Annotated in this window: 52 protein-coding genes (2 of these 52 only partly in view); 6 read left to right on the forward strand and 46 right to left on the reverse strand. The window is 46.5% G+C overall.

The genetic code is table 11. The features are described 5' to 3' along the window. The 4 genes in view from M1K58_RS07725 to M1K58_RS07740 are tightly spaced (each overlapping or abutting the next) and all read right to left on the reverse strand, a layout consistent with a single transcriptional unit that may run on beyond the window. Positions 1-867, reverse strand: partial view of an aldo/keto reductase gene (locus tag M1K58_RS07725; protein WP_256758071.1) — the 5' portion only. Its footprint begins 78 nt before the window's first position; the window shows 867 of its 945 coding nt (coding positions 1-867); its start codon is at positions 865-867; its stop codon lies beyond the left edge, outside the window. After that, entirely contained in the window at positions 867-2360 is a 1494-nt protein-coding gene (locus M1K58_RS07730) for a UxaA family hydrolase (protein ID WP_256758072.1), read from the reverse strand. The genes M1K58_RS07725 and M1K58_RS07730 overlap by 1 nt, the downstream gene beginning before the upstream one ends. Next, the gene (locus tag M1K58_RS07735; protein ID WP_256758073.1) at positions 2360-3850 is read right to left on the reverse strand and encodes a tagaturonate reductase; all 1491 of its coding nucleotides are present in this window, start codon (positions 3848-3850) and stop codon (positions 2360-2362) included. The genes M1K58_RS07730 and M1K58_RS07735 overlap by 1 nt, the downstream gene beginning before the upstream one ends. Further along, positions 3847-3996 carry an amidohydrolase family protein gene (locus M1K58_RS07740; protein ID WP_306220284.1) on the reverse strand — a complete coding sequence of 50 codons (150 nt, stop codon included), beginning with the start codon at positions 3994-3996 and terminating at the stop codon, positions 3847-3849. Before M1K58_RS07740 ends, M1K58_RS07735 begins: the two co-directional genes overlap by 4 nt. A 205-nt stretch (positions 3997-4201) precedes the next feature. Between M1K58_RS07740 and M1K58_RS07745 the strand changes: the two genes are divergently transcribed. Together M1K58_RS07745 and M1K58_RS07750 are read left to right on the forward strand one after the other, a co-directional pair. Beyond that, on the forward strand, positions 4202-5065 hold the full coding sequence (locus M1K58_RS07745; RefSeq protein ID WP_256758074.1) for an AraC family transcriptional regulator: 864 nt from the start codon (positions 4202-4204) through the stop codon (positions 5063-5065). Positions 5066-5226: 161 nt separating this feature from the next. Then, entirely contained in the window at positions 5227-6657 is a 1431-nt protein-coding gene (locus M1K58_RS07750) for an extracellular solute-binding protein (RefSeq protein WP_256758075.1), read from the forward strand. A 24-nt stretch (positions 6658-6681) separates the two neighbouring features. Here the strand turns inward: M1K58_RS07750 and M1K58_RS07755 are convergent, their stop codons facing one another. Then, on the reverse strand, positions 6682-7923 hold the full coding sequence (locus M1K58_RS07755) for a DUF445 domain-containing protein (RefSeq protein ID WP_256758076.1): 1242 nt from the start codon (positions 7921-7923) through the stop codon (positions 6682-6684). A gap of 99 nt (positions 7924-8022) precedes the next feature. Here M1K58_RS07755 and M1K58_RS07760 point away from each other — a divergent pair, with 99 nt between their 5' ends. Further along, the gene (locus M1K58_RS07760) at positions 8023-8217 is read left to right on the forward strand and encodes a DUF6199 family natural product biosynthesis protein (protein WP_256758077.1); all 195 of its coding nucleotides are present in this window, start codon (positions 8023-8025) and stop codon (positions 8215-8217) included. A 68-nt stretch (positions 8218-8285) separates the two neighbouring features. On the opposite strand, the gene M1K58_RS07765 is transcribed toward M1K58_RS07760, so the two are convergent. From M1K58_RS07765 to M1K58_RS07785, 5 genes are all read right to left on the reverse strand, one after another. Next, a complete protein-coding gene (locus M1K58_RS07765) occupies positions 8286-9692 on the reverse strand; it encodes an MDR family MFS transporter (protein ID WP_372339134.1) in 1407 nt (468 codons plus the stop codon). Between the two features lie 210 nt (positions 9693-9902). Continuing rightward, entirely contained in the window at positions 9903-10427 is a 525-nt protein-coding gene (locus tag M1K58_RS07770; protein WP_256758079.1) for a DinB family protein, read from the reverse strand. Beyond that, positions 10427-11503, reverse strand: a complete 1077-nt coding sequence (locus M1K58_RS07775) for a M42 family metallopeptidase (protein WP_256758080.1) — start codon at positions 11501-11503, stop codon at positions 10427-10429. Before M1K58_RS07775 ends, M1K58_RS07770 begins: the two co-directional genes overlap by 1 nt. Before the next feature lie 176 nt (positions 11504-11679). Next, positions 11680-12558, reverse strand: coding sequence for a radical SAM/SPASM domain-containing protein (locus M1K58_RS07780; protein ID WP_256758081.1), 879 nt, complete (start codon positions 12556-12558; stop codon positions 11680-11682). A 71-nt stretch (positions 12559-12629) separates the two neighbouring features. Continuing rightward, on the reverse strand, positions 12630-13136 hold the full coding sequence (locus M1K58_RS07785; RefSeq protein ID WP_256758082.1) for a metallophosphoesterase family protein: 507 nt from the start codon (positions 13134-13136) through the stop codon (positions 12630-12632). 137 nt (positions 13137-13273) lie between these two features. On the opposite strand from M1K58_RS07785, the gene M1K58_RS07790 reads away from it, so the two are divergent. Continuing rightward, entirely contained in the window at positions 13274-13765 is a 492-nt protein-coding gene (locus M1K58_RS07790) for a hypothetical protein (RefSeq protein ID WP_256758083.1), read from the forward strand. Beyond that, positions 13762-14361, forward strand: a complete 600-nt coding sequence (locus tag M1K58_RS07795) for a hypothetical protein (RefSeq protein WP_256758084.1) — start codon at positions 13762-13764, stop codon at positions 14359-14361. Before M1K58_RS07790 ends, M1K58_RS07795 begins: the two co-directional genes overlap by 4 nt. Before the next feature lie 59 nt (positions 14362-14420). Here M1K58_RS07795 and M1K58_RS07800 read toward each other — a convergent pair whose 3' ends face one another. From M1K58_RS07800 to M1K58_RS07955, 32 genes are all read right to left on the reverse strand, one after another. Beyond that, positions 14421-15419, reverse strand: a complete 999-nt coding sequence (locus M1K58_RS07800) for an LLM class flavin-dependent oxidoreductase (RefSeq protein ID WP_256758085.1) — start codon at positions 15417-15419, stop codon at positions 14421-14423. Between the two features lie 88 nt (positions 15420-15507). After that, positions 15508-16440, reverse strand: coding sequence for a manganese-dependent inorganic pyrophosphatase (locus tag M1K58_RS07805; protein WP_256758086.1), 933 nt, complete (start codon positions 16438-16440; stop codon positions 15508-15510). Between the two features lie 78 nt (positions 16441-16518). Beyond that, positions 16519-17496: a peptide-methionine (R)-S-oxide reductase MsrB gene (msrB, locus tag M1K58_RS07810; protein ID WP_372339120.1), complete on the reverse strand. Its 978-nt coding sequence runs from the start codon at positions 17494-17496 to the stop codon at positions 16519-16521. Between the two features lie 181 nt (positions 17497-17677). After that, on the reverse strand, positions 17678-18322 hold the full coding sequence (locus M1K58_RS07815; protein ID WP_256758087.1) for a TetR/AcrR family transcriptional regulator: 645 nt from the start codon (positions 18320-18322) through the stop codon (positions 17678-17680). A 124-nt stretch (positions 18323-18446) separates the two neighbouring features. Then, on the reverse strand, positions 18447-20174 hold the full coding sequence (locus M1K58_RS07820; RefSeq protein ID WP_256758088.1) for a sensor histidine kinase: 1728 nt from the start codon (positions 20172-20174) through the stop codon (positions 18447-18449). Between the two features lie 4 nt (positions 20175-20178). Beyond that, entirely contained in the window at positions 20179-21807 is a 1629-nt protein-coding gene (locus tag M1K58_RS07825) for a response regulator (RefSeq protein WP_256758089.1), read from the reverse strand. A gap of 202 nt (positions 21808-22009) precedes the next feature. Beyond that, on the reverse strand, positions 22010-22894 hold the full coding sequence (locus M1K58_RS07830; protein ID WP_256758090.1) for a carbohydrate ABC transporter permease: 885 nt from the start codon (positions 22892-22894) through the stop codon (positions 22010-22012). Between the two features lie 11 nt (positions 22895-22905). Beyond that, on the reverse strand, positions 22906-23838 hold the full coding sequence (locus M1K58_RS07835; protein WP_256758091.1) for an ABC transporter permease: 933 nt from the start codon (positions 23836-23838) through the stop codon (positions 22906-22908). Positions 23839-23972: 134 nt separating this feature from the next. Beyond that, the gene (locus M1K58_RS07840) at positions 23973-26624 is read right to left on the reverse strand and encodes a sugar-binding domain-containing protein (protein WP_256758092.1); all 2652 of its coding nucleotides are present in this window, start codon (positions 26622-26624) and stop codon (positions 23973-23975) included. A gap of 82 nt (positions 26625-26706) precedes the next feature. After that, positions 26707-28251 (reverse strand): ABC transporter substrate-binding protein, encoded by a 1545-nt coding sequence (locus tag M1K58_RS07845; protein ID WP_256758093.1) that lies wholly within the window; start codon positions 28249-28251, stop codon positions 26707-26709. Positions 28252-28439: 188 nt separating this feature from the next. After that, complete coding sequence (gene bglX, locus M1K58_RS07850) at positions 28440-30659, reverse strand: beta-glucosidase BglX (RefSeq protein ID WP_256758094.1); 2220 nt, start codon at positions 30657-30659, stop codon at positions 28440-28442. A 176-nt stretch (positions 30660-30835) separates the two neighbouring features. Continuing rightward, complete coding sequence (locus M1K58_RS07855) at positions 30836-31804, reverse strand: sugar phosphate isomerase/epimerase family protein (protein WP_256758095.1); 969 nt, start codon at positions 31802-31804, stop codon at positions 30836-30838. Positions 31805-32223: 419 nt separating this feature from the next. Then, positions 32224-33195 (reverse strand): sugar phosphate isomerase/epimerase family protein, encoded by a 972-nt coding sequence (locus tag M1K58_RS07860; protein WP_256758096.1) that lies wholly within the window; start codon positions 33193-33195, stop codon positions 32224-32226. 26 nt (positions 33196-33221) lie between these two features. Further along, on the reverse strand, positions 33222-33656 hold the full coding sequence (locus M1K58_RS07865) for a C-glycoside deglycosidase beta subunit domain-containing protein (protein WP_256758097.1): 435 nt from the start codon (positions 33654-33656) through the stop codon (positions 33222-33224). Between the two features lie 36 nt (positions 33657-33692). Further along, positions 33693-34805 carry a Gfo/Idh/MocA family protein gene (locus tag M1K58_RS07870; RefSeq protein ID WP_256758098.1) on the reverse strand — a complete coding sequence of 371 codons (1113 nt, stop codon included), beginning with the start codon at positions 34803-34805 and terminating at the stop codon, positions 33693-33695. 219 nt (positions 34806-35024) lie between these two features. Further along, positions 35025-35975 carry an ROK family glucokinase gene (locus M1K58_RS07875; RefSeq protein WP_256758099.1) on the reverse strand — a complete coding sequence of 317 codons (951 nt, stop codon included), beginning with the start codon at positions 35973-35975 and terminating at the stop codon, positions 35025-35027. A gap of 3 nt (positions 35976-35978) precedes the next feature. Then, positions 35979-37049 carry a Gfo/Idh/MocA family protein gene (locus tag M1K58_RS07880; protein ID WP_256758100.1) on the reverse strand — a complete coding sequence of 357 codons (1071 nt, stop codon included), beginning with the start codon at positions 37047-37049 and terminating at the stop codon, positions 35979-35981. A gap of 19 nt (positions 37050-37068) precedes the next feature. Next, entirely contained in the window at positions 37069-37860 is a 792-nt protein-coding gene (locus tag M1K58_RS07885; RefSeq protein WP_256758101.1) for a sugar phosphate isomerase/epimerase family protein, read from the reverse strand. Between the two features lie 249 nt (positions 37861-38109). After that, positions 38110-38514: a C-glycoside deglycosidase beta subunit domain-containing protein gene (locus M1K58_RS07890; RefSeq protein WP_256758102.1), complete on the reverse strand. Its 405-nt coding sequence runs from the start codon at positions 38512-38514 to the stop codon at positions 38110-38112. Between the two features lie 17 nt (positions 38515-38531). Beyond that, positions 38532-39425, reverse strand: a complete 894-nt coding sequence (locus M1K58_RS07895) for a sugar phosphate isomerase/epimerase family protein (RefSeq protein WP_256758104.1) — start codon at positions 39423-39425, stop codon at positions 38532-38534. Positions 39426-39667: 242 nt separating this feature from the next. Next, a complete protein-coding gene (locus tag M1K58_RS07900) occupies positions 39668-41305 on the reverse strand; it encodes a glycoside hydrolase family 43 protein (RefSeq protein WP_256758105.1) in 1638 nt (545 codons plus the stop codon). Positions 41306-41577: 272 nt separating this feature from the next. Beyond that, positions 41578-42864, reverse strand: coding sequence for an RNA polymerase factor sigma-54 (gene rpoN, locus M1K58_RS07905; RefSeq protein ID WP_256758106.1), 1287 nt, complete (start codon positions 42862-42864; stop codon positions 41578-41580). Positions 42865-42904: 40 nt separating this feature from the next. Further along, positions 42905-44086 carry an acetyl-CoA C-acetyltransferase gene (locus tag M1K58_RS07910; RefSeq protein WP_256758107.1) on the reverse strand — a complete coding sequence of 394 codons (1182 nt, stop codon included), beginning with the start codon at positions 44084-44086 and terminating at the stop codon, positions 42905-42907. 18 nt (positions 44087-44104) lie between these two features. Further along, positions 44105-44872: a cyclase family protein gene (locus M1K58_RS07915; RefSeq protein ID WP_256758108.1), complete on the reverse strand. Its 768-nt coding sequence runs from the start codon at positions 44870-44872 to the stop codon at positions 44105-44107. A gap of 27 nt (positions 44873-44899) precedes the next feature. Then, a complete protein-coding gene (locus M1K58_RS07920) occupies positions 44900-45808 on the reverse strand; it encodes a fumarylacetoacetate hydrolase family protein (protein ID WP_256758109.1) in 909 nt (302 codons plus the stop codon). Continuing rightward, on the reverse strand, positions 45805-46446 hold the full coding sequence (locus M1K58_RS07925; RefSeq protein WP_256758110.1) for a 3-oxoacid CoA-transferase subunit B: 642 nt from the start codon (positions 46444-46446) through the stop codon (positions 45805-45807). The genes M1K58_RS07920 and M1K58_RS07925 overlap by 4 nt, the downstream gene beginning before the upstream one ends. 25 nt (positions 46447-46471) lie before the next feature. Further along, the gene (locus M1K58_RS07930) at positions 46472-47173 is read right to left on the reverse strand and encodes a CoA transferase subunit A (RefSeq protein WP_372339135.1); all 702 of its coding nucleotides are present in this window, start codon (positions 47171-47173) and stop codon (positions 46472-46474) included. Positions 47174-47202: 29 nt separating this feature from the next. After that, a complete protein-coding gene (locus M1K58_RS07935; protein ID WP_256758111.1) occupies positions 47203-47661 on the reverse strand; it encodes a pyridoxamine 5'-phosphate oxidase family protein in 459 nt (152 codons plus the stop codon). Positions 47662-47681: 20 nt separating this feature from the next. Then, positions 47682-48782 (reverse strand): alpha/beta hydrolase family protein, encoded by a 1101-nt coding sequence (locus tag M1K58_RS07940; protein WP_256758112.1) that lies wholly within the window; start codon positions 48780-48782, stop codon positions 47682-47684. Positions 48783-48804: 22 nt separating this feature from the next. Next, complete coding sequence (locus tag M1K58_RS07945; protein WP_256758113.1) at positions 48805-50004, reverse strand: acyl-CoA dehydrogenase family protein; 1200 nt, start codon at positions 50002-50004, stop codon at positions 48805-48807. 30 nt (positions 50005-50034) lie between these two features. Continuing rightward, positions 50035-50976, reverse strand: a complete 942-nt coding sequence (locus M1K58_RS07950; protein WP_256758114.1) for a VOC family protein — start codon at positions 50974-50976, stop codon at positions 50035-50037. A 304-nt stretch (positions 50977-51280) separates the two neighbouring features. After that, positions 51281-53017, reverse strand: coding sequence for a sigma-54 interaction domain-containing protein (locus M1K58_RS07955; RefSeq protein WP_256758115.1), 1737 nt, complete (start codon positions 53015-53017; stop codon positions 51281-51283). 327 nt (positions 53018-53344) lie between these two features. Between M1K58_RS07955 and M1K58_RS07960 the strand changes: the two genes are divergently transcribed. Then, the gene (locus tag M1K58_RS07960; protein WP_256758116.1) at positions 53345-54208 is read left to right on the forward strand and encodes an alpha/beta hydrolase; all 864 of its coding nucleotides are present in this window, start codon (positions 53345-53347) and stop codon (positions 54206-54208) included. 71 nt (positions 54209-54279) lie between these two features. Here M1K58_RS07960 and M1K58_RS07965 read toward each other — a convergent pair whose 3' ends face one another. The 4 genes from M1K58_RS07965 to M1K58_RS07980 form a co-directional block, all read right to left on the reverse strand. Then, positions 54280-55842, reverse strand: coding sequence for a family 10 glycosylhydrolase (locus M1K58_RS07965; protein WP_256758117.1), 1563 nt, complete (start codon positions 55840-55842; stop codon positions 54280-54282). Between the two features lie 149 nt (positions 55843-55991). Beyond that, positions 55992-56504 (reverse strand): hypothetical protein, encoded by a 513-nt coding sequence (locus tag M1K58_RS07970; protein WP_256758118.1) that lies wholly within the window; start codon positions 56502-56504, stop codon positions 55992-55994. Positions 56505-56738: 234 nt separating this feature from the next. Beyond that, the gene (locus M1K58_RS07975; protein WP_256758119.1) at positions 56739-57551 is read right to left on the reverse strand and encodes a GNAT family N-acetyltransferase; all 813 of its coding nucleotides are present in this window, start codon (positions 57549-57551) and stop codon (positions 56739-56741) included. 31 nt (positions 57552-57582) lie between these two features. After that, positions 57583-57671 carry the end of a hypothetical protein gene (locus M1K58_RS07980; RefSeq protein WP_256758120.1) on the reverse strand. 1399 nt of this gene lie beyond the right edge of the window, so 89 of the gene's 1488 nt are visible here — the last part of the coding sequence; its start codon lies beyond the right edge, outside the window; the stop codon is at positions 57583-57585.

Here is a 57671-nt window from a genome sequence, read left to right on the forward strand (position 1 = left end):
CACATCCTTGAGCAGTTCCTCATCGATTGGCTCGTTCGTCCATGCCGCGTTATTACGGATATTGTCCGGATTAGCCGTACTGACTAACGTTGTTGGAATTCGCTCGTTCGAGGTTGAGTACTGTACAGCTAGCTTCGCAATATCGAAGCCGCGGCTAGCACACAACTGTGCCGCTTGTTTGCACGTTGCCTTCAACTCTGCGCTTGCTAAGTGCCAATCCGGCGTTCCACGTGTGCTTAACAATCCCATCGACAGCGGCGACGCGTTGACAAGACCGGTTCCTTGTTGTTCAAGCAAAGGCAATAGATTAAGTAACGCGGTATCGTTTAGTGAATAATGACAATAGGAGATGATCGCATCGACCTGTACTTGCGGAAGCAGCGTCTCGAACAGCTGAATAGGAAGTCCGCAAATGCCGTAGTACCGAATTTTGCCCTCGGCCTTCAAACGCTGTAAAGCTGGGATCGCTTCCTCCAAGATAATGTCGGAGGACACGAATTCAATATCATGAAGATATAGAACATCGATATAATCCGTATTCAACCGTGCGAAGCTTTCCTCCACGCTGTCCGTAATCCGCTTACGGGAAAAATCGAACTGATCTGTCCCATAGCGTCCAGCTTTTGTTGATAAGAGAAACTTATCGCGCGACACATCCTTAATTGCCTTACCTAATACGCTCTCAGCCTTCGTCAATCCATAATACGGTGAGACATCGATATAATTGATGCCTGAATCCAGTGCGGCATGTACGGTACGAATCGCTTCTGCTTCATTCGTCTCCCGAAATACGGAGCCGAGTGAGGAAGCACCAAAGCTTAACACGGATACGTCTAGACCGGTTTGGCCAAGTTTGCGAGTTCTCATTACAAAATCACTCCATCCTTGAATATAGCAATCTCGCGGAACCCATTCACCTCATTATTCGTATGAGTATCTCCCGACGCGATATCTAACAACCGATCCCACAGCTCATCCGTCAAGTCATCCATGCTCTTGCCTTCGAGCAGCTGTCCCGCATTATAATCAATCCAATTTTTCTTGCGCTGAGCCAGCTCACTGTTCGTTGAAATCTTCACTGTTGGTACGGGTCCTCCGAAGGGTGTTCCTCTGCCTGTTGTGAAGAGCACGATATGTGCGCCACCAGCGGATAAAGCTGTAACTGAAACGAGATCATTACCCGGCGCTTCCAGTAGATTAAGTCCAGATTTGTTCACTCGTTCTCCATATGCGACGACATCCGTTACGATCGAATGACCGCCCTTCTGCGTACAGCCAAGTGACTTTTCCTCTAATGTACTAATCCCTCCCGCTTTGTTGCCTGGAGAAGGATTCTCGTAAATTTCCTGATCATGTCGGATGAAATATTGCTTGAAATCGTTCACGAGGGAAACGATTCTCCCGAACACTTCCTTATCCGCCGCGCGATTCATGAGGATCGTCTCTGCGCCGAACATCTCTGGAACCTCGGTTAGAATCGCTGTACCGCCTGCCGAGATAAGTCTATCTGATACCGAGCCGACAAGTGGATTCGCTGTGATTCCGGATAATCCGTCTGAGCCGCCGCATTTCAAGCCTAACTTCAGCTTGGACGCAGGCACCGATTCACGCTGGAATTGTTCCGCATATTCGACCAATTCCTCAATAAGCGCAAGCCCAGTCTCTAGCTCGTCCTCTTCCTCCTGCGACTTCATGAACTTAATTCTCCGTGGATCATAGTCCCCAATTGCTAGCTTAAAGGAGTCGATCTGGTTGTTCTCACAGCCCAGACCAACAACTAATACTGCCGCCGCGTTCGGATGATTCACTAGGGAGGCAAGCAGCTTCTGAGTGTGCTTCAGATCGTCTCCCAGCTGTGAACAGCCGAATGGATGGGAGAAATGATACACACCGTCCACTCTTCCACGATGCTGTGTATTCGCCCGATTGGCGATAACTTCACATGTTTTGTTAATGCAGCCTACCGTATTGATGATCCAAATATCATTTCGTATTCCGACATCACCATTGTCACGAACATACCCTTGAAAGGTTTGTCTGCGAGGCGCTTGCGCTTGTGCGACAGGGGTTGTTGGCTCATACTCATATTCCAGAAAGCCTTTCAAACCCGTTCCGAGGTTATGTGTATGCACCCATGTTCCTGGTGTCAGCTCTACCTTCGCTTTACCGATGGAATAGCCAAACTTTAACACGTCCTGCCCTTCACTTACCGGATTGGTCAATATTTTATGGCCTTTCGGCACATCGTCTGTCAACTGAAGCTGCGCACCATCCTCAAGCGTAATAACCTCACCCGCTGAAAATTCCTTCAAGGCAATCGCAACCTGATCATTCGCCGATAGTCTAATCCAATCGCTCATTACTGCTCCCCCTTCCAGTTCGTTAAGCTAGCCGTCAAGGCTTCCGTTAATCTCTGCCAACGTGACAGGTCTTGTCCCCACAGCAACTCCTGCTTAAGCAACTGTTCAACCGTCTCGTTAAGAGGCTCACCGCTACTCTCTGCATTGTCCCAAATTGCAGCTATTGTCTCTAAAGATTTCACATCATCACGAACAACATAGCTCAATCCTTGCAAAGATAAGCCTTCGTATTGATCGCCGTGTTTTTTCACTTGATAGTAACGTAGGAGCCCTGCAAATCCTTGCAGAAGACTCGTTGGAATCGACTCGCCCCGCTCTGCATAATACGCGATCGTAGGCAGCAACCGCGTCTTAAACTTGCTTAGACTGTTCATAGCGATATCCGCAAGCCGATGACGAATGTACGGATTCAAGTATCTTTCGAACACGGTTTCCGCGTAAGCTTTCATTTCATTTTCCGGGTACGGCAATGTTGGAATAATGTCTTGCATTACCGTTCCTCGAATGTACCCTCCAAGCTCTTCGTGCTCCATTAGCTCGCGAACATGCTCGATCCCATGTAGGATTCCTAGAGGAGTCATCAGCGTATGTGCTCCATTCAGAATACGAACCTTGCGTTGCTGATAGGGCTTAAGATCCTCGACCCATAATACGTTTAAACCCGCTCGTTTGAGTGGAAGTAACTCATCCAGCTCCGGTTCAGCCTCGATTGCCAATAGGTGATAAGGCTCCGCCGTACTAAGCAGCTCATCTCTGTATCCCCAATCCACGAACCACTCCTCCGCTTGTTCCGTGTCCGGATAGCCGGTAACGATCCGATCCACTAGGGAATTAAGGAAGCGATTATCGGACTGAACCCATTCGAGGAACGAAGCTGGAAGCTCCCAATCTGTCGCGTATTTCAGCACAGCCTCTTTAAGGGCATCCCCATTTCTCTCAAGAAGCTCGCATGGAAGAAAAATAATCCCACGATCTTTCGCCCCATCGTAAGCCAGATAACGCTGATAGAGTAAATAGGCTATTTTTCCTGGAAAAGATACGATAGGCGTACCTTCAGATAACAACTCTGGTCGATACAATAAACCTGCTTCAGTCGTATTCGATACGACAAATCGCAAATCCGGACTTACAGCTAACTCAACCAAGTGCGCCCAATCTGTGTAAGGATCGAACACCTCAGAGAAGACGGAAATCACTTCCCGACGCTCTACGATTTCCTTGTTCTCAAGTCCACGAATGACGAGCGTATACAAACCGTCTTGATTAGCTAACGCTTCAATTTTAGGCTTCCCTGAAGGTCGCGGCTGCGTTACAGCAATACTCCCCTTGAACAAGCCTTGCTTACGAGATTCATGGATCATCCAGTCAAAAAATCCACGCAGGAAATTGCCTTCCCCGATTTGCAGCACCGTTATGGGGCTTGTGCGCACCTCTTCAAGTTGAAGTTGCTCTGTTTCACTCAAAGTCGATTGATTTAATGCTCTCATCATAGCTTATAGAACTCCTTCGCATTTCCTCCGAATAACTGTTCACGTTCCAGTTCGCCCCAGCTGTCAGGTAGCGCCTGCTCAACAATGTTCACCACTTGATCGTAGCTTGCTTCTAGTAAAAAAATTGGCCAATCACTACCGAACATCAAACATCACACGCTCAGAACATCCCGCTTGATCGTCCAATAATGCTGATGAGCATCTATCCTCATGGTCAAGCGTTCTCCCCTCTTTATAACTAATGCTTTAATTTTATCAGCTATTTATAACATAAATAGAGTTTATATTTGCATAAATGTACTCCATTTTGATATTTTATAAGGAGAAGAAGACTGATCGGAGGCCACCTGTATGAATCCCATTCGCAAGCCCTTCTCGAAAGACCCTTTATTCCCTTTCGACTTTGTTTACAAAGACACCAAAAGCCCAGAGCGAGAGCTTCCTGACCATCTCCATGACCGATATGAATTTGTGTATGTTTACGAAGGCCAAGGCACGATGTTCATCGATCAGAAATTTTACGACATGTGCAAAGGCAATCTATTTATTATCCCGGGTAATTCGATCCACCGAGCATTTCCTGACCCGATCAATCCCGTAACCTCGACGGCAGTCTTTTTCTCTCCAAGCTTGTTCCCTCATGAGCAATTGGATGATTCCTATAGCCACTTACGCTGCTTCGAGCTAGCTAAGAAAAGAAAGCAATACAAGCTAGAGACAAGCGATCAGCTTCAGCTATCCACAGAAGCTGTATTGGACGATATCCAACATGAGCTTGGACTGAAAAGCCCAGGCTATCGGCATGCCATCTCTCTTCACCTTCAACAATGGCTTCTTCGCATCAATAGACATGTCATTTCAACCCATTCCGATGATCTCGAGGATGTACGCATTGGCCCACAGTGGATGAAGGAGATTCTTCATTATATCGCTAAGCATCCGAATGCTGATCTAGGACTAGCAGCCTTAGCGCAACAGGCATCGGTAACGGGAGCTCACTTTTCACGTGTATTCAAACAATTAACCGGCATGAACGTCACCGATTACGTCAACGCCAAGCGCATCGTTCAAGCCAAAGAGCTACTGAACGATACCGATGAGAACATCAGCTTGATCGCTGAACAATGTGGCTTCGAAAGCCTCCCCCATTTTCACCGTATATTCAAGAGAATAACAGGTGTGACTCCAGGGACTTATAAAAGGGGGAAGACATAAATGTCGTGCAAGTAACTTAGAAGGGGTCGTTGCCAGCAAGCCATTTATTATAATTAGCTACTATTTTTAATAGAATGCCTTCTACTTGTTCAAGTTCATCCCTAAAACAAACGAATCGGTATATATTTGAATGATATATACATGATTTGGAGGTCTTTATTTTGAAATTTTCATTTTCTTCATTCGTTCTTCTATCCATGCTGCTCCTAGGGATAAGTGGATGTATCGGTGGCGGTGGTGATAAAACCGACAGTCTATTGGATCCATTGAATAGAGACAAAGAAGTAAAATTAAAAGTCATGTATTGGGATGGGAGCTTATTCTCAAAAGAATATGGCATGTTATTTCAAAACAAGTTTCCAAACATCGATCTCGAAGTCGCTAGTATGAGCTCGCTCCACGATAATCCGTCGCTCTCGTATGATGAGGCGCTCGAACAATTCATCGCCGAGAAAAAACCGGACGTGCTGTTGTTTTTCGACGATCGATTCAGGAAATATGCGATAAACGGCACACTACTCGAGCTCGATACGGTAATTAAGCAGGAAAAAGCTGATTTCGAAGGCATCCATCCTTATGCGATCAACTCGATAAGAGACTTTGGGGACGGCAAGCTGTTCGGGCTGAGCGGGGAAATATCCAGCGCCGCTTTGTTCTACAATATCGATCTCTTCACGAAATACGGCGTGGAGTTTCCTAAGGACTCGATGACTTGGGAGGAAGTGTTCGAGCTTGCGAAGAGGTTCCCAACGGATGGGAATACAGAGGAAAGACTATACGGGTTAACGACCGATAATTATACGAAAATCGCCCAATTTATTCAACAAGTTGGAGCCGCTCAAAACTTAAAAGTGCTGAACGCGGACGCCACACAATTGACCATAAATACGGATTCTTGGAAGATGGTATTCCAAACCGTGATAGAAGCCGCCAAATCGGGTACGTACTTTGCACCGACGGATGAAGACGGCCAATCTGGTGGATCGTTTATGGCGTTTTTAAAGGGAAATCTCTTCACTACGGGCAGGTCCGCAATGGCGTTCAAGTATAGCAACGAGGTTCAACAAATTATCGATGCGAAAAACATGCTGAAAGATGTCGCGCCCGTCAATTGGGGCATCGTCACAGCGCCCGTCGATCCAAATAATCGGACCCAAAGCAGTTATTTCGGGCCAGGCACCATTTTCGCCGTGAACAAGAGCTCTGCAAATCCACGCGCAGCATGGGAGTTCGTGAAATACGCCACTAGTGATGAATATGCCAAACACAAGTCCAAACAATCTTATAACGGAATATTAAGCCGAATGCAGTACAATTCCGATAAAGAGGGCCGGAGCATGGAGCCATTTTACAAGCTCGAACCGAAATCCGGAATAGGAGATGATTATTCCAGTACTCTTCCACGGTTTTACGAGGCATTTTATGCATTAGTAAATACGGAGATCGATTCCGTGCTGTCGGATAAGAAGTCCGTAGAGGAAGCATTAAAGACGATTCAAGAGAAAGGGCAAGAAGAACTCGTTAAAGCCCGGCAGGATCAAGAGGCCGCCCGGAAGGAAAGTTCTTCACCCTCCGCATCGGCTTCTCCCTAACGGGACGAGCATCCTATAAGCGACCTACAACCACTGAATACAAGTAAGAATCAATCCGATGAAGAACCCGCACAGAGCTCCATTGACACGAATCCATTGCAAGTCACTTCCGACCTTCTCTTCCAGCATGCGAACCAGTTCCTTGTCATTCATCTGATCCAAATTATCTTTCAGCAACAAACCCAGTCTATAATGGTTAGCTTCAACGAAATCTACGATGAACGACAGCACCTTGTGCTCCGCACTTTCCGTTAGCTCCTTCTCGGATTGCAGCTTACGAATGATATATCGAACAGTCGTAACAACCTTGCGTCCTCCGCTTTGCTTTTCCTTCTCTAATGCGGCAAGAAGCGTACTACGAATAGCCTCTAACCGTTCCAACAGAAACTGCCCACTGTCCGGGTGGCTCGCCTTATCGATGAGCCACTGCTTCCCACGAATCATCATGGCCTCATCACTTGCGATCCGTTGCAATTGATTACGGATTTCGACTAGTAATCTTTCTCGATTCACATTCCCAGGTTGAATTAAATCCTGAATTCCCGATAACAGCAGCTGTTGAATCATTGTCCCCAGCTTGTCTTCGTTCATGAAGCCTGCGAATGCTTGCACAGCAAACCCCATAATTCCGCCAACCTTGGCTTCTGATATTTTCTGTTGTGCGATCGAGCCAAGCAATTGTCCGGTTTGTGGCTTACTTACCCATACTCTTCCTTGATTTAACGCATAATCAAGTGCCTTCTCATCCCATTGATCCTGCTCAGCAGTATGCAACATTTTCTCCACGAATGGTTTAGCATCCGTTTGACGAATGATCGATACGATACCCGACTGAAGATGGGGTACGAAGGATTCGAGCGGTAATTTCGATAAGAGGGTTTGCAAGAAATTGAGCGTGCCAATCCGATTGCTCCTCTTTGCAACAAGTCTCGTCACGGCGGAACCAGCGACCTTCAAGAGCTGGAATTTCTTTAGCTTACTTGTAATGCTATCCTTGTTGAGCAGCTCATTCTCAAGCGCTGAGATCAAGGAATTAGCAATCTTGTCCCTATTCTTCAGGAGCAGCGACGTATGCGGGATGGGAATGCCCATGGGATGGCGGAACAATGCCGTAACGGCAAACCAGTCCGCGAAACCACCTACTAACCCCGCCTCAAATCCACCTTTCAGCAGCTCCACAATTGGATGCTCAGGCAGGAACAATGTCGTGACGAAACCGACTCCCATTGTGACTAAGGATAAACCGGCAATATATCTTGTTTTCATAGATGACAACCTCGTTATGTAAAGGATTTGGTGATCTATTCAGTATAACCGAAACAACGGATCATTCTAAGAGTATTAATGAATAAGGAGCTGATCTGTATGTTTTTCTTTGCATTTCTCTTCATTGCGATTGCCATCGTAAACATCATTTATCCGAGCTTTGGTTGGTACCTCAGATATGGCTGGATGGTCAAAGGTGATTCGGAACCAAGCGATGCCTATTTATTCATGAGTAGGGTCGGCAGCATTATCGCGATTATCGTATTTATTTTTTATGTTATACCTAACTTCTAATACCTCATCATTGAGAAAAACCGCGCAGATTCTGCAGCGGTTTTTCACATGTAATATTCCTAAACAACCTATTCTTTCGGAGCGTGCGTACGTTTAACGAAGAACGATAAAACCAACCCGACAATAGCGAACATCATTCCGATATAGAATGCGTTATGAATGCCGGCATTTAACGCTAACGCTTGTTCGATTGGGGCTGTTGGATCGGATGACGTGGTCAAATAATCCTTGGTCCCTGCCGACATCATGCTGATGAAGAATGCGACGCCAATCGCTCCGGACACTTGCTGTAGTGTATTCAGAATTGCCGTGCCGTGAGGGTAATATTTTCTAGGCAGCTGGTTCAATCCATTCGTCTGCGCAGGCATCATGATCATCGAAATGGCAACCATCATAATACAGTGGTATAAGATGATTGTGCCTTTACTCGTGTCCAGATCAATTTGCGTAAACAACCACATCACAACGACTAGAATAGCCGCCCCCGGAACAACAAGCACCCGAGGTCCGAATTTATCGAACAGCTTGCCCGTCACAGGTGACAGGAATCCATTCAATATACCACCCGGAAGCAATAACAATCCCGATGTATAAGCAGTTAATAACAAGCCCTTTTGCAAATAAATCGGTAATAACATCAACGTAGAGAATAATGCCATCATGACGATGATAAGTAATACTGTCGTTAATGAGAACATTGGCGATAGAAACGCGCGCAGGTTAAGCATCGGTTCCTTGGATACCAATTGCCGCCATATGAATAACAGTAATGCGATCCCTCCGGCGATTAGCGTGAGATAAACTTCAGGACTAGACCATCCGCTATTCTCACCGCCCGCACTACTGAAACCATATACGATACCGCCGAAACCAATCGTTGATAAGATAATCGACAGAATGTCTACTTTAGGCTTCGTTACATCGGTCACGTTTTTCAGAAAAATCGCAGCAATGATAACTGAAATCACACCAAACGGGAACACAAGGTAAAATAACCAGCGCCAATCTAACGATTCCAGAATCAAGCCGGACAATGTCGGTCCGATCGCCGGAGCGAACATAATGACTAGTCCAATACTCCCCATTGCCGCTCCACGCTTCTCAGGCGGATACAGAACAAGAATCGTATTCATCATAACCGGGAGCATGAGTCCAGTACCAAAAGCTTGAATAATTCGTCCTCCCAAGAGGACTGAGAAATCCGGTGCTAACGCACATACAAGCGTTCCAAGCGAGAATAAGATCATTGCACCCAGGAACATCTGCCTTGTTGTAAACCATTGAACCAGTAAGGCGGATATTGGAATCAAGATACCAACAACCAGCATGTAGCTTGTCGACAACCACTGAATCGTTGTGTAGGACACATTCAGATCGATTGTGAGATCAACGAAAGCAATGTTCAATAAGGTTTCGTTCAGAATGGAGAAGAATGCACCAATAACGAGGGTAATCAATATTGGTAATCGTTTAATGTTTCCTAAATCTTTGTACTGCGCAGGCGCAGAATCTCCAGCGGTATTCACTTATTTTCCTCCAAATCCATTTATGTAATGATAACTTTTGCTTAATCACTATATCATTCGCCAATATTATCTTCAATTGTTTCGCTAATTACACAACATGCCCATGTCCATTTGAGAAACGGACATGGGCATGTTAATATGCACTACATCTTAATTCCGTTATACTCGCACGATGATATATTTCTCTTTAATCACATTAAGATGATGAAGCTCATGACCTGCAATAATATAAGCTAAAGCTCTAGCGGTGATCTCGTTATCATTGGCAATTCCACTCCGTGACCAAGCTTTCTCCGATAATCCGCGAATGAGTGTCAACGTAGCTCTTCTCACAGAAATATAGTCCTCGATTAATTCGGATAACGAACAGGAATCAAAATTGACACCTTTCATGAGATCATCTTGATCGTAACCAGCAAGAGGGGTACGATCTCCTCTTGCAATTCGGAGCAAACGATAGCCCATAATTCGTTCATTATCGTTAATATGGCCGATAACTTCCTTCAAGCTCCATTTATCCGGAGCATAACGATAGTTGCCTTGAGCTTCTGGGATATCGGACAATAGCTCAGCGGTAGTCTTGAGAAAACCTGCAAGAATTTCATTGATATCTCCTTCAGGTACAAGACCGATGTACTGCTCGTAGTAGCTGCTATATTCTTCTTGTAATGGTCTGTTGTTCATCACAGCACCTCTTCCTTTTCATTTTCCATAATATAAGCAATTAATAACGCCGCCGTATTCACGATGGCATCCGCATGAGTCCGTTCCATTCCATGCGAAGCGTGAACACCTGGTCCAATAAGTGCAGCGCGGATATTGCTTCCTCCACGTAGAGCAGCCGATGCATCAGATCCATAATAGGGATAGATATCAACTGCGTGGGCAATGTCCTCGCGCTTGGCTAGCTGGATGAGCTTCGAGGTCATCTCATAATCATAAGGTCCTGAGGAATCCTTTGCACATATTGAGACATCTCGTTCTGTCGTCGTTAGATCATCTCCAATAGCCCCCATATCGACGGCAATCAGCTCTGTTATGTCCGGTGGGATATAGGAGCTTCCATGGCCGACCTCTTCGTAGGTGGACAGGATGATTTTGATCGTATTTACCGGCGACTTCCCTTCCCGCTTGAACCATTCCAGCAGTCCAAATAACGCCGCAACACTTGCTTTGTCATCCAGATGCCGAGACTTAATCCAGCCGTTCGATAGGATACGCGTACGAGGATCCCACGAAATGAAATCTCCTGGTGATATACCAAGCTTTTCCGTATCTTCTTTCGTCATTACGGGCTCGTCGATGCGTATTTCCATATTCTCTTCGTCCCGCTTCCACTCCCGTACATCTGAATGAACATGAACCGAAGGCTTTGTTGAAAGTACGGTTCCCTCATATGCTTTACCGTCACGAGTGTGAATGAGACAATACTCTCCTTCCACCGTATGCATCGCGTATCCACCAATAGGTGTAAACCTTAACATTCCATTAGGTTTAACCGAGCGTACCATGGCCCCGAGTGTGTCCACATGTGCGGTTAATGCGATAACCTTCCCAGTCGGTTCACTAGCACTAGGAATTGTAATAACGGCATTTCCTTTAGGAGTCATCTCCAACTCATAGCCGAGTTTGATCGTTTCCTTGCGGATAAGCTTCATGATTTCCATACAAAACCCGCTTGGGCTAGGCACTTGCAATAGGGCTTGAAGAAAACCAATCATATACTCGCGATTCATTTGAGGCTGTACGGAAGTGGACATGTGTAATTTCTCTCCTTCATATGTAGTGCTCAGTCGTGGATCCTCATGTTGAAGACATATTAGAGATCGACGAAAACACTTCATCTTATCGTATATCGGTCATTTTGCAGTGATCTGTTACAATTAGGTACAAAAAAGCCGCGTTTCCGCGACTAAAATTAACTTTTTGAGTTGTGCTAATTGTTAAACCTTTGACGGTATCCACATTTGCGACATAGCTCTTCAACAACTTCTCTTCTCGAGAAGCCATCGTATAGGTTAGTTGCACGCTCCCCTTCAATGATTTCGGAAAAAGGGGTTTTGTTAATATTCCCTAGATTAATGACGCCCTCGCCATCGAGGCAGCATGGGATTACAGTTCCGTCTACTAGTACACCTGCTTGGTTACGAAGTGCGTGACAGAAGCCCTTACTGAGATCCTCTTTCTCCTTCAGATCTGGCCACTGAAACTCTTCCTCGTGATTAAGGTATATCCGATCTGCGATCTTAATTCCTTGACCCCGAACAAAATGCTCCTCGATCTTAAAGTCTAGATTAAAGGCTTGCTCGATTTGTTCAAGAATGTCCCGGTTTCGGTCGTTCTTCAAATTCGTCTCATTATCCGGTGTGAGGTTCCACAGTCTAAGGGAGATCAGAACATTAGAAGTCGCTACGGCCTCCTTAGCAAAGTCGAGGACACTAGATACGTAGCCATCTTTATCTACTGAGCCTTCATGTCCATCAAAGCTGTGTAAAGAGAAGTTAATCTGTCTCAATGCAGGCTTCCCTAAAATCTTAAACTTCGCTTTATGCAGCAGCGTCCCGTTAGTCGTCAAGTTAACTTTGAACCCTTTGTCATGACTGATGTCCAGCAGTTCGTCAATTCTCGGATGAAGTAACGGCTCACCTTTGACATGAAAATAAATATGCTCAGCATGCCCTTGGATTTGATCCAATGTATTCGTGAATGCATCAACTTTAATAAAGTTTGCTTGACGCTTCGTTGGTGGACAGAAGCTACAAGCTAGATTGCAGATGCTTGTGATCTCAATATAAAACTTTTTAAATTTTTTCAATTTCAGGTACTCCAATCGATCAAGCCATTAGAATGATGCACTCATTATAACATAAGCTGTGGCATTCGATCTTATGATTTGTCAGCGTAATATACATGCTTGGCAGTCAATGCCCCACCCAACAAGGTAAATATTCCGAATGAATACAACGGCTGCCGCCTCTTATCTGTTGGTGAGCCGGGGTTAAACACTAACATACCTCCAGAAGATTTCGACACAGGAATGTGAGAATGACCATAGACAAGCACATCAAGCTCTACTCCCTTGAATGCTTCAATGGCTTGCGTTTCGGTTGCCGTTCTCTTCGACGCACCGTGTCCGTGTACAATTCCAATCTTACAGCCCTCGAGTTCAAGCAGCTTGCGTAAGCCGAACTTACGAACGATGTCTGCCCCATCGTTGTTCCCTGCGACTCCATACGTTGGGGCAAATGCCGACAATTGCTCGAACACCAACAAGTTCGTCCAGTCTCCAGCATGGATAATCGCATCTGCCGTCTTTAACTCACGAATTAATCTTTCTGGAAGCTTCTTATTCATTCTAGGCATATGCGTATCGGATACAACGACGAGCTTCATCTGCACCGACCTCGATTCCAATTGATCTTATAGCTTTATCATATAGACCATTCCCCTCTCAATCAATGCCACGAAGGCAAATCCAATCGCAACTTTTCCACTATTAACACGTTTTGTATTAAAGAGGGGGTTGAGATGTGAAGGGTTTACTCCAAGCGTTAACGATTATTCGACGGACCCTCATCGTTATCTTGGCGATAGTGATGATCCCGCAGGTCATTGATCTTTTCCCTACAAGTAGCGACGTTAAAGGGACAATCAAATTATTGGAGCAGGATGGCCCTGTGACCAAATACAAAATCAATAAACGAATGGAAATCGACCTGGACACTTTTATCGTAAAAACACTCTACGTTACACCTAAACAAGTCGTTCTCCACTATTCGTACAAAAGTAAAGTGGCTGGTGGATGGTCTTTACCTCAGAACGCCTTTAAGTTATTTGATCCACGAGGCAATGAGCTCCAGTATCGTTCCTCAACCAGCAGTGGGAATTCTAGGGGATCAACGGGATTCCTCGCTTATGACAAACTAACCGTTTCAGCTTCCAATTTGAATCTTATATTTGAATGGTACGACCGCAAAGTAATCTTGAACCTTCCGCTTCAGAAAGTGGGTGAGGGTCAATGAGAAGAAAGACGATTCGGAGCTATGTAGAATGGGTTATTGCCGTACTCCTCATCTTTCTTTTCTTCAATGGAGGACACCTCGTCATAGGTAACTTTAGCGCAGATAAGGCGCATGAATTATCCGAGAGTAGTTATCATTATGGGCCTTCAGAGATATCAAGAAAAATCCATTACAATAAAGACATCGTCATTTATCTCGGAACTTATAAGAAGTGGTTTTCCGCTGATACGGTAAATAAGAGAGGTTTAGGGTGGTTTCCTGACGGAGGAGTTAGCGGTCGTGAAATCGATACAAATAAACCGCTCACTTATAGCTGGGAAATCAAGCATTACAATAAAAAACTAAGATTAGCTAAGTTCTTCGGCTATGTAACCGATGAACGAATTTCAAGCGTTGTTCTGAATGTGATTGCTCGAGATAATACTCAGGATGATATTCGGGTCAATCAACAGAGCAATGTCATTCTCAAGGAGACCCTTACGGAAGATCGGTTGTTTATCTTTCTATGGAATGAAATCGAACAGAGCTATGCTTGGCAATCGATACAAGGACTTGATGGTGAAGGTAAGGTTATTTATGAAGAAAAGCTAAATTAATCAGAAAGACCGATGCTTCCATTCCATAAACATGGAGTCATCGGTCTTTTTGATTAAGATCACAAGCCGTCAAATGCTTCGGCGATATGACGATAGGATTGAATACGCTTATCGAAATCGTGAATATGAGATACGATCATCAGCTCTTCTAGATGCATGCGATTGGCATAGCGTTTAAGCGCTTCCTTCACTTGACCAGGTGTACCAATAAAACGTCGAGAACGCATCTGTTCAATCATTTGCAATTCCATCGCAGAGTACGGATACTCCGTTGCCGTCTTCACGGACGGGAGATAACCTAGCTCTTGTCCGCTCAAAAGCTTAAGGAAAAACAGCTCATTGCTCTTCCCTAATTGAAGAGCCTCCTCCTCCGTGTCTGCACAGATCACCATAACAGCAGCAAGCGATTGCGGGTGGCTATAATGCACCGAGGGACGGAAATAAGAGTGATAAAGATGAAGCGCCTCATCTCCAGCAGCACCGAAAAACTGAGCAAATGCGTAGGGTAAACCTAGTGATGCCGCAATCTTCGCGCTACCATCACTTGAGCCTAACAGCCATAATTCGGGTACCGTTTCTGTCTGTGGAAATGCGCGTAATCCCGCAAAACGGTGGTTTGATGGATTGTCATCATGCAAATAATCATTCAAATCACTAACTTGTTGTGGGTATAGATCGATATCCACTCTCTTGTGCTCTTGCAACGCACGAGTCGCGATCGGCATTCCACCTGGTGCGCGACCTAAACCTACATCGATACGTCCGGGATGCAACGCTTCAAGCAGCTTAAAATTTTCCGCAACCTTATAGGCACTATAATGAGGAAGCATAATTCCCCCAGAGCCCACCCGAATGGACTTCGTATGCGCAGCGATATGAGCGATTAGGACTTCAGGGCTAGAGGAGGCTAACGCTTCGGAACCATGATGCTCAGAAACCCAAAAGCGATGGTAGCCGAGCTTCTCTACTTCTTGAGCAAGTGCGACCGTCTCATTCAGCGCTTCCTTCACACTTCTTCCTTCATTGACATGCGAATGATCCAATACGCTTAATCTCATCTATTATAAACCTCCTTTCATTCCTGCTGCATTGGCACGCGTATGTATGTAAAAAAAGCCCGCAACGAGTGCGGGCTAGTATTCAAAATTAACGTTTGTTGAAAATATCAGTTAGAACAGGGACGATTTGCGATTTGCGAGATACGACACCCTTCATAACCGCTTTGTTGCCCTGAAGCTTCACGTTGTACGCTTGCTCAACCGCATCTGCACTACGTCCGAGTGCAAGACCAACGGAATCATTGTTTAGAATATCCGTCACAACGAATAAGAATAGATCTAAGCCCTTATCGTTGATAATATTCGTAAGCGCGTCTTCAAGCTCTGCTTGTTTGGATAGAACGTCGTTTACATCAACCGCGTTTACTTGTGCAATTTCAACCTTTGCACTGCCCATTTGGAACTCTTTAGCATCCAAGGAGATCAGTTGCGCGATGGTTTTGTCGCTCAGGTCAGCGCCAGCTTTCAACATATCAAGTCCATAGCTATCAGCATCTACGCCTGCGATTTCAGCTAACTCACGAGCAGCAGCTACATCTTGTGCAGTACAAGTTGGAGATTTGAAAAGAAGTGAATCCGAGATGATTGCCGAAAGCATCAATCCAGCGATGTTCTTAGGAATGGATTTTCCGTTTTCTTTGTACATTTTATTAAGAATTGTTGCGGTGCAGCCAACTGGCTCAGCGCGGTAGTAAAGCGGAGCACTTGTCTCGAAATTGGCAATGCGATGATGGTCGATAACCTCAAGAACAGTAACTTGATCAATATCGGACACACTTTGCTGGCGTTCATTGTGGTCAACGAGAATAACACCTTTTACTTCGTTAGCAACCGTCTCAACTTGACGCGGTGCTTGAACTCCGAATTTATCTAATGCAAATTGCGTTTCACCACTAACGGAGCCCAGACGAACCGCTTCTACTTCTTCACCTAGCTGTGTTTTCAAATCTGCATAGGCAATTGCTGAACAAATCGTATCTGTATCTGGATTTTTGTGACCGAAGATCAAAACTTTGCTCATTTTCGTGCTCCTCATCTATTCATTTTGGCGAGAAAATTATACCGCAAAAGGTAGGCTTTAATCAAGATCCTATCCAATCTATTCCAATTTGGACAAATATCTGCCGTACCCTTCTTCCTCTAACTTGTCTTTAGGAATAAATCGTAGCGCAGCGGAATTGATGCAATAACGCAATCCACCTGGTTTAGGCCCATCGTCGAAGACGTGTCCAAGGTGCGAGTCCGCTTCTCTGCTTCTCACCTCAACTCGAATCATTCCGTGTGAGACGTCCTGATGCTCCAGAATACTTCCGCCGTGTAACGGCTTAGAGAAGCTCGGCCAGCCGCATCCCGCATCAAACTGCTCGCGTGAGCTGAAGAGCGGTTCCCCAGAAACGATATCCACATAGAGCCCAGGCTCTGTATTGTTGTAAAACTCATTACGGAAAGGTGGCTCTGTCCCTTTGTTCTGTGTTACCTCATACTGCATTGGCGTCAGCTTCTTGCGGAGCTCTTCCTTATCCTTCGGGGTATTCCAGTTGTTCTCCAGGAATGCATCCCGACCAGAGCCTTCACGATAATACCTGTATCTCAATTGGTTTTTATGATGATAATCTTGATGATACTCCTCTGCGGGGTAGAATACGCTTATAGGCTCCAGCGTGACCGCGATCGGTTTATCGAACCTTCCACTATTTTGCAAAGCTTCTTTAGAGGCTGTCGCTTCTTTTAGCTGATCTTCATTATGGTAAAAGATTGCTGGACGATAAGAGGAACCCCTGTCGTGGAATTGCCCTTCACCATCGGTAGGATCAACGGAACGCCAGTAAATATCGAGAAGCTTCCCATAAGGGAAGATTTCAGAATCAAAAGTAATTTGGACAGCTTCAGCATGCCCTGTAGTCTCCGAGCATACCTCTTCATACGTCGGATTTTCGGTATGACCACCTGTATAGCCCGAAACAACACCCAAAATACCAGGTAGCTCTTCGAAAGGAGTGACCATGCACCAGAAGCATCCACCAGCGAAAGTCGCCTGAGCTCTATTATTCATAATGGGTTGATCCACGTTGATCATCCTCCTGTACTTTCATAATGTAACGCTTAACATCATTATACATGACTAAGCACACTCTTCACAAAGCCATCTGATCTAATTGTGTTGATCCCCCTGGTTTCGGGGCAGTGCTACGCGAAGCATGAAAAAGGCGGTTCCTCACAGATTCTACTCCGCTTCGGAACAGCCTTCTATATTCTCTCTATGCTTTCTTCTTCACATATTGAATCACCATATCAAACATCGTTTTTGCAATGTCCTCAAGTTGCACCCCATGTTCTTGCTTGATCGTTTCGCCGATCGAAGTCATTCTTTGCAAAATACTGATCGTTGACTCGAAGATAACAGCTGCTGTTTGTTTGACGTCTAAGTCATCACGGATAGTCCCGTCTTCCATCCCTTGGCGAATCAATTCAGACAGCCTCATGCCGTTGCGATCCTCGTGTACGAAAACCTTGTATCGCTCTGTTAATTCGGGGTTGGGATTGCGATCGCGATAGTAATGATCAAAGAAACCGATGTATTTCATATGATTTGGATACATCTTGACGAATTCAAGCCATGCATTCAGGATTTTTTCGAGCTTCTGGATGCCTGTGCCAACAGCATCGAAATGTTTATCGATAAATTGTATCATTTCGGACATGACGTTGATCTGCACTTCGAATGCCAATTCGACGATCGAATTGAAGCACTTATAGAAGGTGACCCTACTTACCCCGGCCCTCGTACAAATATCCTTGATTCCTACGTCCGAAAAATCTAACAGTAAGAACAAGTGTTGAGCCGCCTGGATGATTTCTTCTCGACTTTTGTTTCGAACCTCCATATGCCAGGTTGTACCCATGATCGCCACGTCCTTTTCCGGAAGTATGTAAATCATTAACCACTAATCAATGATTATCTCCATGTTAACAGTATATCATAACGGTTCGATTGCACAAGTAAACAACAACGTAATCTGCAGTTCGTTAAAGAAGAGGTAGCCAAATATCGATATACGCGCCTGTCTGACGATTTGAAAACTCTATCCTCGCTTCGCCATGGTATAGCAAACCTAGCCGTCGTTGTACGTTCCAAATACCGATATGCTCTCCATTTTCGTCCTGAATCTGTTCTCCTTTGCGCATAGTCTCCAGGACAGATTCCGGAAATCCGTTGCCCGTATCAGATATTGTAATTTTCAAGCAGGCCATCGGGTCCCTTACCATCTTGACCTCAATGCCGAGGTGTAGCGGTTCATCCATCGTGACGGCATGCTTCACGGTATTTTCCACGAATGTTTGGATAATGAGAGGCGGCACTTCGAAATTCATGTACAGGTCAGGACACTTAATCTCGTAAGTTAGCTGATCTTGAAAGCGTAGCTCTTGGATCCGCAAATAATTCTGCCCGTGCTTAAGCTCATCCTTTAGCGGAACGAACATCACGTTGCTCCTCAACATATATCGGAAATACTGGACCAGATTTATGCTCAGTTCCTGAATCAGCTCGAATCGCTTCATGAAAGCTAAACTATGCATGATGTTTAAAGAGTTCATAAGGAAGTGCGGGTTCAGTTGAAGCTGCAGCAACTTGAGCTCGGTTCGCTGATTAGTCAACTGTTCTTCATACACGTTAATTCTTAGCCTGTGAATTTGCGACATCATCTGGTTGAAGGCCTCGTTAACCTTCTGGAATTCATCCGACGTCCGATATTTCTTGATTCGATATTCAATATATCCATCTCGTGTCAGCTTCAAAGCAGCAAGAATTCGATTTAATGGAAGCAGAACAGTCTTTCTTATCATAATATAGGCAAGTGGCAGCGTGATTAACGAGCCATAAGAAATGAACTGAACCAAATGCCGCAAGAATGGTAGATTTTCTAGTATGCTTTTCTCCTGAACAAGCACGACCAAGCTAAAATCACCAACCTTGGACTGCTCACGGATAAGAAGGAACTTTGCCTCATCACCAATCAAGTAAAAGCTGTCATCGCCTCTCGTGACATTGACTTGAGCTACAGTTCTTATTGAAGCCGGCTCCATCGGAATTCCCTCTTCAGTCACGTAAAAGGATCTCCCGGTTTCTCCAATGTTAATTAAGCTCATCGGAAGTGTCAGTCTGTTTACATTCACCCATGCGCCTAAATATACGTCGCCGTATTTATAAACCTGAAAAAGATAATATTGTCCATCAATGCTTTGCACCTCCCAATCTACAGTTGGGAAGCTCCCTCCCTTAGCATCATCAGAGTAAATTTGGAGTTTCATATATTGCTCTACAGTTTCCCTTTCTTGAAGTGTTCCGCCTTTGTTAAAGGTATAAAAAAAATCATCTCGTTTCGTCTCAAAAATAAAATAAGAATCGATTAAAGGATACAACCCAATATCCGTACTTAATCGATTCACTAGATTCACCTTAGCTATCGTGTAGTTGTCTTCATCGAACGAGGCCAAATTGACAAGATCATAATTGGTGCCACCAATTGTAGACAAATAGCCATTAACCTCCAACAAGCTCGAATCTAATCGCTCCAAATACAAACTGAGCAGGTTTTTATTTGATTTTGCAACCTGGTCATGGACGACTTTAATTGAATATTGACTGAAATAGATGAGAAGCAAAATTAACGGAAGCACGATTACAATAATAATTAAGAGCAGTTTAAAACGAATCGAATTATAGGGAAGCGTTTTCCTACTATTTAATTTCATGCTGCTAATCCCTTCTCTGCCCAGATATAGAATAACTATTCAACGACCGAGAATGATTGCGATACGCCCCCGGATTCATAAATGCATGCTTCTTAAACATTTGAGAAAAATGCGAAAAGTTATGATATCCTACTGAAGCAGCAACCATACTAATCTGCATTTCGGTTTTAGAAAGCAATTCCTTAGCTCGTTCTACTCTTTGCTGCGAGATATACTCTACAACGGAAAGCCCCGTCTCCTTTTTGAACACTCTCGTTAAATAATCGGGGTTCATGCCAATATAGTCGGCAATAGAATCTCTGGACAAATCCTCATCCAGATTAGCACTAATATAGTTGATCACCCGTTGAACGACAGAATCCTTCAATTCCTTGGAACTGATGTAGTTCATCGCTTTGTTTACAGCATTCTCGACCCACACAACGAGGTCCTGAATGTTATGATTCACTTGAGATACCAGTAAGAAGGATTTTTGGTCGGAATACAACTCATGAGCCTGTACCCCTTTCACCTGCAATACGTAGTAGAGCATTTGGATAAAATTCTGCTGAAACCTCTGTAAAACCTGCTTGTCAACGCCCTTTCCGTGCGAAAGCCGTACCAAATATTCTTTGATCTCGATCAGTGCCCGATCTCTGGCGTTCTCTTGAAGCAAAATTCCCCACATCGTCATGTCCGGCAAATCAATTACAGCAGAAGCGCGATATTTTTCCGAAACGATCAATGCTTTATTAATTTCAGTTACGTTGTTCTGGTCATACTCCAGCAATTCCTCCACCGCACCGGCCATTTCATGAACGGCACTCGGCTTACCTATATAACAGCAAAGATCGCAATAAAAATATTGATTACTAGCCTCGATAAACAATCGGCAATTAGCCAGGAGCGAATCCGCATTGGGAAGCTCTTCATAGGCTTGAATCGTAAGCAATGTATTTTCGTCGATTGCAATAAGGTGACCAGAGCCGCCGTTTTTATTAAACAATAGCTCCTGACCGGCATTTCGCAATGCATATTCAAGTATTTTGATCTCTCGCTTATTGAATTCCTTGTTCCAACGGTGAATTTTCAGTAGAATCGGGACATATTTCATTCGATCAGGCAACGATATTTTGCGACTTGAAGCTGCTTCGAGAATCGCCTGAGGATTGGGCGGGATCGACTGCTCGATAACTTCAAGCCAAAAGTTTTCGAACAGCTGAGGATGATGCCGATTCCACGCTTGACGAAATTGATTGTTTTCTAGCGACTCGCTGTCCTTCTTTATTTTTTGAATCGCTTTCTGTATAGCGGCTGTCAGCTCATCATATGGAAGCGGCTTCAAAATATAATCCAAGCTACCGAGTTCCATAGCTTTCTTGGCAAATTGAAAATCCGCATGGCAAGTTAAAAATATCGTAACCGTCATCGGCGCGTTCTCGCGAACCCATTCCAATAGCTCAAGCCCGCTCCCTTGTGGCATCTCTATATCACATAGCAATATATCAATCGATTGCTCCTCGAAAATTTCCTTTGCTTTCTTGATATTGCTTGCCTCGAATACGCCTGAAATCTCAAGCTCTTCCCATGGAATCGCGTGTCGTATCGCTTCAATTGCTACTCTCTCGTCATCTACGATCAACAGTTGAAGCATGATTTATTCCACCCTTTCTTATAGACATGCTGCTTAGAGGTTTACACGATGTTCAGCTATCATCATAGTAGAATAACATAGCAAACTATTCTCATCAATCAAACCATCCATTCATAGATTTAGCATAAAAATGCCAAACACACGCGAATAAATTCGCACTGGAATGGCATTTTTATACTTATTCATATCCAAATCGATCTTACTAGCCTTTTACAGCTCCTAACGCAATTCCTTTTACAAAATACCCCTGAAAAAATGGGTAAGCGACAAAGATCGGAATTACCGCAATAACTGCAATCGCCATCCGAATGCCAGTGCTCGGCACCTGCACCATGACTGAACTTAAATTGCTGTTATTCGAAGAAGAGAGAAACTCGATATTCGTCATCATCGTATTCAGCACATTTTGCAAGCTAAAATATTTCGAGTCCGTAATAAAGATCATTCCGTTAAACCAGTCGTTCCAATACATAATCGTTTGCAATAAGCCGACCGTAGCAAGAATCGGTACCGACAATGGTAATACAATGGAGTAAAACGTACGCCACTCGCCCGCTCCATCAATATGTGCGGCTTCAATTAGCGGCTTGGGAACAGACGTGATATAAAATGTTCTTACTAGCATCACATTAAAGCCGTTCATTAATAGGTACGGAATAATTAATGCAAACAATGTATTCTTAACATCAATATACTGCGTATACAGCAGGTACGTCGGTACAAGCCCGCCATTGAACAACAAAGTGAAAAATATATAAAAGCCTAATACTTTATGTAACGGATAATCGTTGCGTGATGCTGCATATGCGAGCAAGGACGTAATGACAAGCCCGACGGACGTTCCGATCACCGTAACGATAATGGTCACGGAGTATGCATGAAAAATGCTGGAGGAGTTGTCCCACAAATAGCGATAAGCTTCAAGGCTCAGCTCCTTCGGTATAAAATTGTATCCGTTTAAGATGAGTGTATTTTCTTCCGTAATCGATGCCATAAACAGCAGGATGAACGGCAATACACATAATAGCGATAGCAAGAACAATACGATGTGTGATGACCACTGCCAAACTCTTTGTTCCCGGTACATTCATTTCCCTCCTAGAATAAAGCATTTTCTTTGTTTATTTTGCGAATTACATAGTTAGTCAAAACTACCAGCACTAATCCCACAAGCGACTGATACAGACCCGCAGCCGACGACATTCCGATGTCCCCTAACTGCAGCAATCCGCGATAAACATACGTATCGATGACGTTTGTCGTACTGGAGATTGTACCCGAATTCATAGGCACCTGGTAGAACAGCCCAAAGTCGGAATAGAAGATTCGTCCGATCGAAATTAATGAAAGCATAACGATGACCGGCATGATGAACGGAATTGTGATAGAGCGAATTTGCTGCCATTTGCTCGCTCCATCAAGCGTAGCCGCTTCGTAGTATTCTTGGTCAATACCGATAATGGAAGCCAGATATATGACACAGGAAAAGCCGATATTTTTCCAAACGTGAATAATTGTTAAAATATAAGGCCAGTATTTTGCTTCGATGTACCAAGAGATTTCCGATATACCAAGCTTCGGAAAGACAACCTTGTTCAGCAAGCCTGTTTCTGTACTTAAAAATGCGTACACCAGGTAACTGACAATAACCATCGATACTAGGAAGGGAAGCAATATAATACTTTGGTAAAACCTTTTTACAATTTGATTTTTTACCTCGTTCAGCAAAATCGCAACCCCAATTGCCGATACAGTCGTCAGGACAATGAAGGCTCCATTATACAGCAGTGTATTGCGAGTAATAATGTAAGCATCCTGTGTCTTAAACAAATAAAAAAAGTTTTTAAATCCAATCCAATCGCTCGCCAAAATGCCCTTTGCAAAATTGACATCCTTAAACGCAATCACAAGCCCGAACATCGGCATGTAGTTATTAATTAACAAATACAATACTCCCGGCAATGCCATAAGAGTCAGGGGAAGTATTTTCTTCCATTTCATCATTCTCAGCGAAGCTGCCTTCTGGTCCATTTCGTCACTTCCATCTTTTTCGAGTATACGGGATGCTCACCGTTATCTTCATCTTAAGGCACTCGCCTTGTACTCTCTACCCAAGGTGCGACTATGAATTGTCGTTTTCTCGACCTTGCTTGTTTTCCTGATGGCTATTCCAAAAACAACGTTATTGCTCCAAACATCCCCGTAGGATCCATCGCATCGTGCGTAATCGTAAACGGCGGCTCCGGATAAAGCAATCGATCGCGATCTAATGTTGTGGCGACCTCTATACGAATAGAGTTAATTCCTTTTTTTACAAAGCGCTCAACTTCGAACGTATAAGAAGGGCAAACCTTCATCCCGACATATTCACCGTTGATCCATAGCTCCGCACCCTCATAAATCGACTCAAACGCAATGATCGCTCGCGTCGTCGGAGCCTCAGCCAGATCAAAAGCCTTTTCATAGCGTACAATGCCCGTGAACGTCGGATTGTCGCGTGAAATCGGCACCAATGTCTCCAGCCTCTGCACCTCTCCAAAATGTGGATATGCTTTGTTGTGGACGAGAGCATAGCCCCAGTTTGCGCTAAGGTCTATTTGGCTGCTGCAAGCTGCGAGCTTGTCACTATGAGGAATATAATAATCATACTTGCTGGCCTGCTCCTCCGTGCATTCCAATATGACGCAAGATTCATAAGGCTGTAGCTCCAATTCAATAACTATTTTTTGTGCTTCCTTCCTTGTCCGCAGTCTCTCGTACCGATCCTCCAGGCCATAATAAATAATCGCTGCTCCTTCAATTGGCAGTTCAATCTCACCTCGGAAGGTTTCGTATGCAGACTCATTCTGAAACATAAAGCGATGATTATCTTTGAAATAATGATAATAGGTCAAATCCTTAAACGAATTGTTTAAGCAAATATCATAAATATGTTTAGCCTTCAGCTCATCGGCTAATTGACTTAAAGAGATAACGCTGCGCGTCTTGATCGCTGCAAGAAGCTCCGCTGCCCTTTGGTCATTTCGTTCATTCGAAATCCCCTCCGGATGACCGTCCACAAATATAATCTCTAATTCTTGATTTTTCATCATAAATAAAGCCAGCTCTTTTGTTACATATTGGCTGTACGGAATAATGAGACATCTAAAAACCTCACCATTGATTTTCAATTCGTGCTGATCTACTTTTCCGTTATAAGAGTCGAGTGCATGCAACATATCGGCTGGTACGAAGTCAAAATCGATTTGGTTTTCGGTCAGCTCCCGCGCCGGCTCCTGCATTTTCATATAACGGCCAGTCCATTCGCTCTCCCCGTGGTATAGTACAGCTGTTGGAGCGATATGTGTACCGCCGTTAAAGATATGGCACAATCGATTTGCATAACGCATCAAATAGGCAAAATGTCTAAATTGAGGATTATTCCCACCGGCATAAAAATGCGGAGGACAATCAACGTCAGGGTAATCGCGCATCGAAAACGCATGCGGCACGAGATAATTCACGCCGCGCACAACCAGATGATCCAATATGTACTTCATATCCCGAACTCCGAGCTTCCAGCCATATGCTCCGTACAGCTCGCACATCGTCCGTCCCTGCTTTTTCGGATCCAAATGTCCGCATGACGATCCTAATTTTCCGAGCGCATAATGATAAAACTCACCGTCTCCTTTTGTTATTCCGACTCGCTCTAAGCCTGCCCCGCCGAAAATGATCTGCCCTCCAATGACGTCGATTCCTGCCATATGCTGGCCAGCCATAGCCCTGAAATAGTGACCGGCGCCGCTTCCGAGCCTGCTGTGCTGGTTATTGTCCTCGATGACATGTCCAATATATTCCACCTGATTCGCTTCGCACCATTCCCCCAGCTGCCGGCTAAAATTTTTCTCGTATAGTTTCGTTACAATATCCATATAGCTGTATCTGACATGGATGCTTTGCTTCATCTCGATCGTATCTGCCCATAAGTATGGCAAGTAGGCATACCACTGGTCTCCCAAAGCCTGTTGCAGCATGCTTTCAGCCTCATCGCTCCAAGGTAAAGGCATATCCTTCTGGCCAATCGTTTCATTAAAATCAAACCCGTTGACATTGCCAAACGAAGGCTCATCCGAGAAGAAGCCTGCGAACGTCTTCCCAAAGTCAGCACCATAACGTTCGTAGTGAGGCTCATATACGGCCTCGAGCTGAGTAGCGGCGGATTCTTTGTCAAGCATATTTATATAAGTCGGGTTGCCCCCGTCTGTTCTCGTTTTGTAGATGACATAAATTCTCCAATTGCCCTCCGGCAGCTTGCAAGTCAGAAAGCCGTCGCTTACTTGATCGGACAAATTAATGAATTGTTCGCTGAGCAAGCCTTTGCTGACTAACTCCATAGCTACAACTACAACTAATTGATTATTTTTTTGCTCCTCGGTATCCTTTGGCTTGCCCATATCCAACCATGAGCTTGTCGGCTTTAACATACGTGAGATATGAAGCGTTACCTCATCCTTGGCACCCCATACATCGGCAGTATTGTAGTTGATATATACCTTTTTGCGGCTCGGATATTTGTCCTTGATGAAGCCGTTCGCATAGCCCGTAGGAAAATGAGCATCATCTAGCACCCATACGCGCATCTCCCGGTTTCTCGCCTCATCCATTACAATGTCCAAATCATGCCACCAGCCCGGTCCAGCAAACTCGGGATGCGGTCTGGCTTCCACGCACACTGCTCTAATTCCGCAATCGTAAATCTTCCCCATTTCTTCTCTAATGACGTCTTCACTCTCTCCTCTCATCCATAGAAAAGGAAGGATATAGTTAGTATTCATTCTTCATCTGTCCTTTCGTAAAATAATCTCTCTTTATAAATCATGCGCCCCCCTATGAAGGAGACGCATGGCATAATGATTATTAGTTGAATTTAACCCATTCATCCAATTGCTTCTGTTTCTCTTCAATAATTTTATCGATGCCGGCTTCCTTCAGCTTGCTAATATATTCCGGCAGCTTGTCTGCAGGATCAAGTAATCCTGCCTCCAATGCGTTTTTATACGTGTTCATAACGTTTGTGACAGCTGCAATTTCCGTCTTCACCTGTGAATTGTCAAAGCTGAAGCCTAGAGCCTTGGATTTAATGGCGGACTTATTAAATTCCTCTAGCTTTTTAAAAATGTCAGGATCTGAACCATTTAGAGTATAAGCTGAGAAGGAATTGCCGAACTGCCACTTCGTTCCCATTGCATAAGGATTATTAGCTGCGGTAATGCCTTCAGGATAGTTAATGACATTGTCGGATATTTTCACATAGTGTGTACCCTCGACCCCCCAGCTTAGCAAATTGATTAAGTCCTTGTCCTTGTACATGAGATTCAGCAGCTTCATAGACTTTTCGGGAGTTTTGGCGTTCAGCGGAACAGCCCACATGAATGAAAGGACCGAACTGGTGGTGCTTGCCGGTGCAAGATACTCAGCTCCAACCATTGGTCTGCCTGTACTATTGCTTTCTTGTTCCACTTTGCCTACCTTGGTTGGACCAAAATAGGAGAAGGCTCTTCCAGCTTTAACGACATCCAAATGAACTTCTTTGGTAGTAGCCGCATCCTTGCCGATGTAACCTTTGTTATACCATTCTCTCATGAGCTTTAACTGCTCGGCATACTCCGTCGTTTCAAATAAATTGACTACTTTCATACCATTATCAAAATTTGGAAGAACCCCTAGACCATCTCCCAAATCATCGTACCATTTGTTAAAGTAGAGCATCGATGCACCGGTCGCTCCTGAAATCAGCGGAATTATTCCCGGCTCATTCTCTTTGATGACTTTAAAGACGGCCGTCATATCTTCAAGAGATTTGATCTTGGTAACATCGATACCGTACTTATCGACCAAGTCTTTCCGCATAGTTAAACCAGCACCGGACGCCATGTCCTTCATCGGTACCACTCCGTAGATTTTCCCGTTCACCCTGCTCGTGTTCAAGTAATCCTCACCGAGTACGCTCTTGATATCCGGACCGTGTTGATCGATCAATTCATCGAGCGGTTGCAGCTGACCTCTCGCCACCTGGCTATAGTAGCCGAAGAACGGACTAACGATCATCAAGTCGACTTGCTCATTACCGCTCAAGAGCAAATTCGTCTTTTGCACATAATCACCCGGAGAAATAATGGTCATATTGACCTTCACATTGATGAGGTCTTTAATATGAGCATTGACCGCATCTTGAATAATCGGAAGATCCTTTACGGTGTTCCCATCACCAAAAATAAGGACATTCAAATTTGTGATTTTTTCTTTTGAATCATTTTTAGGTACTTCACTGCCAGTTGCCTGATTGCCAGAACTAGAAACAGAATCGGTATTCGAGCCGTTTTTGCCCGAATTTCCTCCGCAAGCGGAGATCACTAGAATTAGAGCAAGTAGTACAAACATTAATTTTCCAATCCGTTTCATGCAAATCCCCCTAAATATATGATTGAATACAACTTTATCGTAGCTTGTTAGCGTTTACAATTCTGCTCCATTTCCGACTCGGTTTCATTGAATATTCGACTTAAATGCTTAATTTCCACTTCCTCGGTTAGACGAAACCTCGATCAGTTTCCTCATGCCTTCCAAACGCACCACGTAGGAGGTCCATTTCACGAAATTAAGACAAATTCACTCTCGATTCCATCTTTGGAGTTAGGACCGACATACACCATGAAGCGGCCGGGCTCTACCACATACTCCAGAAATTCATTATGAAATCCTAGGCTGGCTACCTCCAGCTCAATAGCTACCCGTTTGCACTCTCCAGGCTGCAGGGCTACCTTCGCAAAACCCTTCAGCTCTTTAATGGGCCTAACTCTGCTTGCAACAACATCGGAAACATATAATTGCACTACCTCTTCGCCGAAGCGATTACCCGTGTTGGTAATATCAACCTCTGCAATAATTCGCCCATCTGCGGTTACTTCCGATTGAGATAATGTCAATCGCTCATAGGCAAATGTCGTATAGCTCAGGCCGTAACCAAAAGGATACAATGGCTCGGTTGATCCATCCAAATATTTCATCGTGAATTTAAACTCGCCTGTAGGCCGCCCAGTATTCGGATGATTGTAATAAACCGGAACCTGACCTGCAGAATGCGGAAAGGTCGCGACAAGCTTGCCGCTCGGATTGTAATCCCCAAAAAGAACATCAGCAAGCGCGTGCCCGCTTAGCGTTCCGAGCTGCCAAGCCTCTACAATGGCATCTGCATGCTCGGCCGCCCAAGGAATGGAGAGCGGTCTACCGTTTACGAGCACGACGATCAGCGGCTTGCCGGCAGCGTGAAGCGCTTTGAGCAGCTCTTCTTGTCTACCCGGAAGTCCCAAATTCAACCTACTTGCGGCTTCGCCGCTCATATTGGAGCTCTCACCGACAACCGCGATGACGACATCGCTGCCGCGCGCAGCTTCCAATGCTTCTGTAAAATCCGATTTATTGTCATCTATTTCGCAGCCTTTGGCGTATACCACCTGCGTGTCTCCGCCAGCAGCCGCTGCAATCCCTTCGCGGATCGTAACGACATTATTCGGATTACCGGAAATTGCCCACGCGCCAAGCATCTCATCGGCATTGTCAGCCAAGGGTCCAATTAGAGCTATTTTTTTGTTGCCCCTGCTTAATGGCAAGGCTTCGTTTTCGTTTTTCAGCAAAACAATCGACCGCTGGGCAGCTTCTCTAGCTAATGTCAGGTGCTCAGGTGCCAGTAAAAGTCGCTGCTCTTGTTCCGGAGTCGTCCGATACGGATTTTCAAACAATCCCAGTGCAAATTTCATGCGCAGCACGCGACGAACTGCTTCATTCAGATCAGCATGTGATAATTGTTCCTCCGCAAGCAACTGCGGTAAATCTTCTTCATAAGTGCCGTGGCTCATGTCCATATCGACACCGGCCATCAAAGCTTTCTTGCTCGCTTCTTTTCTCGTTTCCGCATATCCGTGCACCATAACTTCAGCAACAGAATTGGCATCACTGACAACGAATCCTTGGAAGCCGTATTGCTTCCTCAGTACCTCGCTGAGTAGATATCGGTTCGCTGTACATGGAATCCCGTTCAGATCATTGAAGGCACTCATGAACGTTCCGACTCCAGCCTCAGCTGCCGCTTTAAACGGGGGCAAATAAACATCATGCAGCATTTGCAGCGACATATCGACTGTATTGTAATCACGTCCGCCAACTGCTCCTCCGTAAGCAACTAGGTGCTTGGCGCAAGCAAGCAAAGCACTAGGATTGGATAAATCCTCTCCCTGAAACCCTTTCACACGCGCTGCCGCCATTAGGCTCCCTAAGTACGGATCTTCGCCAGCTCCCTCGGAAATCCGCCCCCACCTTGGATCACGAGCAATGTCCACCATAGGCGCAAATGTCCAATGCAAGCCAGCCGCAGCTGCCTCTTTTGCCGCAATTTTCGCAGTTTCTCTAGCAAGCTCAGGCTCCCAGCTGCATGCCTCAGCCAGTGGAATTGGAAAAATCGTTCGGTATCCGTGGATAACGTCCAGACCGAACAAGATCGGGATGCCTAAGCGTGATTCTTCGACCGCAATGCGTTGCAGCTCGTTCACTTTGGCTGCACCAGTTACACCGCCCATACTGCCGATCAAACCGGCTCGAATTTTATCTTCATGATAATCTCGCCCAATCTGACTAAATTCCTCATAGGAGAGCTCGCCATTGACCATTTGCGCGATAATTTCATCTTTGGTCAACCCGAAGGCACCGAACAAAGATGGCGATAACTGCATTAGCTGTCCGATTTTCTCTTCCAGCGTCATCTGCTCAAGCAGCCTCGCAATAGAAACTTCAACATCGTCATACATGAATTTCATCGATAAATCCCCCTTCATTTCATTTCCATCTTGCATCGTAGCCATTTTAGCTGATTAATTGTCCTCTCTCTACCCGAGACACAACTATCGATTTTTAGACTGCAGAAAAAAAAGATAAAACGGCTTAACATAACCAAGCCGTTAATAATAGATTTACTGCTTTATGAGCATACCAATCAAACCCACCACATTTCCTCAACCGGCTCCCGTAGCAAGATTTGCTGAAGGTTTTGCACAGCTTTCGTAAAGCCCTCGTCCACAGACATCAAGCCATCCTCGTGCTCGATGCTTACTGCCCCGTTGTACCCTACAAGGCGCAGCGTGCTAAGAATATCTGCCCACGTCTTAAGATCATGACCGTAACCTACGGTGCGGAACTGCCAGGCCCGATCGAGCATTTGCGTGTACGACTGCATATCCGTAATCCCATGCATATTAACATTAACAGGATCGATCGCAGTATCCTTAGCATGAAAATGATAAATCGCATCGTTGCGACCTAAGATACGAATAGCTTGTACGGGATCGATGCCCTGCCACCACATATGACTCGGATCAAGATTGGCTCCAATTCGCAAGCCAGCCGCTTCTCGCAAACGAAGCAAGGTTGCCGGAGAATGAACCGAAAATCCGCCATGCAGCTCCAATGCGATATTGACGTCCAGTTCTTCCACCTGCTTCCCGATTTCCGTCCAATAAGGAATCAATTTCTGTTCCCATTGCCAATCCAAAATCTCTCTATAATCGTTCGGCCATGGCGCTACGGGCCAGTTCGGGTATTTGGCATGCTCATGGTCTCCGGGACAGCCAGAAAATCCAACAACGGTTTTTACTCCCATGAGATGAGCTAATTCCAATGTTTTCATAAAATCGTCGTGATACGATTTCGCAATTTGCTTTTGAGGGTGCAACGGATTGCCGTGACAGCTTAGCGCACTAATTTCCAAACCTCTGGATTTAAACACATTGATATAAGCCTTAAGCTTTCCTTGATCAGCAAGCAATTCATCCACATTACAATGAGCATTTCCCGGATATCCGCCTGTTCCTATCTCGACTGCATTCAAGCCTTTGGCAGCGATATAATCCATCGCTTCCTCAAGCGGCTTATGAACTAACAATACGGTGAATACGCCTAATTTCATTGCTCGTTTCCTCCTAAACATCATTTTACATTCTCTCAAATTTGCCGACATGTTTGCGAGTACGAGTTCCTATTCGCTCTTGTGACATAAAAAGCCCCATGCCTGCCAGCAGCAGTGACAATGTAATTGCTGCAAACAGCAAAGAGCCGTTTCATAATTCATAATGCCGAAGTTCATAATGAAACTAAGCACAAGCAGCATGAAATATGGGGAACGAATTGACAGCACGAATCTTTGAAGCCAATTGGCTTTTGGCTCAGCCTGTTCATTCAGTATTAGCTCTAGCGCATCCGTTTTACGGTTTCAGGCAGCCACAAGGTTGAGATCGCCGAAATCAATCCTAGCTTAGCTGCCGCGCCAAAACACATTCACAGGTTATCCTTAAAGGATGAACCTGTGATTGAGTAAGCTTATTATTTTTACTTGCTTAACAATTTCTGTTCCATTCGCAAAAAACGTTCGGTCATTTCCAAAGCTCTGCCGGATATGTGATCCTCATATTCCGCCATAATGTAGCCGTCGAAGTCGGATTCAGCAATAATCGGCAAAATGTCCTTATACGGAATGCTCGCTTCCTCAAGCTTTTCATCGAGATAATGAAACTTCCCATGAAAGTGTACTACATAAGGCATAATCTTCTTCAGCCCTTCCAAATCAGGCTCTTTATAGAAGGTAACAAATCCATACATCCCTTGGAATGCTCCCATAACAGCACCGTTGGCGCCGGCATCCAGCAAGCGTTGTCTCCCCTCTTCTCTTGGCACTCCTTCATAGCGCAGTTGAGCCGCCATTTCCAATAATTCAAGGGGAGCCCCATTTTGCAGCGCCGAATCCCAGTGCGGTTTGTTCGGGCGAGTCGCGAAGCATCCGAAGTCAGGTGTAAACCCTATAAATTTCGATCCCGATTGCTCGATCACTTCTAAGTAGCTTTGCATGATGGGCGACGTCGGAGTTTCTGGATTGTGAATTTCGATGCCGACTTTTACCCCGTAGCTTTCCGCATATGGCGCTAGCTTCGCCAGTGCGGAAGGCGATAACAGATACTGCGCACGCATTACTTTACAGCCTAATTTGCCGGCCGTCTTTACATCGATAATCGCAGACTGAAGCATCTCTTCCTCGGTTAGATCTCGGTCGGACCTAACTCCTCGATCCGTATTCGCCCCATAAGACACGAAATCAATGCCATAAGCGTTCGTCATCGTTTTAAACTCACTTAACACTCTATCAGTAACGTAAGGATATGAGGAAAGCATCTGCGTACCTACCAGTTCGAAGCCATCCGCACCGTATTCAGCTGCGGTTCGAATGCAATCTTCCAAAGAAAGCTTGCCTTTGACGTATTCATCCGTGAAGCTGTATAAGGACACGCCCAGCTTAATATTTCCCATCTTATTCCTTACTCCTTTTTCAATTATTAAATAGTCAGTACTTTATGGCCCGAAGAATCCAATGTCGCGTAATCATGCGAATGCTTGCTTCCAGGCGTCGCCATATAAGGAATTCTCAGTTGCATCGTGACCTCGATCTCATGCGCTCCATCTTTTAAGCTGTCAGGCAAGTAAACCTTGATCGTTGCCGGCTCAATTAAATTCCAAAATTCGGAAACCAGGCTTGGCAGCTGCTTTATGGTAAATTCCTTATCACGCAAACAGAACGCAATGTCATCCGGATTAACAGCTTCATCGTCAACCTTAATGCTTAACTCCTTTAGGCAGGAGAGATAATGACCACGATAATTACTCAGGCGAATTTGGAATTCGTACCCTAGCTTCTTGCCGTTCACATAAGTATGTTTGAGGCTTCCGTCGCTAACGACATCGACGAATGGCAGCTTCAACATGAATGCCATATGCGTTTGCTCCTTTCTAATAGGTTCAATAACGGATTATTCTTTGTCAAACAATACTTCCTTGCCCGTTTCTGCCGACTTATAAATGGCATCGAGAATTTTTGTCACGATGAAGGCTTGCTCTGGCTTTACAAGCGGTTCCTTATCGTTTTTAACTGCGTCCAACCATTGCTTCGCTTCCAGCACTCCCGGAGCGTTCGAGCCGCCTTCGAAGTAAGCAATATTTCCAGATGCTGAATTTTTCTGCTCCATCAGCATTCCGTTTCGTGCCGAGTTATAAATCAATTCATTCGTTTTATAGCTCATGCCGGCTTTGATCTCCGCTCCCGCTTTGGTGCCGCAAAGCGTCATTGCTGCTTCCTTGGATTCTGAAACGTTAAGCGCCCATGAGGATTCCAAGAAAATTGTCGCTCCGTTCTCCATTTTGACATAACCGAATGCTGAATCCTCAACCTCGAACGTCTCTGGGTCCCATGGCCCAAACATATTGCCTTCAACCGCCTCAGGCAAACTACCAAGCTTATAGAATACTGAACCGGTAACGGAAACAGGCTTGTAGTTGTCCATCATCCACAAGGTTAAATCTAACGCATGCGTACCGATATCAATCAATGGACCGCCGCCTTGCTGAGATTTGTCCGGAAAAACGCCCCAAGTCGGAACGGCGCGGCGACGAACAGCATGCGCCTTGGCGAAGTATACATCACCAAGCTCTTGTTTCTGGCAAGATTGATATAGCGATTGCACTTCTTCTCTGAACCGGTTCTGGTATGCGATCGTGAATTTTTTGCCGGACTTTTTCCAAGCATCCATCATCGCTTGTGCCGCTTCCGTCGTATGGGCCATAGGCTTTTCGCATAACACGTGTTTGCCCGCTTCGAAGGTCGCAACCGTGATCGGGCTGTGCATGACGTTAGGAGTCAATACGTGAACGATATCGATAGACTCGTCCTTCAATAGCTCGTTATAATCCGTGTATACTTTCGCGTCTGCCGAGCCGTATTCTTTCGCGGCTTTCTCTGCGCGCTCAACGACGATGTCGCAAAATGCGACCATTTCGCATTCGTTTTTCAATTGGGATAAGGATGGAAAATGCTTCTGATTGGCGATACCGCCACATCCGATAATACCGATTCTTAATTTTTCCATTTTCATTTCCTCCTAGATTTTTGATTAGCGTAATCCCTGCTTTATGGATTACATTTAGTTAATGTTTAACACTACGTTAACCTTTAGGGCACACTTTAGTACTCGCACTGCCATTCCGACTACAATTGCTTACAATTCCATTATGGCTTTACTTAAAAACGGGCTCTACTCCAAAAGCGACCATTTATTATCGGATTTCAGACCTCACGACTATAACCATTATCCGAATAAATGAAGTCCGGCTGCTCCTACAACGCCTGCATCATTACTGAGAACGGCCGGCACGATGTCAACGCCTTCTTGGCTGTTCTCTACGGCTAGCTCCCTATAGTAGTGATCGATGATCTGGAACAAATATTCTCCGGCTTTCGATACGCCGCCACCTACAACAAACCGCTGCGGGTTTATAGTAACGGACATCAACGCCATCGCCCGTCCTAAGTAAAATGCAGCTCGATGAACGATTTTGATCGCGGTCTGGTCTCCTAGCTTGGCTGCGTCCATAACATCCTTGGCCGTTATCGATTCCAAAGATGATAAGGACGTTTCTGCTCCATCCGCAACGGCTTGTTTCGCCATGTAGATAATGCCCGTAGCGGAAGATACCGTCTCTAGACAGCCCTTCTTGCCACATCCGCATGAAATCGCTTCGTCTTCCGGCACAACATTCAAATGTCCGAGCTCTCCGGCCATGCCGGCGAAGCCTTGGATTAGGCTGCCCTTTGCAATAATTCCGCCGCCGACGCCCGTTCCTAACGTGAAGCAAATTAAGTTGTCGATGCCTGCTCCGGCACCGCCCCAAGCTTCGCCTAGCGCAGCAACGTTGGCATCGTTGTCGATCCGTACGGACTTCCCGAGCTTCGCTTCCAACGTCCCTTTGACATCTACATTTCTCCAGCCAAGATTAGGTGATAATTTCACAAACCCGTTCGGAATATCCATGAAGCCCGGAATCCCAGCACCTATGCCTTCGACTTGATCCCAGTCGTATTCGGTCTGATCGAATAGCTTGCGTACATAAGCAGCACTATTACTCAGTACATGCTCTGCCCCATGCTGCGCTTCCGTGTCGCCTTCATAGGTTTTTAATAATTGTCCTTTCGCATCGCAAAGGCCAACTTTTATCGTCGTGCCTCCTAGATCAACGCCAACGTATATTTTTTCGCCCATCTTCTACACTCCAACCTTTGTTTTATTGAAATCGTAAGGCTTTTGATTCCCTGCCGCTTCATAGAAAGCGTCGACGATATTCATGAAATACTCGCCGTGCCAAGCCGGGGCCAGCAGTTGCTTGCCGGTTGCGATACATTCGGTGAAATGCTGGAACTCGTCTAGCGTTCGGATATTAGGATTCAGCTTCGGCCCTATGTCCACGCAAGTCCCGGACTGTTCCGAGAACAGCTTCAGCTCCCCGTTTACGAAGCTTACGCCGCCCTTCGTGCCGATCAGCTCGTAATAAAACTTGTCCTGCTCGATGTTGGATGCCCAGCTGAATTCGAAGCTTACCGTCGCGCCGTTCTCTAAATGAAGCAGGCCGACAGCGCTGTCTTCCACATCGAATACGCCGTTCGGATTTCCCTTATAACCATTGCGGTTCCGCGTGGTCGTATCAGCGAACGTCTGACGTGTAGAACCCGCAATGAATGACGGGGAAGGCATATTCATAAAATACAGGACCAAGTCCAAGTAATGGACACCAAGATCAATCATGACGCCCCCGCCAGAGAGCTTCTGATTCGTAAACCATGTACCGCGACCCGGAATGCCGCTTCTTCTCACCCAGCCTGCTTTAGCTTGGTATATTTCACCTAACAACCCCTGGTCGATGTATTGTTTGACGAAAACCGACTCATTCGTGAATCGGTTGTTCAAACCTACCATCAAAGCTTTCTCCGATGCTTCCTGCACCCTCAGAATTTGCCGGGCTTCGTTGCCGTTAACGGCCAACGGTTTCTCGCAGTGAACGTTCACGCCGGCTTGCAAAGCTGCAATCGAAATTTCCGCATGAAGGAAATTTGGCGTGCAAATACTAACAATATCCAAGTTTTCGTTTCGCAGCATTTCCTTATAGTCACTGTAAACCTTGCTTACTTGGTACTTATCCGCAACACGTTTCGCTTGTTCGAAGTTTACATCGCAAACCGCGACCATTTCGACGTGTGGAAGATTAAGATATCCTTTAATATGCTTTTTCTCCGCATTGCTGCCCGCACCGATGATGGCGTATCTTAATTTCCGCTCCATGTGTCATCCTCTCCTTCCCCTAAGCTCTAAACAATAATTCGTTCATATATCGGACCGTATAGTCGATCCCTTGCTGACCGAGCTCGCCGGACCAAACCTGCGAATGCGGCTCGATGCTTAACCCTCCGCTATACCCTTTAGCACGCAACAAGGAAAAGAACGCTGGCCAATCCGTCTGATCCAGACCAGCCGGCGGATCATCCACCCTTTCACCGCCTGCGATCATGGAGCCCTTCAGATGCACATGCTTGAATCGATGACCCCAATCCTTCGACTCTTGCAAGTAATCTCCTCCGAAGTACCTGCTGTGCGACGGGTCGTATTTAATGCCGAGTTCGGCGAGGTGTCCGTGAATGACAGTCCAAGCCGCCGGATTATGAATGAAGTTGCCCTTGCGGCAATTATAGGATGAAATCGTAACGCCTTTGTCCTTCCCGTAATCGATAAGCTTCGAGAAAAACGAGATGGCTGCCGTGCAATTGTCGTAGTATGACAGTTCATCCACGTAGTTGCATCCGCTGACGAAATTCGCGCAACCTAGTTCGCTGGCGACGTCAATCAGACGGTAGCAAATCTCCAACTCTTCTTCGATCAATCTCCCTTGCATATCGATGCGTTTGGACTTCCATCTCCCGACGGAGCCTACACTTACGCGATATCGATTCATATATTGCTTAAGATTTTGCTGGTCCTCATAGAAGGCTCTTCCGTCATTACTTTCATTGATACAAAATTCCAAGAAGTCCAGTCCTCTCCGAGCTGCCATTTGAAAGCTTTCCTCGACTGGCAACGCAATGATTCCAAGCTGCATCTGCTTTCAACCTCCTTATAGTCATTCAAGCAATTCATCTACTAACACATCGATAACCATTAAACACTAATTAATCATTTACACATTGTAAATGTATTTGTTTTTAGAATATCACAGTTTTGTTTCCGTTTGCAATCGATTATTTATTGCGACCTCAGATGATCATTCTTTCATGGATTCCAAACATGAAAATCCCGAGAAGTCGGAATTCTCGGGATAATGATTACAATGATTTTACTGTTTGCTCTTCTAAACCAAAATCAGCGTTCGTTTATGCGGTTTCGAGCCAAGAAGCGTGTCAGCAACCGGCGGTATGTAAGACGAACTGTATACAAAACGAACTTCGATCTCATGGCAACCGCTTGCCAGACCGCCCTCTTTGGCGACAGTGAGCGTCGCGGGATCCAAAAGGCTCCAATGATCATCCCCACGTTCCGCCAACTCTGCTTGTTCGTAGGTCACGCCGTTGATCGTCCAAGTAATCTGTTGTCCGGCGAACGTTTCGCCGTCTACGATAATCGTCGCAGGGCGAAGCTGCGACAGCCAGAGGCCTCGGTAATTGGTAAGTCTTATGTTGATTTGAAATCCCGTGACTTTTCCATCCAACTCTACGTTACGAAACCCTCTTTGTTGAATGCATTCTTTCTCAAGCATTTGGCATGCTCCTCTCCTTATTTGCCCAAGATTCGTTTCATCATCACGTGATGCTTCCGTACCTGATCAACGGCATAGCCCTGTACATCTTTCTTCGGTCCTTCGTATTCGCTGACAAGGTAGCCGTCCCAATTATGCTCCATCAATGTACGTAGAATTTTTTCGTAGGGAATCGTCATTTCTTCGAAATCGTCGGACATTTTAACGAACTTGGCGTGGCAGCAATAAACGTACGGAAGCAATGGAATGATATCTTCCACCGGACTATGCTCGGATTCCGGCATGACGAAGTCGTCCGGTCCCCATTCACTAGCCGGCAAACGTTTCGTTTCGAATACGCCAAAGTCGATGTTGAGGCCGAAGTGCTTCGTTCCCGTCTTCTTGATAAACTCCACGTAATCATCTACCATTTTGGATTTCAATAGCGTAGGGACGTGAATTTCCGGACACATGCGCACATCGTATCGCTCCGCCATAGGCAGCGCCATCTCGATAAACTCTCTCCAGTTATGAACAGGCGTCAGCGTGTCGTCGATCACTCCAAGCTTGGTGCGAAGCACCTTGAACCCGAGTCGGTTGGCCAACTTGAAATCGCGAACTAACATGTCATAAGACTCCTGAGAAGTCAACTCCCGGCCTTGATACATCCGCGAATCTACCCAATGGCCGTATTCAGCCGGCACGATATCGTATTTGGCGATCAATCGGTCCCAATTTTCCAGCCACTCTTGGCTTGGGTTGGGATAGTTTTCAATGTGCCCATTCGCCAATATTTCCACGCCTTTCGCGCCAATGCTGTGCATCTCGGCAAACATATCCTCAAGCGTCATCGTCACGCCGTATTCGCCCGCATAGCTATAAATCGAGACGCCGCGTTTGGGGTTACCCGTTCCCCCTGGTTGATTGCTCATTTCTTCTACTCTCCTTTGTAAATATTGCGATTGTCAACCAAATTTTCAAGCTTACGTTCATGTTACCGAAATTAAGTACCGGCATTCTACCCGCGAACCGACTCCGAATTATCGAATATTCGACCTATATGCGGCATTCCGGTAAGCTATCTTTTCGCGGTCCTATTCGCTTCTCATCAATGAACCGTGCTTCTAAAGCTTCGCACAGTTCGATCACGATTTGTTCTGTGATGTCTTGACACTCAAGCTCCCTCATAATAAAACCAATCGAATACAGCGACGTTAGCGCTCTCCTTACCGTTCGAGCTGGCGTACATCCCGATCAGCGTTCCTACCATGCCGCCAACGATTTCCGGATTTAATAGTCTCCCGTCCGCGTTTTTATATAGAGGGGTAAGGCTTCCTTCCGATATGCCGTAATAGAAATGGAATGCCTGTTCTTCGGCAACGATACCAAGAATGATTTCTTCGGATTCGATATCGATTTTTGCAAGCTCTACCTCTGTTGTCTCTGCCTTGAAATGAGGCAAATGTGGATACCCTTCTAGTTGGCTAGCACATTGAATCAGCCGTAGAATTTGCTTGTCATTCTCCATAGAGCGTTCGAGCCGAAACTGATGGTTGCTTGCTTGCATGATGACAAGGCCTGACGCCTCATTCTCTGAACGCGCATGGAAGCGCATGCGTAGAGATGCGCGGAAGCTAGGATGTTGCTGCCTGCGTCCGACGAAGCTTAGATTCGGAACATGATGCTCCCTGCCGATTTTGGTAAAATCGATTTTTTCTAGCTTTGGCGCCATGGATCGGGGTAGCAGCTTCAACGTCAATCCGCTGTCCGCCAAGGAATAGAAATCGTCGTTAGGCGTACCGAAGAAGATCCAATCCATGCGGAGACGATCCCCGTCGAAATCATCCCTTACTGGAATGGATTGAGGGGAGAATACGGGTAGATCCGGCGCAGGATAGCTCCATTCGATCTTGCCCGTTCCCGGGCTAATGACAGGCCAACCCTCCTCCCATGTAACTGGAGCGATGAAGGTTTCCCTGCCCAAATTCTTGTGGCATCCGTCTATGAGACGGGAAGCCAGCATCACGGCATACCATTCTCCATTCTTCAACTCGAAGAAATCTGCATGTCCAACATTACAGAGTGGATAAAGCTTTCCCAAGTGTCTATGCGTCATGATCGGGTTGCCGTCATAACCCTCGTAGTCTCCGAATATCGACTTGCACCGAGCAACCGTGACCGCATGGTAGTGCTCCGTCCCACCTTCGGCAATGACCAGATAGTAATATCCTTCCTTTTTGTAGAGGTGAGGGGCTTCAGGGGATGCGCAATTATTCAGAGCGCCTCCCCATAGGGTCCGATTCTCGCCTACAAGACGCATATGTTCCAAATCGATCTCGCTGATCCAAATCACCTGTGCGCCGAGCGTGCCGTCCGCTTTCGGATCCCGCCTTGTTCCGGTAAAGTACGCTCTGCCGTCGTCGTCAAAGAACAACGACGGATCGATGCCTGGACCATCCGGCAGCCAGTGCGGATCAGACCAAGGTCCTCGAGGATCGGTCGCAGTAACGATAAAATTCCCTTTGTCACTGAAATTTGTACCGATCACGTAGAAAGTTCCGTTATGATACCGGATCGTTGGCGCCATGATTCCGCCCCCAAGATGATCCGCCGTTACATGCAGTTGCGACTTGCGGTCAAGAACATGCCCGATCTGCTCCCAGTGCATCAAGTCGGTACTTTGGAAGATAGGGATTCCTGGAAAAACCGAGAAACTCGAAGTGATCAAATAGAAATTGTCATTGACACGACAGATCGAAGGATCCGGATAGAAGCCCGGCAAAATCGGATTATGTAGTATTTTATCGTTCATAGAAAGCCCTCCATATAAAATGATACACAGCCAAATACGTCTACCCTGCTAGAAGATCATACGTATACGACTAAATATTATCTCTTTTATAGAGGATCGATCTACCCAAGAATCGACCTTATTTTATCGTTAATCAGACGTTCGTGTTGTTCTTTCGTTCTCGAAAACGACAACTTAAATCGTCGCAACTCCCCTTTTTCTCCAGAGACTCCTATTCGTTTGCGTCATCGTCTCAAGCCCTCTTCGGGACGAGTTTTATTTGGAATCGTACGCTATTTCTGATTGCGCTGCGACGAATTTTTGATGTTAAGAGACTTTCTATACTGTGCGACGGTTCTGCGGGATATACGGATCCCTTCCTCCTTTAATCGTTCCGCTATCTCGGCATCCGAAATCGGTTTTTGCCGATCCTCTTGCCTAACCATGGCTGCGATGCGGCTTTTGACGTAAGGAACGGATACTCCTTGGCCGTCTGCCGTTCGAATTGATTTGCTAAATAAAACTTTAATAGGAATAACGCCAAAATCGGTTTGGATATATTTGTTCTGAATGGCGCGGCTCACGGTCGATTCATGCAGTTGCAACGCCGATGCAGCATCCTTAAGCAAAAACGGGTTCAGCTTTGTCAGGCCTTCTTTGAAAGCGTACTTCTGTGCGTTAACTACAGTCAGAATTACCTGTCGAAGAGTTTGCTTTCTTCGTTCTAAATTGGCGATCAGCGATTGGGCCTCGAACCATTGCTCCTTAAGCTCAGGACTCATGTCTTGCCTGCTCAGAATTTCCAAATAATCTTCGTTCAACGAAACGATCGGCATGTACTTATCTAACAATCGGACTTCTAATTGGTCCTGTGCCCAGGTAATCTCGGCTTCCGGGACGATCTGTAATAACTCGGGTTCTGTATAAAAGGACGCTGGTCGCGGATCCAAGCCGCGAATATAGTCTATGGCTGTTTCGAGCTCATCTTTGGTAATCTTGAGCTTTTGCTGGATCGACAGCGCTGTCCCTTCCGCCAAGTCTTGGAGAAATCGTTTGATAATGTCTTCGGCATAGGGAGCTGCGGAACAATCCCTTGCGATTTGCAGCAACAAGCATTCTCTTAAATCTCTTGCTCCGATTCCTGCAGGCTCGAAACTTTGCAGTATTTCAAGTGCTTGCTCAACATCCTCTATTGAGCAATTCAGGAAAGCTGCTGCTTCTCCTAGGTCGATTCGCAGATAACCTGCTTCATCAAGGTTACCGGCTAAGAATACCGTTTTCCTGCGCAAGGCTTCAGAACAATCTGTCAGTATGAGCTGATCTTCGACATTTGCCAGTAAGCCTCCCGAACCATAGAATGCCAGCGTTCCGGGATCGCTCCCCCTCTCGGAGGGTACGGAACTTACATATGAATCAGCAGCGAGCTCACTGTGGAGAAACGGATTCTCGTTCGCTTTATGCTGCAAGTATTCTGCGATATCCGTAATAGGGGCCTGAAGCATATAAAGCGACTGCTCCATCTTAGAAGTCATAATGAGCTTATACAATCGCCTCTGGCTCATACTCATGTTAAGCTTCATATCTTCACTCCCCCGTACGGTTGTTTATTGTCTCCTTATTTTACACGCGTTCGAACGCCATAGCGATGCCCTGGCCGCCACCAATGCATAGACCGGCCATGCCTCTCTTGGCATCGCGCTTCAGCATCTCATGCAGCAGCGTCGTGACAATGCGGGCGCCGCTTGCCCCGATAGGGTGTCCTAAGGCGATCGCACCGCCGTTGACGTTGACCCGATCCATCGGCAATCCAAGCTCGATCGTGACGCCGAGCGATTGGGAAGCGAAAGCCTCGTTCAATTCGAATAGATCGATATCGGGAATGGACCATCCCGTTTTTCTTAGCGTAGCTTGAACGACAGGCACCGTACCCAGCCCCATCAGTCTTGGATCGCAACCCACCGATGCATATCCGGAAATGACAGCCATAGGTTTCAACCCTAGCTGCTTGGCTCTCTCGCTGGATATAACGATTACGGCCGATGCTCCGTCGTTCAGTGTGGATGCATTCCCTGCCGTGACCACGCCGTCTTTCTTAAATGCGGGACGCAATGCCGAAAGCTTATCCAGTGTTGTGTCTCCTCGAACTCCTTCATCATGTTGGAACATCAGTGGCTCTTGCTTTCTGCTAGGCACGAGATAGGGCACAATTTCTTCTTTAAATCTTCCTTCTTCCTGCGCCAAACGCGCGCGTGCCTGGGACCTTGCCGCGAACTCGTCCAGCTCCGTTCGGCTAAATTGAAACTTCTCGGCGATATGCTCCGCCGTGATTCCCATATGAATATCGTGGAAGGCATCCCACAGGCCATCCGAGATCATGCTATCTACCAATTCTCCATGACCTAGCCGATATCCCTTACGTGAATGCTTGAGCAGATGAGGCGCTTGGGTCATATTCTCCATGCCACCAGCAACCACGATCTCCGACTCGCCCGCGGCAACCGAGAGCGCGGCCAAAGCGATGGCTTTCAATCCGGATCCGCACACTTTGTTCACGGTATAGGAAGGTATGGATTCGGACAATCCGGCATGGATCGCTGCTTGCCGAGCCGGATTTTGGCCGAGGCCAGCTTGCAGCACATTGCCCATGATCACCTCTGACACTTCGTTCGGGTTGATCCCGCTTCGTCTGACAGCTTCGCGAACTACATGAGCGCCAAGATCGACGGCGGATATGTCGGCCAAGCTGCCGCCGAACGAACCGATTGCCGTACGGACGGCTTCGACGATAACCACTTCTCGCATCGTATTCCTCCTAGTTCTTTAGTTTAAGATGGCGACGGCGCGCGCCCAGCCCGCACTCGCCCGATGAATTTTTACAGGAAAAACGGATACCTTAAATCCGGTTGCCGGCAATTGGTCAAGATTCGCCAGCTTCTCGATCTGGCAATATTCCTTTTCCTTGCCGGCGAAATGGGCGGCCCACAGGACGCCGTCCCTCGGATTCCGCTTGTAGTCTTCCGCTTGGTATTTCAATGGAATATCCCAGCCCCAAGCATCGATTCCCATTACCTTGATGCCTTGATCGATCAGCCACAGCGTCGCTTCCGCCGATACGCCGGGGTGAGACTGTGCGTAAGCCGGATCATAGATTTTCTTATCGCAATCCGTACGAATCATCACGATATCGAAGGGCTTTAGCTCATAGCCAATCGAATCGAGCTTCATCATCAAATCGTTCGATGAAATCTCGTATCCCGCCGGCTTATCGGTAAAATCCAGGACGATTCCGTCATTGTAGAACCAATCGAGCGGCAGTTCGTCAATAGTGCGTGCCGGCTTGCCCTCAGAGGTCGGCCAATAGTGCCATGGCGCATCCACATGTGTTCCCGCATGCGTTGTAAGCTCCAAAAACTCTCCGGCTAACCCTTTCCCTTCCTGGAACGCCTCCGGCACGACGCCGAATAATTTTGCTCCTAGGTGAACGCCTTCCTCGTGGCTTTCGTATCGAATGGCGAAAGGAAGCGGATCCATCACGTCACTTCCGATCGAAACGCTTAAATCGATGATTCTGGGTCTATTTCGTGTCAATGCGACTCCCCCCTTTGAATTTAATATTTATACGACTTTGTTTCGCAGTTGGCCCAGCCCCGTAATCGTTAACTCGACTTCATCCCCCGGTTGCAGCCAACGGTGCGTCTCCAGCCCAAGCTCCAGCAAACATCCGAAGCCGACGGTGCCCGATCCGATGATGTCCCCCGGATACAATGTCGCATCCTCCGAGGCCCGTTCGATCATTTGGCCGAACGTGTAATGGACCGTTTGAAAGTTGCCGTGCGACAGCAGCTTGCCGTTTACGAATGCTTTCATCTCTAGATCGTAACGGTCATTCACCCGATACGTCTCCAATTCGTCCTTGGTGACCAAATACGGCCCCGTGGCCGTGGCAAAATCTTTGCCTTTAGCTGGACCAAGATTGACTTTCATCTCTTGAGCCTGTAGGTCGCGAGCGGTCCAGTCGTTGAAAATCATGTACCCCGCGATATAGTCGTCTGCTTCGGAGGCCTTGATGTTCCGGCCTTCCTTGCCAATTACGCAGGCCAGTTCCAATTCATAGTCCAGCTTCGTGCATTTTTTTGGACGCTGTACCGGCTGGTCCGGACCGACGATGGCATGATGGTTTGTAAAATAAAACACCGGAATCTCGTACCATTCCTTCGGCATCGAGTTGTTCGTCCGGCGCGTCGCGTTCTGGATATGGGTCTCGAAGGAGACAAAATCCCGTACGCTGGGCGGTCGGGGGATCGGTGCCAGTATCTTAACCTCGGACAGGGAATACGTCGCTTCAAGTTCTTCTTGTTGCAAGCCACGAATAATTTCCATACCGGCTTCGAACTCGTTCAGCAAATCCAGCAATCGTACCGGTAGCTTCCCTCCGCTTTCCTTATGCATATCGATAACACCGTCTTTATGAATCCACCCGCAGCATTGCTCCCCTGATGGATTCAAGAACGTCACGAATTTCACTGCAACCCCTCCTTGATCGTAAAGGCAGCCTCGGTTTTCGCCTGAATGTCTTCCAGGGTGGCGCCTTCCATCACTTCGGTCAATACCATGCCTTGCTCGGTAAAATCGAAAACAGCCAAGTCCGTAATCAGTCTTTTCACGACCCGCTGTCCCGTCAACGGGAGCGAGCATTGCTTCTTTATCTTGGACTCGCCCATCTTGTTCACATGCTCCATGACGACGATGACCTTTTTTACCCCATGCACCAGGTCCATCGCTCCCCCCATCCCTTTCACCATCTTGCCGGGGATGATCCAATTTGCCAGATCACCGTTCTCCGATACTTCCATGCCGCCTAGAATCGCCAGATCGATATGGCCGCCGCGAATCATCGCAAAAGACTCCGCACTGTCGAAAAACGCGGCTCCCTTCACCGCGGTTACCGTTTCTTTGCCCGCGTTGATCAAGTCGGGATCGAGCTGCTCCTCGGTCGGGTAAGGACCGATTCCGAGCAAGCCGTTCTCCGATTGCAGCATGACATGGAAATCCTCTGGGATCTCGTTGGCCGCAAGCGTCGGCATGCCGATCCCCAGGTTGATATACATGCCGTCTTCGATTTCCTTGACCGCACGTTTCACGATTTTCATACGAACATCCATGTTTCATCCCGCCCTGCTATTTGAATTAACCGATCACCGCGCGTACCGTTTTGCGCTCGATCCGTTTCTCGTAGTTGGAACCCAGGAGCACGCGCTTTACGTAAATACCGGGCGTATGAATCTCATCGGGGTCGAGCTCGCCCAACTGCACGATTTCCTCGACCTCGGCGATCGTAATTTTGCCAGCCATCGCGGCTAGTGGGTTAAAGTTCCTTGACGTCTTGCGGAATACGAGGTTGCCCATCGTGTCCGCCTTCCACGCCTTGACGAGAGCGAAGTCCCCTTTGATGCCGCGTTCCATGATATACGTTCTGCCATCGAATACCCGCTGTTCTTTGCCTTCAGCGATCGGTGTGCCCACGCCGGACTGCGTGAAAAAGGCCGGGATGCCGGCCCCTCCCGCTCTAATCCGTTCGGCTAGCGTCCCTTGCGGAACCAACTCGACCTCAAGTTCCCCGCTTAAATATTGCGTTTCGAATATCTTGTTCTCGCCGACGTAAGATGACACCATCTTTTTGATTTGCTTCCCGGCCAGCAACAAGCCGAGACCCCAATTGTCGACGCCGCAGTTGTTGCTAACAACGGTCAAATCCTTCGTCCCTCGGTCCCGTAGCGCCATGATACTCTTCTCCGGAATACCGCACAAACCGAATCCCCCAACTATCAACGTATTAGCGTCTCCGATATCGGCGATCGCTTCCGAGAATGATTGCATGACTTTATTCACGGCCATTGTTACCCCTCCGTTCTTTCAAGCTAGCCAAGCATGGCTTTATAGACTTGATCGTCCAACGCTTGCGCCTTATCTGCGTCATAAGTCTTCTCGTAGGCCGGAGCTTGTGTGATTTGGGCTCCCCAGAACATCGAATCGAATACCGCATCGATCGATATTTCAACGATGGATAGAGTCATCGCGACACCGTCTGATTTCTCCGTTAATACCTGAGTCGAGCCTGTCACCGTATGCACTGTACCTCCGCCAATAAAGCAAAGCGTCACTTTATTGGCGGCCTTCACATTGGTAAGAATCCGGGAATTGCTGGTGATCGCGAATCGAACGGACTTAGTATCTATCGCCTTCACCCAGGAGATCGCCGAGATACTCGGCGATCCCGATTCATGGTCGACTGTACTCAATAAGATCAGTGGATTCGTACCCAGGAGCAAAAGCTGCTCAGGCGATAGCTCGGTCGAGATGGATTTGGATTTCGCCATGCTTGCACCCCGCCTTAATTTTATAGTTGCTCCTGCAGCCAATCGTATAACGGATACGTCTTGGTCACATTGTCCACCTGACAATGTGCTGACCCGGTGCTGCTTACGGGTACGACGACCAAAGTCCGCTCGCAAGTCAGGTCGTTGTAGACTTTGTATGCGTGTTCAACCGGAACTTGGCGGTCGTCTTCTCCATGCACGATATAGGTCGGCACCTTGATTTTTTCGGCTACCCCTTGCAGAGTGAAGGTTTTGAACTTTTCTCTAGCCTCGGCCATGCTCTCGACTCCCACGATATGCTGAGCGATTTTGGACAACGGGTGATCGTCCGGTCTTCTCGCCCACACATCGTAGTAGCTGTAAATCGCGCTCCAGATGGCGCAAGCTTTAAAGCGAGACTCGAAGGCCGCGCAGCGAGCAGCCATGTAACCGCCCATGGATACAGCCATGACGCCGACGCGCTCCGGATCGATCGGAAGCTGCTCGATGGCGAAATCCAGCGCCGCGGTACCTGCAACGTTGTAGTCATATCTCGTTCGTATATGGCCGAGCCTCAGCGCTCCCCCTTGGCCCGGACCGTCTACGGCAAGCAAGGAGATCCCCCGCTCGTTCAACAATTGGGCCGGACCGAAATACAATTCCTCAGCCGTGGAATCCAATCCACCGAACATGATGACCAACGGTCCGTTCTTTTGATTCGGCGCCTGAAAGAAGTAGCCCGGCAAGAAGGAGCTCTCATAGGGGATCTCCACCTGTCTTGGCGGATTTTCCAGCATACCGGCCCCTTTGCGGAATAAGTGAATCCCTTTCAGATAAGTCGGGATTTTCCGCGGATCCTCCGGCGTCAGGAAAAATTCGGCGGTCCGAATATAGTTCGATGCTCGCAGGAAAGCCGCCCGCGCCGTAATGTTGTGTCCTTCGTCGAGAGCTTTGCTTCCTTCGCTCAGCACGCGTTGACCTAAGCCCATCCAAGCCCGATGGAAGCTCTCGTAATCTCCCGGATTGATCTGGCTGGACGCTTCGATGATCTCATTGAATTCACCGCCGCCGAACAAGCTCTGGCTCGCAATCCGAACGACTTGGTAGGAAAACATATAATGATCAGGATAATAATGCCACAATTCGGTTATCCCCCTTCCGTACTTAGTTATATAGCGTATTTTTTGGATCCAACGGTACTCCCATCAAATGCCGGCCGTAGTTTTCTCCCGCAAAATCGAAGTTCAAAGCCGCATGCATCGACATGATCTGGGTATCGCGCCAGAAGCGCTGCATCGGGTTGGAATCGTAGATGGAGCTCGCTCCGCTGTTTTCGAACAAGCGTCTGACCACATCGGAACTGATTTTGTTCACGAACGCGAAATCGCGCGCGCAACGCATCTTTCTCGCGACATCCACCTTGCCTGAAGACTGGAGAATCCGCACGGCTTCGTGCAAAAGCAGATCAGCGCAATCCAGCTCAGCGGACATTTCTGCGATCCGAATCTGTTGATGGCTGAAGCCGGTTACGTTCTTCTGTGAATACAAGGCGACCTTCTTCTGACTGGTTTCCACCCACAGCTCGAACGCACCGCGCGCCGCCCCATATGTCGCCGAAGCAAGGAAGAACCCTATCGTGTTCATGATCGGCAACTGATAGATTCGGCCTTGGTGAATGTCCATACCCGCCGATTTACTGAATTTCGACCACATGACCAGATCAGCCACGCGATGCTCGGGCACGAATATAGGTTCATTAATAACGATAGACTTACTTCCGCTGGCTTTGATCCCCGCGACATGCCAATCATCTTCAACTTCGATATCTTCTCTTGGCAGCAGGAACATCAAGTGCTTCGGCAGCTGGCCTTCCTTCGTCGGCGGTTCCATTCCGCCGACCATCACCCATAAACTGTGGTCAATGCCCGATGAGAAACTCCACTTTCCGCTTAATTGAAAACCACCATCCACTCGAATGAACTTGCCGACAGGCGCGAAGGCCGATGCGATGAGCGCGTTCTGGCTGCGTTCCCATACGTCCTTCTGCGCTTGTTCCGGCCAACCTGCCAACATAAAGGAATGTAGGCCAAGCAGGGTATAGCACCAGCCCGTAGAAGGATCCGCTTTCGATATTTCGATCGTCGTATCGATCAACGCTTCGAGCGGCAGTTCATGCCCACCGAAAGCTCGGGGCTGCAGAACTCTAATTAACCCGGAATCGACAATCTCTTGGATCGTCTCGTCCATCTGTTTTCTCATCGCTTCCGTTTGTTGAGCCCGCTCTCGGATTTTGGGTGCAAGCGCCTTCGCGTGAGCTAAAGCCTCATCGTAAGAATACACTTCTTGTTGAGTCGGATTTGCCATCTTAATCCCCGCCTTTCTTCGATCGTCTAATTACTTAATGATTTTGCCGTCCTTAGTCCATGGCATTTCATTGCCCCATGCGTCGTTCGGGTTTTCGGACAGTCTCCACATATACGGGCCGAAGTCAGGTGCAAAGATCAAATGTGCGCCGGAATACAGCTCAAAGCGGTTTCCGCCCGGTTCATCCACGTAGAAGAAGAAACCTTCCGCGATTTTGTGACGAGTAGGAGCTCCCATCACCAATGTGTATCCGCTTTCGATAATGTGATCAGCGGCCATCAATACCTCTTCTCGGCTCTCAACGGCATAGCACACATGGTTGATCAAACCGCGTTTTCCGCTTTGATCGCCCAACAGCGCGATATCGTGGGACAGGTTCGTCACTGAGAACCATGCACCGATTTCTTTACTGATCGGTTCATCCAGCAGAATGCCTTCCCGATGGTAGAAGCCAAGTCCTTGATAAAACTCGCGGCATTTCGGGACATCAGTGCTGTGAAGAGTAACATGGTCCAAACGGCGAGGCGCCACGCCGCGTCCATGGTTCTTCTGTGGACGGTTATGCCATACGCTTTTCAATTCCTCAGGTGCCGTGTAAAGATCAACGTCCCAGAATATCTCTTCCAAATGGCCGTCCGGAGACTCGAATTGGAAGGCCTTCCCGTGACCAATATCCCCCTCGATCCAACCTTTGCCGCGGCCTGAGCTCTCAATATGCTTGACAGCGTCTTCAAGCGCTTCGGCACTATCTGCTCTCCAACCGATGTGTCCCAACCCTTTGGTCGTATGATCCGTAATTTTCAAACTGTGGTGGTGGAACTCGCCCCACGCTCTGAAATACACGGATTTTCCGTCTCGAGCAGACTCTTCTAGACCAATAACGTCTTTAAAGAATTTGACGGTGTCGTCCACTTTCGGGCTGTATAGCTCCACGTGGCCCAATTGGGAAATATAATGCGGATTTCTTGCCATTGAATAAATCCTCCTTGTAATGTGATGAGATAATTCTCCCACCTTACAACTAGCAATTTCCATGCCAACTTTAAGATAATAAGCGAAATCCACTTCATGAAAACACATGTAAGCAAGCGTTTACAGCAAAAAATACTCTGATTTTTTTTTATGTCCATTCGCTCGCGAGCAACAATCTGTCCATTTTCCGAACAATTCGACATTTCGATCGTACACCTGCAGGGAAGTGTCCGAATGTCGTACACATCAAAAAAAAGAGCGACAAGCAATATAGGTTGCCCGTCACTCTTTGCAAACTGCAATACTAATCAATTTTGTATTTCTTCATCTTTTCATACAAAGTAGACCTGGATATGCCCAGTTGCTTAGCTGCCAAGCTTTTATTCCATCCAACGTCCGTCAAAATTTTGATAATGACTTGCCGTTCGGCTGTTTGAAGTCTGTTAGGATCTTTCTCAAAGAAGGGCTTCAATTCGTACGTCGCTTTGAATCCACCGCTCGCAAAGGGCTCAACAATCCGTTTTGGCAGATGCCTAAGCTCGATCGTCTCCCCGGACAACACAACCGTCCGTTCCACTGCGTTCTCGAGTTCCCTGATGTTCCCTGGCCAAGAGTAGTTTATCAAACAACTCAGTGCCTCTTGCGAAAGTTCGGGTGCTTTGACCAGATGTCTTTCTGCTGCCTTCGCAATAAACTTTCCTACCAGGTAGGGAATATCCTCGGGACGTTCCCTCAAGGATGGAATCACCAAATGCATTACATATATCCGATAATATAAATCCAAGCGGAAGTTACCGTTCTTGACTTCATCCTCCAGATTTCGGTTCGTTGCTGCGATGATTCGGAAATCCACAGGAATCGTTTCGCTGCCTCCGACCCTGGCGATGGTCTTGCTCTGAATGACTCGCAACAGCTTAGCCTGCATATCCAACGGCATTTCTCCGATTTCGTCCAAGAAGACCGTGCCCCCATTGGCAAGCTCGAACTTACCGAATCGCCCGCCTTTTCTAGCTCCGGTAAACGCACCATCCACGTAACCGAACAGTTCGCTTTCCACTAGGTCTCTAGGAATTGCAGAACAATCGATTACGACGAACGGCCCCTTCGAGCGTAAGCTATAGTTATGGATGGCTTGAGCAATTAACTCCTTTCCCGTCCCGCTCTCCCCTTCAATCAAAATCGTAGTCTCTGTTTTGGCAGCAGTTTTCGCTAGGTGAATTACTTCTTCCATCGCATTGCTGCGGTAATAGACATCTTCGAATCGAAAAATCGAATGCGAACCGACCATGTCGGCATACATTTTTTGCACGGTTTTTACTTTTTCGAAAATGAATATAGCACCAACGAGCTGTTTGCGATCGTCCCAAATGGGCAGTGCGGAGAAGACAAGACGGGCTTGAGCTTTTGGAATCGGTATCGTAAATTCCCGGTGATACCACTGTTGTCCAGTCTTCAAAACATTCAACAACTGGTCTTGCCCTGCAAGAACGTCGTACATATATTTTCCAATGACACGGTCTGCGGACGTATTCAGCAAAACGGCACCGTTCGTGTTTAAATACGTAATAACGCCGAAACGGTCGACGGTCATGTACCCATGCGAGACTGCCTCGCAAATAGCCCTTTGGTATTCACTTTTTAAAAATACCTTCTCGACAGTTCGGTTATGAACGAATTCGTGGCTGATCAACTCCGCAGTCATATAGACATAACTTGCGAGAAGCAAGTCGTTCTGAATAGATCTTGCCACGATATAATACAAAGGATCCTCGTCGTACAGGATAGGAATCGAATACGCCCAAAAGTCGGAGTACCGACAGGTTTCTTCCGACAAATCCAAAATGTCCAGCCATAGCAGCTTGGCTTGGTTTACATTCGCTTCAACCGATATGGATCTCTGGCCAGCATCATACAGATAGACCAGACGTCCGTCCGGCTTGACGAAGTACAAATCGATATCATTATTCCGTAGAATGGATCCTTCGATGAATATACGTTCAACGATGGCGTGTAAATGTTTGTTGTTCGTATCGACCTTCATCGTATCCCCCCTGAAAAATCGACGTTAAAAAATCTAGGCTTTTCCAGTTTAACTTTATCACGAAAGCGCTTTCAGATTCTATCGTTTTGGCGACTTCTTTTTGTTTATATCCCGACATAAAGATATAGGTAGCAGCGTCCGTCCATTATCACCCTCCGCAAAATGTTTCCGTATGACCACCCGTGTAGCCTAAGGCAACACCCAGAAATATGACTCCTTATTCTAATTGTAAACCGAGAAAAACAGTAAATGCCACATTTCTTATACAATCGTTTATGATAAGAGTAACAGTGACAGAATGAATCGAAACCGTTAGGAGGATCAACGATGGGTTACAGCCCAATGGAATGGCTATGCGCGGATGGTACTCCTATGCATGCATGCGAATGGAGACTTGATCAATCTAACAAACCTACAGCCGTGATTGGTCTTGTTCATGGTATGGGCGAACACATGGGCCGCTATGCCCATGTGGCGGAGATGCTGAATAAAGAAGGCTATACCGTTATCGGATTCGACCAGAGGGGTCATGGACGCACGGAGGGGAAACGCGGTCATGTGCCCACCTATGAAGGTCTTCTTGAAGGGTTAGATTTACTGATTGCGGAAGCCAAACGTAAATACCCAGAGCTCCCCCTCTTCTTGTTCGGGCATAGTATGGGTGGAAATGTAACGCTTAATTACCTCTTAAGAAGACAGCCTCAGATCGCGGGTGCGATCGTGACCGGTCCGTGGTTGAAGCTTGCCTTTAAGCCTCCTTCTCTACAATCCGTCGTTGGTAAATTAATCGAAAAGATATATCCGACATACACGAACAACCGTCCGATTAATGCAACCAATCTCACGACCGATCCCGCAATGATCGAACGTTACGTCAACGATAATCTGGGTCATGGGAACATAACAGCGAGGTTCTTCTTTGGTGTTCAAGGTGCTGGGAAATGGGCACTGGAGCATGCGAAGGATTTGACGGTTCCGTTGCTGTTAATGCATGGTGGAGATGACAAGGTCACTTCCATTCAAGCAAGTAAGCAATTCGCCGAGCAGGCGGGTTCTCTATGTAGCTGGCGAGAATGGCCAGGCTTTAAGCATGAGCTGCATAATGAATTGAAACGCGAAGAAGTGTTTACGGTCATGAAGAGCTGGTTAACGGAGCAACTAACCGGCATTAAAGCCAGCCACAACGAATAGATCATCCAACAAAGAAACCCCTTAATTCAGCGAAGTATCTCGCGAATCCAGGGGTTTTCGGTGTCCTTACCCTAAGGACGCTTCACTTTATAGTAATCTTGTAAGAGCGGAATAAGTCCAAGCGGATTTTTCCGTAAATCCTTTGCACTGAAGAAAATATCTCCCTTTACTACAGGAACCTTTTTATTATATTCGAGCTGATTAATGATTTCTTGCGCGCTACTCCAGCCCGCTTCTGTCGTTCCAAGCTTATACGGAGCATGACCAATATAGAGGTCGACATTCGTCCCTTCTACTTCCTTGGCCCACCAATTGACCAGAGTATCGTATTGGGCTATTTTCAGAGATAGGCTCCAATAGATTTGCGGTGTCACATAATCGATCCACTCTTGTTTGATCCAGGTACGTACATCCGCATACATATTGTCATAAGCAGTAACACCTGCTTTCGTATCTGAGCCGGTCGGATCTATGGATTGATTGCGCCATACGCCAAAAGGGCTAATCCCGAACTGAACCTGTGACTTCGATTTACGAATCGATTGGCCTAACTGTTCAACAAATTGATTAATGTTATCCCTGCGCCAATCCGCTTTATTCGTAATAGATTTAGCGTTGTAGGTGAGGTAAGTGGAATCATCATCGAACACCCCGTTTGATGGATAGAAATAATCGTCGAGATGTACTCCGTCGATGTCATAACCTTTCACGACTTCCATAATGACGTCGATAATATGCTGCCGAGCTTCTGGGATACCAGGGTTGATGTACAATAAGCTACCTGATTTCACTATCCATTCCGGGTTCGTGATGGCTATGTGATTTGCAGCCAGGTTCTCGGTCTTCGCATCTGTATTCGCCCTGAACGGGTTGAACCAAGCATGAAATTCCATTCCACGGTTGTGGGTTTCCTCAATCATGAATTGTAATGGATCGTAGTCTGGAGCTAATCCCTGCTTTCCTTGCAGGAATTTCGACCAAGGAACAAGCTGCGACGGGTAGAAGCTATCCGCTGCCGGACGCACCTGCACGAACACCGTATTAATACCCATTCCTTGCAGCTCATCTAGCATTTGTATGTACTCTTGCTTCTGCTGGGCTGACTTTCCATAAGAGCTGCTTGAAGGCCAATCCAAGTTAAATACAGTAGACACCCATGCTCCTGTTAGCGTCTTGTCCTCAAGTCCTTTCTCTGATTGAAGCTTAATCATCTGTTCAGATTGAACCCATGTGACGAGTAGCTTCATTTGATTGCTTACAAAACGAATGGGGACCATCGTCCGCCCTTTGATAATCTGGATGGATGCATCTAACTCCACTTGCTCCCCGTTTACGATGGCGTACTTTTGTCCGCTCTTCATGCTTAAGGTTAAATCATTGTATGTAATGGTCGCTGTTTTCTCGCTTTGCGACCAGGCTACGCCTGCACCGAGATTTTTGCTAATGACACTAAGCGGGACCATCGTTACGTTCACTTTGGGAATAATATACGGTGGGACGTCTGCATTGATTTTTTTCCCATCTAGATAAATACTAATTGCAGTGGGGGATTTAGCAGAAGCTGGAACGCTCATTACAGATATACATAAGGTAAAACATAGAGCAAATAACAGAAAACGATTACGAAAATGCATTTTTAATACCCTCCAGATCAGCTGTATTGAATCTAGTAAATCACACACTCAAGCGACTCTGTTAATATAGACGCTCCGATAGAGCAGTTGTTGCACACAAAAAGCAAAAAAAGCGTCCTCACTAGGAGTGACGCTTCTATTATTGTCGATTAAGGAACATACTGCTGTGTAATCTTGACAACCTTATTATCGTGTATTTCTAAATGATAAGGGAATTCCGCTAGGTTCATTTCAGACGGTTCCGACATTTCTTCGATCAATTTAGCAACACTGATCTCTTCGTTCCATACAATATCCGCTTCCGCAACATTTCCTGTCCGATTGTAGATTTGCATGAATACCTTGGCATCCGCTGCGACTTCTAGCGTTTGAAGTTGTGTATCCTCATTCACGATATAGTAGCCATCTGGAGCCTCAGTCATTTCCGGGTCTTGTTCCTTCTCACGAAATACTTTGTTGGCCTCTTCCCCTTCATACCATTGTATGAAATCCGCATTCAGATAGATCTTACCGTTCTTCTGATAGATTTGATCGATGTAAGCGACATGGGTGTCCGAATCTCTTGGAACAGGCATGTAATCATTCGTGTTCGCTTGAATAAATCCAAAGGACATGAACCCGAATAACACGGCGACGAAGCTAAAAAGCATTTTGTTAACCATAACCGCATTCTCTCCTTCAGGGCCCCTAACAGAAGCCTTCACTTTCCATTAGCCATTAGACGGAAATGCTAAACGGAAAGTTTCATGTCCTTACCGTAAAAATTAAATTTTTTTAATGTGTGACAATGGGAAAAATCCCCTCATCGTCAATCTATTGCGAGGGGATGGTTTTTAGTCTGTGTGGCCATGTTAATTTCCTTAAATATTTCGTATTTCGATCCATTGTACTCTCAATTACGCTACGCTCCAAGAGGCTCGAACATAACCGATCCTCATTCCAACACGTTCCATATTCCGGTGACTTTGAGAAAGAAAAGCGCATTGAGCGACGACTAACCTACAATCGCTTCTAGCTGCCTCGGAGATCCTTCTCTTCAACAAGCTTTGTTGGAAGCCTTGACTCCGAAATTCGGGTAAAGTTGCTGCGAATGTTAACGAGGCTACGCCATCCTTCATATACATAACGCCGACAGCCGCAGCAGTTTTATCCTTGTATGCGATGTAAAACTTCCAGCCTGGACGGTTATACAGCACTTTATTATTCGCTGCGACATGCGGGATGCCATCATTCGACAGTCCCGTACCTCTGCAATGAATCGTTGCGTACACTTCAATCTCATCTTCCTGAAGCTCTCGTACAGTAATCGAATCTCTATCGTCATCCTCTTCATATTGCGTCAAGTCCATGTATAGAGACGTATGGAAGCCCGACTGGTAGAAGCCCCGCTCTGATAAGCACTTCAGCAGCTTCTGTTCAACGAGAGTGGGCACAACCTCCAACTGTGGCTTTCGACCTTTTGAGCTATAGAAATCGAGGATAGGATCAATGAGATCCATGTCACTACTTCTAATCCCCTTAACCGTATTGAACGATGGCCAAGGCATCGTGCGGCTGTAGTAACAGGTTACATTGCCTATTCGCTCAATTTCAATTCCCTCAGGATTATCTGCTCTGCTCCTAATCGCAATCATACGATCCTGCATATATTCGACTTCTGACCTTTCAATTTCTTCGATTAACTGAATCGTAGTACAGGATAAATTCATTGCTTACCCCTTTCTCACGGGAAACCCCGGCTTACATGTTCTGAAATGCTGTAATGCTCCATTTGCCATCAACTTTGCTCAGCTCAAAGCTAATCTTGTATATCTTATTGCTTTCTTGGA

Source organism: Cohnella sp. WQ 127256, from assembly GCF_024519285.1.
Classification (GTDB): Bacteria; Bacillota; Bacilli; order Paenibacillales; family Paenibacillaceae; genus Cohnella.

Coding starts and splice junctions, on each gene's coding strand:
- M1K58_RS07730 (WP_256758072.1), bottom strand. CDS start 2,360: ATGAGCGATTGGATTAGACTATCGGCGAATGATCAGGTTGCGATTGCC.
- M1K58_RS07735 (WP_256758073.1), bottom strand. CDS start 3,850: ATGATGAGAGCATTAAATCAATCGACTTTGAGTGAAACAGAGCAACTT.
- M1K58_RS07740 (WP_306220284.1), bottom strand. CDS start 3,996: ATGTTCGGTAGTGATTGGCCAATTTTTTTACTAGAAGCAAGCTACGAT.
- M1K58_RS07745 (WP_256758074.1), top strand. CDS start 4,202: ATGAATCCCATTCGCAAGCCCTTCTCGAAAGACCCTTTATTCCCTTTC.
- M1K58_RS07755 (WP_256758076.1), bottom strand. CDS start 7,923: ATGAAAACAAGATATATTGCCGGTTTATCCTTAGTCACAATGGGAGTC.
- M1K58_RS07760 (WP_256758077.1), top strand. CDS start 8,023: ATGTTTTTCTTTGCATTTCTCTTCATTGCGATTGCCATCGTAAACATC.
- M1K58_RS07770 (WP_256758079.1), bottom strand. CDS start 10,427: ATGAACAACAGACCATTACAAGAAGAATATAGCAGCTACTACGAGCAG.
- M1K58_RS07775 (WP_256758080.1), bottom strand. CDS start 11,503: ATGTCCACTTCCGTACAGCCTCAAATGAATCGCGAGTATATGATTGGT.
- M1K58_RS07785 (WP_256758082.1), bottom strand. CDS start 13,136: ATGAAGCTCGTCGTTGTATCCGATACGCATATGCCTAGAATGAATAAG.
- M1K58_RS07795 (WP_256758084.1), top strand. CDS start 13,762: ATGAGAAGAAAGACGATTCGGAGCTATGTAGAATGGGTTATTGCCGTA.
- M1K58_RS07800 (WP_256758085.1), bottom strand. CDS start 15,419: ATGAGATTAAGCGTATTGGATCATTCGCATGTCAATGAAGGAAGAAGT.
- M1K58_RS07805 (WP_256758086.1), bottom strand. CDS start 16,440: ATGAGCAAAGTTTTGATCTTCGGTCACAAAAATCCAGATACAGATACG.
- msrB (WP_372339120.1), bottom strand. CDS start 17,496: ATGATCAACGTGGATCAACCCATTATGAATAATAGAGCTCAGGCGACT.
- M1K58_RS07815 (WP_256758087.1), bottom strand. CDS start 18,322: ATGGGTACAACCTGGCATATGGAGGTTCGAAACAAAAGTCGAGAAGAA.
- M1K58_RS07820 (WP_256758088.1), bottom strand. CDS start 20,174: ATGAAATTAAATAGTAGGAAAACGCTTCCCTATAATTCGATTCGTTTT.
- M1K58_RS07825 (WP_256758089.1), bottom strand. CDS start 21,807: ATGCTTCAACTGTTGATCGTAGATGACGAGAGAGTAGCAATTGAAGCG.
- M1K58_RS07830 (WP_256758090.1), bottom strand. CDS start 22,894: ATGTACCGGGAACAAAGAGTTTGGCAGTGGTCATCACACATCGTATTG.
- M1K58_RS07835 (WP_256758091.1), bottom strand. CDS start 23,838: ATGGACCAGAAGGCAGCTTCGCTGAGAATGATGAAATGGAAGAAAATA.
- M1K58_RS07840 (WP_256758092.1), bottom strand. CDS start 26,624: ATGAATACTAACTATATCCTTCCTTTTCTATGGATGAGAGGAGAGAGT.
- M1K58_RS07845 (WP_256758093.1), bottom strand. CDS start 28,251: ATGAAACGGATTGGAAAATTAATGTTTGTACTACTTGCTCTAATTCTA.
- bglX (WP_256758094.1), bottom strand. CDS start 30,659: ATGAAATTCATGTATGACGATGTTGAAGTTTCTATTGCGAGGCTGCTT.
- M1K58_RS07855 (WP_256758095.1), bottom strand. CDS start 31,804: ATGAAATTAGGCGTATTCACCGTATTGTTAGTTCATAAGCCGCTTGAG.
- M1K58_RS07860 (WP_256758096.1), bottom strand. CDS start 33,195: ATGGGAAATATTAAGCTGGGCGTGTCCTTATACAGCTTCACGGATGAA.
- M1K58_RS07865 (WP_256758097.1), bottom strand. CDS start 33,656: ATGGCATTCATGTTGAAGCTGCCATTCGTCGATGTCGTTAGCGACGGA.
- M1K58_RS07870 (WP_256758098.1), bottom strand. CDS start 34,805: ATGGAAAAATTAAGAATCGGTATTATCGGATGTGGCGGTATCGCCAAT.
- M1K58_RS07875 (WP_256758099.1), bottom strand. CDS start 35,975: ATGGGCGAAAAAATATACGTTGGCGTTGATCTAGGAGGCACGACGATA.
- M1K58_RS07880 (WP_256758100.1), bottom strand. CDS start 37,049: ATGGAGCGGAAATTAAGATACGCCATCATCGGTGCGGGCAGCAATGCG.
- M1K58_RS07885 (WP_256758101.1), bottom strand. CDS start 37,860: ATGCAGCTTGGAATCATTGCGTTGCCAGTCGAGGAAAGCTTTCAAATG.
- M1K58_RS07890 (WP_256758102.1), bottom strand. CDS start 38,514: ATGCTTGAGAAAGAATGCATTCAACAAAGAGGGTTTCGTAACGTAGAG.
- M1K58_RS07895 (WP_256758104.1), bottom strand. CDS start 39,425: ATGAGCAATCAACCAGGGGGAACGGGTAACCCCAAACGCGGCGTCTCG.
- M1K58_RS07900 (WP_256758105.1), bottom strand. CDS start 41,305: ATGAACGATAAAATACTACATAATCCGATTTTGCCGGGCTTCTATCCG.
- rpoN (WP_256758106.1), bottom strand. CDS start 42,864: ATGAAGCTTAACATGAGTATGAGCCAGAGGCGATTGTATAAGCTCATT.
- M1K58_RS07910 (WP_256758107.1), bottom strand. CDS start 44,086: ATGCGAGAAGTGGTTATCGTCGAAGCCGTCCGTACGGCAATCGGTTCG.
- M1K58_RS07925 (WP_256758110.1), bottom strand. CDS start 46,446: ATGGATGTTCGTATGAAAATCGTGAAACGTGCGGTCAAGGAAATCGAA.
- M1K58_RS07935 (WP_256758111.1), bottom strand. CDS start 47,661: ATGGCGAAATCCAAATCCATCTCGACCGAGCTATCGCCTGAGCAGCTT.
- M1K58_RS07945 (WP_256758113.1), bottom strand. CDS start 50,004: ATGGCAAATCCGACTCAACAAGAAGTGTATTCTTACGATGAGGCTTTA.
- M1K58_RS07950 (WP_256758114.1), bottom strand. CDS start 50,976: ATGGCAAGAAATCCGCATTATATTTCCCAATTGGGCCACGTGGAGCTA.
- M1K58_RS07955 (WP_256758115.1), bottom strand. CDS start 53,017: ATGAAGGTCGATACGAACAACAAACATTTACACGCCATCGTTGAACGT.
- M1K58_RS07960 (WP_256758116.1), top strand. CDS start 53,345: ATGGGTTACAGCCCAATGGAATGGCTATGCGCGGATGGTACTCCTATG.
- M1K58_RS07965 (WP_256758117.1), bottom strand. CDS start 55,842: ATGCATTTTCGTAATCGTTTTCTGTTATTTGCTCTATGTTTTACCTTA.
- M1K58_RS07970 (WP_256758118.1), bottom strand. CDS start 56,504: ATGGTTAACAAAATGCTTTTTAGCTTCGTCGCCGTGTTATTCGGGTTC.
- M1K58_RS07975 (WP_256758119.1), bottom strand. CDS start 57,551: ATGAATTTATCCTGTACTACGATTCAGTTAATCGAAGAAATTGAAAGG.